47 protein-coding genes, 1 rRNA gene, 2 pseudogenes and 2 riboswitches (1 of these 52 running past the window's edge) are annotated in these 57,671 nt (G+C 42.8%); of the genes and pseudogenes, 35 read left to right on the top strand and 15 right to left on the bottom strand.

From position 1 onward, the window contains the following. Positions 1–1,061, top strand: partial view of a PucR family transcriptional regulator gene (locus BQ5796_RS16180; RefSeq protein WP_071461408.1) — the 3' portion only. The gene continues 145 nt to the left of window position 1, outside the view; only the last 1,061 of its 1,206 coding nucleotides appear in the window; its start codon lies off the left edge, out of view; its stop codon occupies positions 1,059–1,061. 73 nt (positions 1,062–1,134) lie between these two features. Here the strand turns inward: BQ5796_RS16180 and BQ5796_RS16175 are convergent, their stop codons facing one another. Then, positions 1,135–2,355: an MFS transporter gene (locus BQ5796_RS16175; RefSeq protein WP_071461407.1), complete on the bottom strand. Its 1,221-nt coding sequence runs from the start codon at positions 2,353–2,355 to the stop codon at positions 1,135–1,137. A 193-nt stretch (positions 2,356–2,548) separates the two neighbouring features. Further along, positions 2,549–3,772 carry a PucR family transcriptional regulator gene (locus tag BQ5796_RS16170; protein ID WP_071461406.1) on the bottom strand — a complete coding sequence of 408 codons (1,224 nt, stop codon included), beginning with the start codon at positions 3,770–3,772 and terminating at the stop codon, positions 2,549–2,551. Positions 3,773–4,412: 640 nt separating this feature from the next. On the opposite strand from BQ5796_RS16170, the gene BQ5796_RS16165 reads away from it, so the two are divergent. Then, positions 4,413–5,684 carry a RidA family protein gene (locus BQ5796_RS16165; protein ID WP_071461405.1) on the top strand — a complete coding sequence of 424 codons (1,272 nt, stop codon included), beginning with the start codon at positions 4,413–4,415 and terminating at the stop codon, positions 5,682–5,684. 207 nt (positions 5,685–5,891) lie between these two features. On the opposite strand, the gene BQ5796_RS16160 is transcribed toward BQ5796_RS16165, so the two are convergent. Continuing rightward, positions 5,892–7,424: a thiol-activated cytolysin family protein gene (locus tag BQ5796_RS16160; RefSeq protein ID WP_071461404.1), complete on the bottom strand. Its 1,533-nt coding sequence runs from the start codon at positions 7,422–7,424 to the stop codon at positions 5,892–5,894. Between the two features lie 458 nt (positions 7,425–7,882). On the opposite strand from BQ5796_RS16160, the gene BQ5796_RS16155 reads away from it, so the two are divergent. Continuing rightward, positions 7,883–8,659: a DUF2935 domain-containing protein gene (locus BQ5796_RS16155; RefSeq protein ID WP_234969404.1), complete on the top strand. Its 777-nt coding sequence runs from the start codon at positions 7,883–7,885 to the stop codon at positions 8,657–8,659. A 450-nt stretch (positions 8,660–9,109) separates the two neighbouring features. On the opposite strand, the pseudogene BQ5796_RS17990 reads toward BQ5796_RS16155, so the two are convergent. Next, positions 9,110–9,259: pseudogene (locus tag BQ5796_RS17990) on the bottom strand (VOC family protein); the annotation flags it as partial. 447 nt (positions 9,260–9,706) lie between these two features. Between BQ5796_RS17990 and BQ5796_RS16145 the strand changes: the two are divergent. Further along, on the top strand, positions 9,707–10,147 hold the full coding sequence (locus BQ5796_RS16145; RefSeq protein ID WP_071461402.1) for a DUF4871 domain-containing protein: 441 nt from the start codon (positions 9,707–9,709) through the stop codon (positions 10,145–10,147). Positions 10,148–10,228: 81 nt separating this feature from the next. On the opposite strand, the pseudogene BQ5796_RS17870 reads toward BQ5796_RS16145, so the two are convergent. Beyond that, a pseudogene (locus BQ5796_RS17870) lies at positions 10,229–10,371 on the bottom strand (IS1595 family transposase); the annotation flags it as partial. 400 nt (positions 10,372–10,771) lie between these two features. Next, a complete protein-coding gene (locus BQ5796_RS18540; protein ID WP_234969403.1) occupies positions 10,772–10,885 on the bottom strand; it encodes a putative holin-like toxin in 114 nt (37 codons plus the stop codon). A gap of 214 nt (positions 10,886–11,099) precedes the next feature. Between BQ5796_RS18540 and BQ5796_RS16140 the strand changes: the two genes are divergently transcribed. From BQ5796_RS16140 to BQ5796_RS16120, 5 genes are all read left to right on the top strand, one after another. Beyond that, entirely contained in the window at positions 11,100–11,291 is a 192-nt protein-coding gene (locus BQ5796_RS16140) for a hypothetical protein (protein WP_071461401.1), read from the top strand. Between the two features lie 419 nt (positions 11,292–11,710). Then, the gene (locus BQ5796_RS16135) at positions 11,711–13,654 is read left to right on the top strand and encodes an IucA/IucC family protein (RefSeq protein ID WP_071461400.1); all 1,944 of its coding nucleotides are present in this window, start codon (positions 11,711–11,713) and stop codon (positions 13,652–13,654) included. Positions 13,655–13,656: 2 nt separating this feature from the next. Next, a complete protein-coding gene (locus BQ5796_RS16130; RefSeq protein ID WP_071461399.1) occupies positions 13,657–15,723 on the top strand; it encodes an IucA/IucC family protein in 2,067 nt (688 codons plus the stop codon). Between the two features lie 5 nt (positions 15,724–15,728). Further along, on the top strand, positions 15,729–16,952 hold the full coding sequence (locus BQ5796_RS16125) for an MFS transporter (protein ID WP_083413197.1): 1,224 nt from the start codon (positions 15,729–15,731) through the stop codon (positions 16,950–16,952). 17 nt (positions 16,953–16,969) lie between these two features. After that, on the top strand, positions 16,970–18,196 hold the full coding sequence (locus tag BQ5796_RS16120) for a type III PLP-dependent enzyme (protein ID WP_071461420.1): 1,227 nt from the start codon (positions 16,970–16,972) through the stop codon (positions 18,194–18,196). A 1,408-nt stretch (positions 18,197–19,604) separates the two neighbouring features. On the opposite strand, the gene BQ5796_RS16110 is transcribed toward BQ5796_RS16120, so the two are convergent. Next, entirely contained in the window at positions 19,605–20,585 is a 981-nt protein-coding gene (locus tag BQ5796_RS16110) for an ABC transporter substrate-binding protein (RefSeq protein WP_071461397.1), read from the bottom strand. 195 nt (positions 20,586–20,780) lie between these two features. On the opposite strand from BQ5796_RS16110, the gene BQ5796_RS16105 reads away from it, so the two are divergent. From BQ5796_RS16105 to BQ5796_RS16080, 6 genes are all read left to right on the top strand, one after another. After that, complete coding sequence (locus tag BQ5796_RS16105) at positions 20,781–21,785, top strand: FecCD family ABC transporter permease (protein ID WP_071461396.1); 1,005 nt, start codon at positions 20,781–20,783, stop codon at positions 21,783–21,785. After that, positions 21,782–22,837, top strand: a complete 1,056-nt coding sequence (locus BQ5796_RS16100) for a FecCD family ABC transporter permease (protein ID WP_071461395.1) — start codon at positions 21,782–21,784, stop codon at positions 22,835–22,837. The genes BQ5796_RS16105 and BQ5796_RS16100 overlap by 4 nt, the downstream gene beginning before the upstream one ends. A 36-nt stretch (positions 22,838–22,873) precedes the next feature. Next, on the top strand, positions 22,874–23,698 hold the full coding sequence (locus BQ5796_RS16095) for an ABC transporter ATP-binding protein (protein ID WP_071461394.1): 825 nt from the start codon (positions 22,874–22,876) through the stop codon (positions 23,696–23,698). Next, on the top strand, positions 23,688–24,365 hold the full coding sequence (locus BQ5796_RS16090) for an IucA/IucC family C-terminal-domain containing protein (protein ID WP_071461393.1): 678 nt from the start codon (positions 23,688–23,690) through the stop codon (positions 24,363–24,365). The genes BQ5796_RS16095 and BQ5796_RS16090 overlap by 11 nt, the downstream gene beginning before the upstream one ends. 514 nt (positions 24,366–24,879) lie before the next feature. After that, complete coding sequence (locus tag BQ5796_RS16085) at positions 24,880–26,055, top strand: endonuclease (RefSeq protein WP_071461392.1); 1,176 nt, start codon at positions 24,880–24,882, stop codon at positions 26,053–26,055. A gap of 281 nt (positions 26,056–26,336) precedes the next feature. After that, positions 26,337–26,792 (top strand): GNAT family N-acetyltransferase, encoded by a 456-nt coding sequence (locus tag BQ5796_RS16080; RefSeq protein ID WP_071461391.1) that lies wholly within the window; start codon positions 26,337–26,339, stop codon positions 26,790–26,792. Positions 26,793–26,814: 22 nt separating this feature from the next. Here the strand turns inward: BQ5796_RS16080 and BQ5796_RS18205 are convergent, their stop codons facing one another. The 5 genes from BQ5796_RS18205 to BQ5796_RS18200 form a co-directional block, all read right to left on the bottom strand. Continuing rightward, positions 26,815–26,958 carry a hypothetical protein gene (locus BQ5796_RS18205; RefSeq protein ID WP_159431014.1) on the bottom strand — a complete coding sequence of 48 codons (144 nt, stop codon included), beginning with the start codon at positions 26,956–26,958 and terminating at the stop codon, positions 26,815–26,817. Between the two features lie 55 nt (positions 26,959–27,013). Next, positions 27,014–28,135, bottom strand: coding sequence for a M20/M25/M40 family metallo-hydrolase (locus BQ5796_RS16075; protein ID WP_071461390.1), 1,122 nt, complete (start codon positions 28,133–28,135; stop codon positions 27,014–27,016). Between the two features lie 12 nt (positions 28,136–28,147). Further along, positions 28,148–29,458: an amidohydrolase gene (locus BQ5796_RS16070; protein WP_200792926.1), complete on the bottom strand. Its 1,311-nt coding sequence runs from the start codon at positions 29,456–29,458 to the stop codon at positions 28,148–28,150. 27 nt (positions 29,459–29,485) lie between these two features. Then, the gene (gene dcuC / locus BQ5796_RS16065; RefSeq protein WP_071461389.1) at positions 29,486–30,736 is read right to left on the bottom strand and encodes a C4-dicarboxylate transporter DcuC; all 1,251 of its coding nucleotides are present in this window, start codon (positions 30,734–30,736) and stop codon (positions 29,486–29,488) included. A gap of 235 nt (positions 30,737–30,971) precedes the next feature. Continuing rightward, positions 30,972–31,127: a hypothetical protein gene (locus BQ5796_RS18200; RefSeq protein ID WP_159431013.1), complete on the bottom strand. Its 156-nt coding sequence runs from the start codon at positions 31,125–31,127 to the stop codon at positions 30,972–30,974. 439 nt (positions 31,128–31,566) lie between these two features. On the opposite strand from BQ5796_RS18200, the gene BQ5796_RS16060 reads away from it, so the two are divergent. The 5 genes from BQ5796_RS16060 to BQ5796_RS16050 all read left to right on the top strand — a co-directional run bounded on the left by BQ5796_RS16060 (position 31,567) and on the right by BQ5796_RS16050 (position 34,544). Further along, positions 31,567–31,881 (top strand): hypothetical protein, encoded by a 315-nt coding sequence (locus tag BQ5796_RS16060; protein WP_071461388.1) that lies wholly within the window; start codon positions 31,567–31,569, stop codon positions 31,879–31,881. Continuing rightward, positions 31,878–32,039, top strand: coding sequence for a hypothetical protein (locus BQ5796_RS18195; protein WP_159431012.1), 162 nt, complete (start codon positions 31,878–31,880; stop codon positions 32,037–32,039). Before BQ5796_RS16060 ends, BQ5796_RS18195 begins: the two co-directional genes overlap by 4 nt. 62 nt (positions 32,040–32,101) lie before the next feature. Beyond that, positions 32,102–32,251, top strand: coding sequence for a YfhE family protein (locus BQ5796_RS17735; protein WP_083413195.1), 150 nt, complete (start codon positions 32,102–32,104; stop codon positions 32,249–32,251). A 149-nt stretch (positions 32,252–32,400) separates the two neighbouring features. Next, positions 32,401–33,642 (top strand): DUF5068 domain-containing protein, encoded by a 1,242-nt coding sequence (locus tag BQ5796_RS16055; protein ID WP_159431011.1) that lies wholly within the window; start codon positions 32,401–32,403, stop codon positions 33,640–33,642. 293 nt (positions 33,643–33,935) lie between these two features. Continuing rightward, positions 33,936–34,544: a hypothetical protein gene (locus tag BQ5796_RS16050; protein WP_071461387.1), complete on the top strand. Its 609-nt coding sequence runs from the start codon at positions 33,936–33,938 to the stop codon at positions 34,542–34,544. A 92-nt stretch (positions 34,545–34,636) separates the two neighbouring features. On the opposite strand, the gene BQ5796_RS16045 is transcribed toward BQ5796_RS16050, so the two are convergent. The 3 genes from BQ5796_RS16045 to BQ5796_RS16035 form a co-directional block, all read right to left on the bottom strand. Beyond that, a complete protein-coding gene (locus BQ5796_RS16045; protein WP_071461386.1) occupies positions 34,637–34,861 on the bottom strand; it encodes a hypothetical protein in 225 nt (74 codons plus the stop codon). Positions 34,862–34,926: 65 nt separating this feature from the next. Next, positions 34,927–35,319: a hypothetical protein gene (locus tag BQ5796_RS16040; protein ID WP_071461385.1), complete on the bottom strand. Its 393-nt coding sequence runs from the start codon at positions 35,317–35,319 to the stop codon at positions 34,927–34,929. Beyond that, positions 35,292–35,576: a hypothetical protein gene (locus tag BQ5796_RS16035; protein WP_071461384.1), complete on the bottom strand. Its 285-nt coding sequence runs from the start codon at positions 35,574–35,576 to the stop codon at positions 35,292–35,294. Before BQ5796_RS16035 ends, BQ5796_RS16040 begins: the two co-directional genes overlap by 28 nt. A 187-nt stretch (positions 35,577–35,763) precedes the next feature. Here BQ5796_RS16035 and BQ5796_RS16030 point away from each other — a divergent pair, with 187 nt between their 5' ends. From BQ5796_RS16030 to BQ5796_RS15960, 15 genes are all read left to right on the top strand, one after another. Beyond that, positions 35,764–36,366, top strand: coding sequence for a hypothetical protein (locus BQ5796_RS16030; RefSeq protein WP_071461383.1), 603 nt, complete (start codon positions 35,764–35,766; stop codon positions 36,364–36,366). A gap of 278 nt (positions 36,367–36,644) precedes the next feature. Further along, the gene (locus tag BQ5796_RS16025; RefSeq protein ID WP_071461382.1) at positions 36,645–37,244 is read left to right on the top strand and encodes a hypothetical protein; all 600 of its coding nucleotides are present in this window, start codon (positions 36,645–36,647) and stop codon (positions 37,242–37,244) included. Positions 37,245–37,271: 27 nt separating this feature from the next. Continuing rightward, the gene (locus BQ5796_RS16020; RefSeq protein WP_071461381.1) at positions 37,272–39,275 is read left to right on the top strand and encodes a DUF6792 domain-containing protein; all 2,004 of its coding nucleotides are present in this window, start codon (positions 37,272–37,274) and stop codon (positions 39,273–39,275) included. A 15-nt stretch (positions 39,276–39,290) separates the two neighbouring features. Beyond that, positions 39,291–39,629: a hypothetical protein gene (locus BQ5796_RS16015; protein ID WP_071461380.1), complete on the top strand. Its 339-nt coding sequence runs from the start codon at positions 39,291–39,293 to the stop codon at positions 39,627–39,629. Between the two features lie 216 nt (positions 39,630–39,845). Further along, complete coding sequence (locus tag BQ5796_RS16010) at positions 39,846–40,139, top strand: WXG100 family type VII secretion target (protein WP_071461379.1); 294 nt, start codon at positions 39,846–39,848, stop codon at positions 40,137–40,139. 86 nt (positions 40,140–40,225) lie between these two features. Beyond that, positions 40,226–40,465, top strand: a complete 240-nt coding sequence (gene yukD, locus BQ5796_RS16005; RefSeq protein ID WP_071461378.1) for an ESX secretion system protein YukD — start codon at positions 40,226–40,228, stop codon at positions 40,463–40,465. 14 nt (positions 40,466–40,479) lie between these two features. Then, positions 40,480–41,844 carry a type VII secretion protein EssB gene (gene essB / locus BQ5796_RS16000; RefSeq protein WP_071461377.1) on the top strand — a complete coding sequence of 455 codons (1,365 nt, stop codon included), beginning with the start codon at positions 40,480–40,482 and terminating at the stop codon, positions 41,842–41,844. Between the two features lie 15 nt (positions 41,845–41,859). Beyond that, a complete protein-coding gene (gene essC, locus BQ5796_RS15995) occupies positions 41,860–46,320 on the top strand; it encodes a type VII secretion protein EssC (protein WP_071461376.1) in 4,461 nt (1,486 codons plus the stop codon). After that, on the top strand, positions 46,317–49,457 hold the full coding sequence (gene esaA / locus BQ5796_RS18315; RefSeq protein ID WP_071461375.1) for a type VII secretion protein EsaA: 3,141 nt from the start codon (positions 46,317–46,319) through the stop codon (positions 49,455–49,457). Before essC ends, esaA begins: the two co-directional genes overlap by 4 nt. Beyond that, a complete protein-coding gene (locus BQ5796_RS15985; protein ID WP_071461374.1) occupies positions 49,447–50,115 on the top strand; it encodes a type VII secretion EssA family protein in 669 nt (222 codons plus the stop codon). Before esaA ends, BQ5796_RS15985 begins: the two co-directional genes overlap by 11 nt. A gap of 150 nt (positions 50,116–50,265) precedes the next feature. Further along, positions 50,266–50,367: riboswitch (purine riboswitch) on the top strand. A gap of 102 nt (positions 50,368–50,469) precedes the next feature. Then, positions 50,470–52,005 (top strand): glutamine-hydrolyzing GMP synthase, encoded by a 1,536-nt coding sequence (gene guaA / locus BQ5796_RS15980; protein WP_428839324.1) that lies wholly within the window; start codon positions 50,470–50,472, stop codon positions 52,003–52,005. Positions 52,006–52,157: 152 nt separating this feature from the next. Beyond that, positions 52,158–52,259: riboswitch (purine riboswitch) on the top strand. A gap of 124 nt (positions 52,260–52,383) precedes the next feature. Continuing rightward, positions 52,384–53,715, top strand: a complete 1,332-nt coding sequence (locus BQ5796_RS15975; RefSeq protein ID WP_071461372.1) for an NCS2 family permease — start codon at positions 52,384–52,386, stop codon at positions 53,713–53,715. 339 nt (positions 53,716–54,054) lie between these two features. Beyond that, positions 54,055–54,897, top strand: a complete 843-nt coding sequence (glcT, locus tag BQ5796_RS15970; protein ID WP_071461371.1) for a glucose PTS transporter transcription antiterminator GlcT — start codon at positions 54,055–54,057, stop codon at positions 54,895–54,897. Positions 54,898–55,129: 232 nt separating this feature from the next. Continuing rightward, positions 55,130–57,187, top strand: coding sequence for a glucose-specific PTS transporter subunit IIBC (gene ptsG / locus BQ5796_RS15965; RefSeq protein WP_071461370.1), 2,058 nt, complete (start codon positions 55,130–55,132; stop codon positions 57,185–57,187). A gap of 385 nt (positions 57,188–57,572) precedes the next feature. After that, a 16S ribosomal RNA gene (locus BQ5796_RS15960) occupies positions 57,573–57,671 on the top strand; the annotation flags it as partial.

Raw genomic sequence — 57,671 nt, 5'->3', positions numbered from 1 at the left:
TCTTATTAACTAGTACCTTTACATTGCCGAATGAGGAAGAACTGTTGAACTCATTAATAAGTGATTTGAAGGCATTGCGAGTTTCTGCATTAGCAATTAAAGTGGTTGATGAGCAATTTAACATACCACAGTCAGTGATTGAAAATTCAGAGAAAATTCAGTTTCCGATATTTTTTATACCGAAAAAACTTACGTATTTGGATATTATGGGCCCCATTAATAGCCAAATTTTCTATGAGCATGAAATAAACGTTTTAAAGGAAAGAATTTTTAGCTATTTAATGTTAAATGAAAATATAAATGATACGGTGCTTCAAAATACTACAAAAATAATCAACTTAAATTTAATGGATAAACATGTTACGGCTTTTTCGATTTTTCCTTATAAAGAAAGCAGTTATTCTGTAAAGGAAATAGACAAAATCTTTAACAAATTTTATGTGCAATGTTCAGACTTGCAGCAAAAAAAAGCAATTGATGCCTTTTTATTTTTAAGAAAAATTAATAGTATTGACTTCTTGCTTATTTCATCAGAAGAAAAACTAAAGGGTATAAATGTTCATCAATTGCTTTATGATGCAGAAGGCAGAAAGCGTGAATATGAAAACTATAAAATCGGTGTAAGTTCCATAAAGCCTATTTCAAAAACGAATTTGGCAGTAGAAGAATCTATCTTGTGTATTCAGTTAAATGAAATGATTGGAGATTCGAATGCAATTGATTTTGAACAAGTGAAACTATATAAGTTGATTTGCGAAATTTATGGATCCGAATTAGAGAACTTTTTAAAAGATACGTTAAAAAGTGTTTTTCATAATGAGAATTTAATGAGAACATTGCAAGTCTATTTTCAAAAAAATGAAAAATTAAAAGAAACGAGTCAAGAATTATTTTTGCATATTAATACGCTTCATTATCGTTTGAATAAAATAGAAATGGAAACAGGATTACGCTTTTCAAAAATGAGCGAAAAAGTCAAACTTTACCTTGCTACAGTGAGTTATTGGATATTGAAAACAAAGGGAATGAGGTTTTCAGATGAGTTATCCAATGACAAATGAACAATTTTAGGTTAAACGAAAAAAAAGCAGAAGAACGTTCTTCTGCTTTTTCCATGGTTACTTTTCAGTAGTACTAGGAATGTTGAATATTTTTATTGCCATTCAACGGTATGCCCTTCATTGTGATGATGGTGATGAATGAGATCAGATAAAGGATTGATAGGAATAGTATCGCGATAGAAAGGCTATATTTATCTAATAAGAATCCAATGACAATCGGTGACAGGCCGCCGATTCCTCGTCCTAAGTTAAAAATAACGTTATTTGCTGTACTTCTAATCTCGGTTGGATAGAAACTACTAATTAATGCCCCATATCCTGCATTCATTCCATTGGCAAAGAAACCGACGATCGCCCCGCCAATTAACAAGGTGATTTGACTTGATGCAACAACATAGAGAAAAACAGAAGCAGCGGATGCGAGTAGGAAAATACCATAAGATAGTTTTGCTCCTAATCGGTCCATAATTTGCCCGAACAACAGCATTCCTAAGCACATTCCAAATATGGTACTGATCATCCATAAGGAGGAGCCGCTAACTGTTAAGCCTAATTTTTGTTGAAAAATCGATGGCAGCCAGTTCATCAGTCCATAATAACCGGCCACTTGGACAGTAGACATGATGGTAAGAGCAATTGTCACATAAGTTGTTCTTGGAGATTCAAATAATCGTTTGATCGATGTCTTGCCATCTCCCTTATTACTCGTTGCTTTCATCTTTTTCCATTCATCTGTTTCAGGTAAATGGCGTCGTACCATGTAAGCTAATACCACAGGTATGAGTCCGAAAATAAATAAACCTCTCCAGCCGAATGTAGGAAGAATAAGTGCAGCTAAGATTGCAGCTACAACAGCGCCCATTTGCCCGCCAATTGTAACCCAAGATGTCATCCGAGCTCTCTTTTCCTTAGGAAAAGCTTCTGCAACCATGGCCATACCGATTCCGAATTCACCACCGGCCCCAATTCCAGCGATGAATCGTAAAACATAAATCGTTGTAATATCCTGAGCAAATCCCATTAAAGCGGTTGCAACAGCAGTAATCAAAATGGTAAAAGAGAATATTTTAACCCTGCCGTATTTATCCGCTAATACTCCAAAAATGGTGCCGCCCAGTAACATCCCTAAATTTGTGATAGAAGAGATTGAGCCGCCAGCTGCGGAGCTGATTCCAAATTCTGCAATTATCGTACTTAACGCAAATGACAGAAACATAATATCCATACCTTCTAAACCAAGACCAAACATGGAGGAAGCCAGGACTTTTCGTTTATATTTAGCCTCATTTTGCATCACATGCACCATCCTTTCGATTTTTATATTAAAGCGCTTTTATAAAACAGAACAATAAACAATAGAGTGACTCTTAAAATTTTATCTTAATTTTTATTAAGTTTTTATATTCATTAAGACAAATTAAAATAATAAAAATTAGCCGAATAGACAATTGAAGATTCTTAATATCGACCTTCCTTTACAGATGCGATTAGGAGGAAATTGTCAGCATTTCATGAATTTTCAAGCCCAAATAGAGCATCATTTTATCATCTGATCTTTGTAAGCTATAACCAGTCAGTAATTCAATCTTGTTGATTCGATACTTTAACGTGTTGACATGAATAAACATTTCCTGAGAGGTCCGCTTTAGATTTTCATTAAACTGAAAATAGTACGTTAACGTTTGGACTAGATTCAAATCATAATTTTTATCATTTTCAACTAATTTACCAACTGTTTCCTCAAAAAATTCTACAAGTTCTTTCTCATCTGCCAACTGGTGAAGGAGTCGATATACTCCCAAATCATCATAAAAAATAACGTCACTATGATGTTTCTTAGAAAAACCAAGCTTAACCGCCTGTTTTGCCTGGAGAAAACTTCCTCTTATTCCGTTAATATCTTGTCCGCCTCGTCCAACTCCGATACAAGTCCTGCCGCTGCCTAAAAAATAGGTTAGGTCTTGAAATAATCGTTTGCAATGATGCTTGAATGAGGACTCTTTTGATTCCTCCAATGGCACAATCATACATATGAAATTTCTGACTCTTCCCACAAGAGCTCCTGGAAAATATTTTTGAGTATAAGATTCTACTTTATTCATGACCATAGATTGTTCAAATTCTGAATTATTTTTCTCTCTCATTAATAATAAACATACGTATCTTCTGCTAAGGGATAACTGATATTTTTCCCCTCGTTCTCTTATGACATTATCATTCAAAAACTCATTAAATAGTAATTCTCTAATAAACTCTTCCTTATATTGCTGCTCCATTTCATTTTTTATTTTCATTCTTAAAAGGTCCTCTTGTATAACAACATTATGGTTAAAGATTGCATGCATTACAGGAGTCGAAATATCCAAATAACTCACATGTTCCGGAATTTTTATCACCGGGAAGTTCAATAGCTTGGCCTGCTGCAACAGATTATCTGGAATGCAGTTCAAAAAACTCAATGGTTTAATAGCTATTGCTGTCACTCCTGCGTTATTTAGGGATGGTATTAAATTGCGTTGTGCATCCATATCATCCTTAATGGAAAACAATGAAGTTAATAACAGCTCCCCGCCTTTAAGCCATTTAACTGTATTCGGAACTTCCATGACCGTAACTTGCTCAATCTCTTTGTGCAGTCCATTGTGTCCTGTAACCAATTCACACTCAGAAAACTTCCCAAGTTTCATTGCATTTTTCAGGGTAATTCCCATGATAATCACTCTTTCTATCCTCAAAAATAAACCATCTTCATTCCGCCAATTTTATTTTAACCTCTAGAACTTTCCTTACTCCTATATGTGAAGTTTATCCTTTAATAAAAAGAAATGACCCCTGCACTTTAGCTGAAGTCATTTTCCTCATACTAAAAATCGTTTGGGGGTCCAAGAACCTTAAATAAGCAGCTTAAACTCTTCCAGATCTACTTCAAGTGCAATAAAGCATTCTTTGATTTTTGAAAAAAATTCTTAAACGTTTTCTATAAGCTGTTGACGATACATCCCTTCCTACAAGTAAGAATAAGTATAATCATATAAGAAACAGACACAATAGTTCAACAGAATTATTTATACCCATATGTCTGCCCTTTCATGGTTACCGAGTGATTCCCCTTGCAATGTAAGGGAATTTATCCGGATTGTTTTTTTCCGTAGAGAACGAAAGAGGTACAAAAATGGCTTTGTATTCCCTGTGAAAACGTTCACAAAAAACACTTATTCAAAACGGGGAATGACTGCTATAATTCCTAGAGTAACCACTCGAGAGGTTAACGCAACCATGATTGAAAACGGTTTTTAAGGTGTGAAAGTTTGAGTTAGTAAATAAAAAATTTTATCTAATAGGAGATACACGATGAGCGGCTATAACGCAGTATTAGGAAGAAGTACGGAAAATGCTCCAAAAGGTTTCGCTTCACAATCACAAACTGTAGCTTTTTCTCATTACAATAATCTTTCAGCTCAATTACCTATCGAACCGAAAACCGGTAAATTGGTAGCTGGTGGTATCAAAGAGCAGGCTGAACAGTGCTTGAAAAACATCAAAGCCGTTTTAGAAAGCATCGATCATGTGATGAGCGATGTTGTTAGGATCACTGTATTCGTTAAGAATATCAAAGATCTTGACGCTGTAGACGAAGTTTATAAAGCATTCTTCCCTACATACGTTCCTTCAAGGACTGCAGTGGCAGTGGCAGCTTTACCGATGGATGCTTTAGTGCAAGTTGAAGCACTTGTTTCAAACGGTGAAGGTACTATTCCAAACGCACCACAAGCAGGCGACCTCATAAAGCTTACAAATAACACACATCATGCACCAACAAGTGCTCTATCTACACAAACTGTGGCTTTTTCTCATTACAACAACCTTTCCGCTCAATTACCTATCGATCCTAAATCAGGCAAACTGGTAACTGGCGGGGTAAAAGAGCAGGCAGGACAGTGCTTGAAAAACATTAAGGCAATTTTAGAAAGTATCGATGTTCCTTTTGATGATATTGTAAAAATCAATATTTTCCTGAAAAACCTATCGGATGTGGAAGCGGTAAATGAAGTATATACAACATTTTTCCCAGACTCTGCGATTGCAAGAGCTGTAGCTTATTTCCCTGCTCGGACAGTAGTGGCAGCTTCAGCGTTGCCAATGGATGCTTTGGTGCAAATGGAAGCAGTAGTATCACACGGAGATGGAACACCTCCACAAAAGGTTGAAGACAGGCATGGAATTGTCATAAAAGCAAACAACACTGAAAATGCACCAAAATGTGCTTTATCTACACAAACTGTAGCGTTCTCTCATTACAACCACCTTTCTGCTCAATTGCCAGTAGATCCTAAAACTGGTGAAGTAACAGCTGGCGGCGTAAAAGAGCAAACGGAACAGTGCTTGAAAAATGTTAAAGCAATTTTAGAAAGCGTTGACCATGCTATGGAAGATGTCGTGAAAGTGAATATCTTCCTGAAAGATATCTCTGATATGGAAGCAGTCGAAGAAGCTTACGCAACATTCTTCCCAGGCGGCATTCCAGCGCGTAGAACTATTGGCGTATCCGCTTTACCTAAAGACGCTTTAATCCAAATCGATGTCGTTGCAGCAAACGCAGAGGGAACACCTCCAAACGCATAATAGGCATTGCTCCAACCCCATGATATAAGATGAGGGTGGATAGAAGGAGCTTCTCATTTAGTTCAGTGAACTTGTGGGAAGCTTTTTTTCCTTCTGTTAAAAAGCCAATATACTAATGCAAGTAAAGAGGAACCGATATTTTAAGGGGATAAAAATTACATTCGAAAACAAAGGGTCCCCATGGAATGAGGACCCGCTTTCTATTATTTATTGCTTGATTGTTGCGTATGGATGCAAGGTGGTTCCGCCGATGGAAACGCTGATTTCCTTAGATAGCGGCATGTTTCTTTCATCTACAACCGTTCTCCACCATTCCCATGCAAGGCCAGTACATTCTTTTGCATAAATGTTAATGTTTTTTGCGTTAGGCGGTAGTGGGATGACAGTGGAGAAATGGGCTGTTCTGTCTTTGTAGTTCCCGTCCCATGTTTTATGCGTGAGGATTTCTTTTCCGCTATTATCATAGGAAACTTCATCCCAAGATACAGCAAATTGCGCTACGTATGCACCGTAGTGATCAAGCTTTATTTGTCCTTTGGAATATTCAGTGGCTGTCGTTTCAATATAATCTGTATTGTTTTTAATGGCAGCTACGGAATGGTCCTTTAAGAACACGCTTGTGTACGATAGCGGGTAAGCTGGATTTTTCAGGCTGAATTCTGCATTATTTTTAATAATATTGCGGATCTCATCAAAGTCTTTTGTCACTACTTTGTTATGCTCTTTTGAGTCTCCTCCTAGCACGACTGCAGTGAAAGTACTATCTTCTAAAATATCTTTGTACTGCGTACTCGCTTCTACACTGTTATTTTTCAATAAAGCTTTGAAGGCTGCTTGTACATCTTTACTTTTTGAATTCGTTTCCAATTTTACATAAATGGTTCTTCCATAAGCAACATTTGAAACCATCACCGGCGGCGCTGTGTTGCTGACCCCTTTACGCATTAACTCTCTGAAGGTTACATTTTGACCAAAGAGGTCTGACGGATTATTTGGCAGCTCGGCATTGACGGTATAGAAGATTTGTTTATAGGCAGCAACCATTACCTTTTTCTCGCCGTTCGCAATGGCATCAAAATCGATTCCGAGTGAGTTATCAAGAATCTTCGTGTTTATATTCAATGCGCTCGAAATCTGGGATTTACTATATACCATGGACTCGGTATATTGTAATCTTGATGGAAGTGTATGTGTTCCGGAATACTTATCACTCCAAGTAGAAACTAATTTATCAATTGCGCCGGATACGGTTGCGTTTGTTGGATTTTCTACTTTAATAGAATTTTGATCCTTCATACCTGGTAAATCAATACTAATGTTTAATGGTTTTCTTTCAGCAACTAATAAGTTCGGTTGATTCTCTACAAAAGCGCGGTTGGCTAGCTGAATCGCCCCTGGGTATGCGCGATTTGCAATCGAGTCAATAATCGAGATATCCACTGGGGAGGTAGTTAGGGATTTCTTCACCCGTTCCACAACGATGAATTTCCCGTTAGCATTAATCCCCTCCCGTGGAACAAAGCTTTCAATCTGTTCTCCTTTTACTGCCAGTATTTCGTTGGGATTGTAGTTTAAATTAGCAATCCCCTCATCAATATCACTGAGCCTGCTGCTTTCTTCCGTGTTTTCGTTTTTCGGAAGATCACTTGCAAATGAGACTAGCGGATAAGATGTTACGAATAAGGCTGCAGATAATGAGATGAGTAGTTTGGTTCCTTTTAAATAATGAGATATTTTCATATGATGCCCTCCTTTGGTGAAATAGTAGCATGTGATAAAAATGGTAGTCTAGTGATTTTTTAGATAATTTGAAATTACGGTAAAATTTCCCTATATTTCATCATGAAAATGTAAAATGGAATAGTGCTAAGCACTTATGAGGATTGAAAAAGAAAGCAACGAACGTCATTACTATTGTCACGAATTCTATTTTTGTATTGAACATATTGTCATACATGCTGATATCCAATTAAAAAGAGTTTCATCTTTAATAAGAGAGATTAAGATGGGGAGCTATGATTGCATAGAATGTTGGTAAAATGCTGAACTTGCTGTTAACTGCTTGCGTTTGAAAAGCACAAAATGTTTCGCTTTCAACTGCCAACAGAGCTTTAGAGATAAAGTTATCTGTATTGTGAAATTCATAATTGGTTGTAATGGTGAATATACTTGTTTCGATTTGAATCGAAAGGGGTGTCATGATGGGGTATAAAGATAACTACGAAAGGGATGCCTATGGAATTGTAGCTTTTTGGCTGCAAAGTAATTTGGATCATGGGCGTTTTTTTGACAGGGAAATTAGCCATCACGAATTAGACCTTGCACGTACAAACCAACAATTTGTTCAAAATATGATGGGGATATGGCAGAAAGCCGAGGCAAAGCAGAGTGATCTTGGTAATTTGATTAACGATTCCCAGCAAGTTATAAGTGAGTTCCGCAATTTCTTAGCATTTGGTATGCATAAGGCTTTACACTGCGACGTTATTGTTTCGACTCCAGTTGCGCTTATGGACCATATGATACGTGAAGCCGATGAGTCCAAAAAAGTCTTGAAATTAATGCAAAGTGGAAGCCGGCAGCTGATAGCGGATGCAGTTTTACATGAGAGTACGTTTTGGCTTAGACAAATGGCAGATCATCTAGCTTTCCTTCAGCATTATTTAGATCCATCCAATTATGATCTTCAAGAAAGGGTTAGAAAGATGACCCACAAGTTTGAAAGACTGTTTCTCCAAGCAAATGCACTTAGAACGATAGTGCGGAAACCACGTACAGAACTGCTGCCAGCTTTAAATACATTTAGGCAAATGGTTATATGCGAGGCTAAAGATTTAGAAGCCTTTAAATTAGAATTAGATACATTAATAAAGCAATGTGCCGTCATTACTACTGCACCGCCAGATTTATTAGAACACCTTGCCAGGGAAGCGCATCACTTCTGGAGAAACTTAGAAGAGGGAATTGTTGCATAGTTTCATACCATCAATACCATAATAGAAGGCTAGGATGTAAAACATTCCTACTTCATGCAACAGGAGTGTTCTGTGAAGAATTGAACCATTTTAATTCGTCCACTTTTTCTCCCAGTAATGAAGCTGAAAAGGAGATTTAACTGGAAGAATGAAGTGGTTTATTTTTATGCAATTAAAATATTAGGAAGGGCTTATCAAACATAATTTAAACTCACTTAAGGAAAGGGATAATTGTATCAAATATACACATAGCGGTTGTGTTTTTACCAGAGGCACTTAATACGCTGCCGGGTGATATCCAAGTGATATAATTCAGGATCGGGATTTTCATAGTAAATAGCGGCATTTACTTGGGGGTTATTCGGAAGAACTAAAGGTTGATTTTCTGGCCTACATCCGAAGGCGGTTCGCACTTTGGGTGGACGGAACAGTCACAGTTTCTGTTTCCTATAGACCCAGCCAGCTTGCTCCTTTTACAATCCAAAAGAAAGCCAATTTCTCTTGAGAACAGGCTAGTTCCAACCCCAACTTTTTATAAAACTCAATGGAATTACTTAAATTGGTTAATGGCAAATGCGCTTCGTATAAACCTTTAATCAAATAGTCACTCCTCTAAATGGCAGGCTCCATGAGCCACCTCTTGCGATACCTCATTATAAAATATATTTCAAATATTTACAATATTATGCATTTTGTTGTAGAATAGGAGTATGAAAATATTGTCATTTTCTTAACAATGGCTCTAGAAGGAGAAAAAATGACTAACCCAATGTCCTTTCAACTTGTGAAAAAAGGTTTCATGCTCTTCGTCCAACTCGTCTTACTCCTTTACACTGTAACAGCATTGGCTTCATTTCCAGCATTGTAACTCTTTTCGTAATGATTGTTGCTTTTAATTATAACAAAGAATAATTTCCTTTTTATGGTGTTATATAAAGAGAGGCTTGTTCAGCTAACAGGCATGTTAATTGAATAAGTGAAACTTAATTAAATGGGTTTCGTCTAAATCTAAATGACTGCTAAATAAGGGATTAGAGGGTAATATTGATGAATAAGGTTTCTGTTCAGTCGTTGCTTTTGGTTCTGGCACTAGTTTTCCTGGCAGGTTGTACCAACGAGAAATGGGAGGAAAGCAGTATTTTTGAATCAGGTAACTACAAAATGATTGGAGTCGAAGAAAAACTAGGTTTTATTTATGATGATTCTGAAATAACTCGATTCTATACTGACAAAGAAAACAAGTATATGTGGCATCTGTGGGGTAATCCAGAAAAGTTAAAGGGAGATTTAAAGGTTATTGCTACTCATAATCAAACAAATGAAGAGGTTACCGTTATTGAAGGGTTGTCTTTAGCAGGAGCCCACAATGGTGCGGATGCCCATACCCCTTCGGTGATATCTTTATCTAAAAGCGGAATGTGGAAATTGGATGCTTACGTTGATGACAAACTACACGGTTCGATATTTGTAAAAGTTTATGAAGAATAAATTCTTCGTCCCACTATTCAATTATGGGGGCTTTAACGGAATAAGAAATACAGTCGTTCCAACCTCGGAATGGCTGTTTTTTTATACCTCACGTAAGAAATTGACGGTAATACTATTTAAATTTTGACAAGCATAAAGGAGCATTGGTTTATCTGTTCCTTTTCAGCCAACTTCTTACTTTGCTGAAGGAAGCTGCACCAGTAAAGATAATTATCCAAATACTTGTATACACCCCTAGGGGTATTGCCTGCGCCTAACTTGAAACCTCTTTTTAAAGAGGAGGAAATTAGCTATCAACTGCAGGGAACACCGCTGCCAGCAGGGTTAAAAGGGAAAGACATTATTCGGCTGATTTTAAAAAGCGATTCAACCGGCAAATAGTATGAAAGAAATAGGTAAACATATTATTAGGGATATATTTAAATACTCTTGGCAATCCCTGTTCAATTTTTGGAACAGGATTTTCGCGGGGAGTATGTCGTAATCGAACAATCAATTTAAATTTTTTACATCCTTAAGTTTTTCTGGTTTGCTTTACAACCTAACAGGGTATGAATATCATAAAGGTATACAACACAGATTAGAAAAGGTGCACCAGCTCCAACTGGCATCCCCAATATACAGCTACACTGCATGAAGTGCAGCGATCCGATCGTAAGAAATAACTATGGCAATCACTGATACGATTAGACTTGAAAATGTAATCATCAAGGTCATTGCTTCGTATAAGGACACCATCAGCGTCACCCGCTATTTACCAATCACATATCCTCTTTTATAATAGGTTTCAACTTCCTAAGTACAACTTGATTTTTTCTCCCTATCCAAATGCCCATTGGAAACTACTAATATTTTCCTGGCAAAAATTGTTACAATCTAACAAAAATGTGAAACTTCCTTCATAGTAAAACCGTCTAATTGTTACAACTAAGTAAAGACAGGTGGTCTTTAGATGGATATAAAGGGAAGGATTAAGTCTTTTCTTTCAGGGAAGCCATATAATATACCTAATGATAGTTATATTTGCCCCGAGTGCGATGGTACGGGAATGTATGATTCGTTCATTGAATGCCAGGTTTGTGATGGACGCAGGTATTTAACACAGGAAGAATACAGCAAATATTTAATGAGTGATGGAGATTAAGAGGAGTATTTTACTAAAATGCCTCTGTAGCTCTAGGAGGGAAGAGCGCCGGAAAACATGGTAGAACCGGGTCGCAAGGCAAGGGTTTCAGAAGCACCGAAAAGCAAATAAGCTGAGACAGGTGGAATTCCTGTCGGTGAAAATCCGTAGGGAAGCGTGTTCTCCCCTAGCCTATGCTTACGAAAGGAGTGCGGGTTCGAATCCCGTCAGAGGCATCATTGCAGCAGAGCGTTTTAGAGCTCTGCTTTTTATATATATGAATAGCTCATTTAGACCAAAAGCACCAAGTAGGGTGCTTTTTTCCTTTTTAGGCCAAAAGTTATTTGACATTGATAATCATTATCAAATAACATAAGAGACGAAGTTTTTTAATGATAATGATTATCAATTTCATAAAATATCGAAACAGGGGTGGAAAGATGGTCATTGCCGAGGAAGTTTTTTTAGAGGAAGAAGAAGCGAGGACTTTGTCATACATAGCGGAACACAAGCCTGAACTGGAGGGAGTTTTTCTGAAATGCCTTGCGGATGGAAGAAGAGGAATTATGCAGCGGCTGCTGCAGGGCTTGGTGCGAGAGCGGATTGTAAAAGAAGAGGATGTTTTATGGGAGGGAAAAGAGCTTTCTATCAAGTTAGCGGACGACAAGGAATTGCAGGTTAGCATAAAACAAAAATTTTCCTTTGGAAGATTCGATATCGAGGGAAGGATCATCGTAACAGAATTACAGCATAAGAAGGAGCTGATCCATCCTGTTGAATTGCTCGACCTTTTGCGGCAAGAGGGAGTACTGCAAGATACCCCCGAAGTGCGATTCCAGCGCTTTCGTCAGGAAATTGCGAACGGGACGGCTAATCTTGCCCTTGCATTGGCAGGTGCTGCATATCGAAAAAGCAAGAGGAAAATGGAACGTTACAAGACATCGTTGGCCTTTGTACGCAAGGAAGCTGAAAAGGATCCAGCATTCAGTCCGCTAGCCTACTATGAGCAAACGGTCGTGGAGGGGCACCCGCTGCACCCTGGAGCGAAGACGAAGTTTGGCCTCGATGTCGGCGAAGTGATACAGTACTCGCCTGAATGGGGAGGATCTCCTGAAATTGCGCTGGCTGCTGTTGCCAAAGACTGCTGCAGGACAGTGTCCGCTGGAAGCACTACTGTAACCGAGTTGTTGTACAACGAATACGGAGGTCTCGCACTGGATGTTGAAAAATTTTTAGCTGGGAAAGGAAAGGATCTCAAGGACTACGAACTGATTCCGCTTCATCCTTGGCAAATGAAGCATACCATCGGCGCCATGTATAGGGAAGCACTGGGAGCAGGGGATATTATCCCGATTCATGGTATCACTATTCCAGCAAAAGCACTCGTATCTTTCCGTTCGCTGTCACCTGTGCCGGCAGGCGGGAAACTTCCGCATCATATTAAGACAGCGGTGAATATACAAACAACGAGCGCTGTGCGGCTTGTATCACCGAACTCTGTTGAAAATGGTCCAGCCCTTTCAAGAATCTTGAACAAAATACAGAAAAAAGAAAATCGCTTTGATGGCAGATTTATTGTCCTTGCCGAAGAGGCGGGGAGCTATTATCAACCTCCCGCTCATCTTTCGGAAGAGAAACGTTGGAACCTTCAGGCGAATCTTGCTGCTATCTTGCGGGAAAACCCCGAGAAATATGTGAAAAGAGGGAAAGAAATCCCGATGGCAGCAGCCTCGCTTTTAGCAGTATCACCGATCAGTGGAAAAACAATCACCTGTGAACTGATTGAGGAGCTGGCCAGCCATCGCAAAATAGCGGACCTCTCTGTTGCAGCGGTTGCTTTTATCACTAAATATGCCGAAAGGAGTTTACCCGGCTTTATCACTTTGATGGTGCGCTACGGTATCAGTCTTGAGGGCCATATGCAAAATAGCATATCTATTTTTAACAACGGCGAGCCCGTCCGCATTCTTCTAAGGGACTTCGGCGGCATACGCGTTATGCTGCCGCGGCTGAAAAAAGCTGGTGATGAGATTTCGCTCCATCCTGGTTCTGCGATTGCAACAGAGGACGAAACAGCATTGAGAAATATTTTTTCGTATGCTGTCCTGCAAAACCACTTTGCCGAACTCATCGCTTGTATCACGAGGGAAATAGACTTGGAAGAAAACGTACTTTGGAGGCAGGTAGCAGCCGTTATTCAAGCCGTCTTTGCAGAGTTAAAGCAGGACGAGGCTATTCGAAGCCAGGCAATCGAAGATGAAGAGGCAATTTTTCAGCACCTCACCGATTTGAAGGCGCTGACACTGATGCGCCTGCAAGGAAGCTCCACCGTTTATCCGTATTCCAAGGTCCCCAATCCTTTAGCGCAATGGAAAGGAGAATAATAATGAGCACAACGATGACAATGATAAAAGCAAAATCAGCCCTCCATTTATATGAGGACGAAATCAAAACGCTCGATTTTCTTAAAAAAGAACACCCTAACATGGCATCCCGCTTTTTAGCTGCGATTGAAAAAGGGAGGAAGGGGATTATGCGCCGGCTTGCAGCGTCGATGCTCCGAGAGGATATTCTTGGTCTATCATCCGAATCTGCCGAGCTGTATATTTCCGGGAACATCCACGTTTTAAATGTTCCCGCCATCGATGAATACTGGCAATCAGTGATGAAGATGCTTTCAGGACATCCATTGGAAGAGGGGAGGATTTATAAGCTGTATCCGCTATGTGAAAAAGAATGCCTCGCTTTTCCGATAGGCGGGACGTATGCGTTCAACCGTGTGGAACTGGAGGGAGATGTGTTATATATTAGCAAATCCGGTGTGAAGAGGCTTGACCATCCAGCGCTGTTGATTGAACTTTTACGTACGAAAGATTCGGAATTATCATGGGATATCCTTCTTGAAGAATTGGCCAATGGCAGTGCGAATCTTTCAATGGCGTATGCTTTTTGGCAGGAGCGGAAAAAGCAGATCAAGGAAGAGGCAGCAAACCTTGGGGTCAACAGTTCTGTCGACTGGGCCGTGGCACGGCAACGGAGAGACTCTTCCTTTGACTCAAGCCTGTTTTTTGAACAGCTTTCCATTGAAGGACATAATCTTCATCCTTGCGCGAAAACGAAGCTTGGCATGGAGCCGAAGGACGTGCTTCAGTATGCACCGGAGTTTGCTGGGTTGACTCCAATTGGTTTTGTTGGAATACATAAGGAGTATGCGGAATGGTCCACACTGGATGAGTCAGAAAAAAATCCTAATGCCCTTCTTTTTGATGTGTTTCCTGCCTTGCGTTCGGCCGCAGAACAGGTATGTCAGAGGCTTGGGCACGACATGGAGGAATATGTGTTTGTTCCCGTACATCCTTGGCAGCTGGAAAAAACGATACCGGTTCTTTATCGGGAAGAGCTTCAGCAAAGGAAGGTCGTCATCGTGAAAGAAGCAACGGTTGATTGCGGAGCAACATCATCATTCAGGACTGCCGTTCCTTTGCAAAACGGAAAGGCAGCATCTTTCGCGTTAAAAATGGCAGTGAACAGCCAAATGACTTCCACTGTAAGGTCGATTTCTCCGAATACAGCAAATAATGCAGCCGTATTCAGCAGGATGATCACAAAAGTGATAAGGAAGGAAGAAGCATTGAAGAACACTTTCATCCCAGTCTTAGAATGCGGGGGCTTTCATTTTAAAGCAGAGGAAAGTGAAGCAGCTGCTGAGCTAAAGAACAGAAATTTGTCTGCTGTTGTCCGTGAAAATGTCGCACATTTTATCAGCCGCGATGAGCTTGCTGTTGTGGGAAGCTCGCTTTTTGCAGAGTCTCCTGTCACGGGAAAAACGATTATGGCAGAACTCGTAGAAGGCTTCGCAAAGACAAACAAGGTGGATTCCGCCGCAGAGGCTGCGTTTCTATTTTTCTCGGAGTATATGAAAATTACTTTGCCAGGTTTCCTTACCTTGATGATTAAATATGGCATCGGGCTGGAAGGGCATTTGCAAAATAGCGTCATGGTATTCAAAAATGGCCAGCCTCAGCGGATGCTTTTCCGCGATTGGGGCGGTGCGCGGATTTTCCGAGCACGCTTAGAGGAGCAGGGCTTTGCTGCCACATTCTACCCCGGGTCCCTTACGTTAACGGAAAACTTGAAAGAAATGCATAACAAACTGTTTTATACCGTGTTCCAAAACCATTGCGGCGAGTTCATCCTGCAGCTCTGCAAAGGATTTGGACTTGATGAAAAGGAGTTATGGAGGGAAGTCGATCGCTTGTGCCAAGAAGTGTTTGATAGATTGGAAGAGAATCCTGCTTTCACAAAAAATGCAAGGCAGGATAGAGAGGCGCTGTATCAGGCAAACACGGATCATAAAGCGCTGACGAGGATGCGGCTTGATTCAGAAGGCAAAGGATACAGCTACACTGTTGTTCCTAACCCGCTTCATGCATTTTCCATGGAGGATGGCTGAGACCGATGGAAGCAGTAAAAATGCAGCAAGGCAGCGAGCAGCGGTTTGCCCTTCATTCAAGAAGGTTTCGGATTTTCATGGCAGGAAGCATGGTGACAAGGACAGGAGACTGGATGGATTTGGTTGCATTGAATTGGGCGGTTCTCCAAATGACAGATTCACCGTTTTACCTTGGGCTCGTAAATGCGTGCCGTCTAGTCCCTGTATTCTTGCTGAGCATCCCGGCAGGCGTTTTGGCTGACAGGTTTGACAGAAGAAAGCTGCTGCTGATGATTCAGACTGGCATGATGCTATTAACTTTTTGTCTTGCATATGTGATAGAAAGCCAGCAGCTTTTCGGATTATTTTTCATCATTGTGACATTAAGAGCCGTGCTTGCGGCAATGGATTCGCCCATCCGGAATGCATTCTTCCCATGTCTTGTCCCTGTTTCATCGTTAACAAGCGCGATTGCCATCAATACAACGGCCATTCACCTTTCGCGGATGATGGGACCGGCATTGGCAGGAATTCTGCTTGGATTCTTGGAGCTCGATGTGCTGTTCTATTGCAATGCTTGGGGCACGCTTGCCGTCATCTTTTCCCTGCTGCTGCTTCGGTCCGTTCCATTACAGGAAAAAATTATGCCTAAAAAAGTGCAAGCGCCAATCCGGGAAGCTTCAGAATATGTGAAAAGCACCCCTGCAGTGCAGTCATTGCTCCTGTTAGCAATCGTACCAATGGTTTTCGGGTTTCCATACACGACGATGCTGCCGCTGTTTGCAAGAGATCTTCTCCAGCTTGGGTCAGAAGGGGTTGGCTTGCTTCTATCGGTATCGTCTGCGGGTGCACTGCTCGGCAGCCTCTATCTTTCTGCTGGAAGAGAAATGAAGGAAGTCGGGAAAGTGCTTATCTACTCGATTCTAGGTTTCGGCTTATCGCTGCTGCTGTTTATTATTGTGGATAGTGTGATGGTTGCAGCGTTCGCCTTGTTTTTGGCAGGCTTGACAAGTCAGGTGTACAGAACGCTGAGCCGCATTTCTATCCAGCTGCAAGTTCCGGACAGGCTGCGCGGCAGGATATTGAGCATTGCCTTGATGGACAGGGGCTTCATCCCGCTTGGGGCGCTTCTCATTGGTGCTGTCGCATCATTTGCAGGAGTTTTCTGGGCAGGAGTATGGATGGGCGGCGGCTGCATTGCGGCAACCCTTTTAGTGGTGGTGCGAAGACCACAAATTTGGAGGATATGAAGGGAGAACCATTTTGTATGGAAAAAACAATTCAGAAATTGAAGCAGCAAAGCGATAAGCCGTTTTGCGCCTATTGCTACGATTTGGAGGAACTTCGTCGCCACACAGGAAAATTAGTGGATGGGCTTCCCGGCAGCTGCAGCCTGTTTTATGCGATAAAAGCAAATCCAGATCGTATTATTTTAAAGGAGCTGCTTCCTATTGTGCATGGCTTCGAAGCGGCATCTCTTGGAGAAATTGAAAAAATCCGCAGCGTAGATGCGAACGTTCCTATTCTATTTGGCGGTCCGGGAAAAACAAGAGACGAATTGGAGGGGGCGTTAAAGCTTGATGTGGCTCTATTCCATGCCGAAAGTTTTCAGGAATTAAGGCTGCTTCAGTATGTTGCGGAGAAGGAGGGGAGAAATGCTGAAGTGATGCTCCGTGTGAATTTGGAGAATGCCGTTCCAGATGCAGAGCTGAAAATGGCTGGTGTTCCGACGCAATTCGGGATTGAAGAAAAACAGATTCCTAAGGCAATTGAATTTGTAGAAAGGTTGCCGAATTTGCAGCTTCAAGGCTTTCATTTTCATGCGATGTCCAATAATCTTGATGCCGCTGCACATGCTGAGTTTGTCGCGAATTGTTTTGAGCTGGGGAAAAATTGGGCAAAGGAATGGAATCTTCATATTTCCTATTTAAATGTTGGCGGTGGCATCGGCATTTCGTACGTGGATGCTGACCGGCAGTTTGATTGGGAAGTTTTCATGGAGCTCCTTGAGAAAGTATTGGAGAGAAACAAAGAAACAGGATGGAAGGTGATTTTCGAGTGCGGCAGGTATCTCACCGCTTCCTGCGGCTACTATGCAGCAGAAATTCTTGATATAAAAGAAAACCATGGGAAGCATTTTTGCATTCTGCGCGGCGGCAGCCATCACTTGCGGCTGCCCGCAGCATGGAAGCACAACCATCCTTTTACAATAGTGTCGGTGGAAGATTGGGAGTATCCTTTTGAGCGGCCGGAAATCAAAAATAAGAGCGTTGTGCTCGCAGGGGAGCTTTGTACCCCAAACGATATTTTGGCGCGGGATGTACACGTGACGCGACTAAGGGCAGGGGACATCCTGCTGTTCCATTACGCGGGGGCATACGGCTGGACAATCTCCCATCATGATTTCCTCAGCCATCCCCATCCGGAGTTTGTATACTTAGCGTCGTCGAGCGGTTTGATTGTGGAAGAAGAGAAACGCTTGGCAAAAATATAAATGTCGATTGCGCCCATTCTAGTAATGGGATTTTTTTTGATAACAACGTGGGGGGGGTGATTTCTACACAAAAATCTCCGGCCAAACCCTTAAAAATGGTCATTTTGATTGGTTTTTTGAGGAGAAAGGGTAGGATTTCGATGAGGGAGTCTAACTTTTTGGAATAGAGAGCTTCTGTAATCGATTACACATCTAGCTTAGCTCTGATTGGATCCCGCTTTATTTTGGATATCTACGGTAACTCTCCATTTATCAACGGTAATCGGCAATTTATCAACGGTAAATGATCATATATCTACGGTAATCACCGATTTATCTACAGTAGCTAGGCGGTTGCAACCATAGGAGGATAATGATGTAAAACCGCATACTGCATGACTTTCCACAACACCCTATCCCGCCCTCAAACCCTTAAAAATGGTCATTCCACAACACCCTATCCCGCCCTCAAACCCTTAAAAATGGTCATTTTGATTGGTTTTTTGAGGAGAAAGGGTAAGATTTCGATGAGANTGATTGGATCCCGCTTTATTTTGGATATCTACGGTAACTCTCCATTTATCAACGGTAATCGGCAATTTATCAACGGTAAATGATCATATATCTACGGTAATCACCGATTTATCTACAGTAGCTAGGCGGTTGCAACCATAGGAGGATAATGATGTAAAACCGCATACTGCATGACTTTCCGCAACACCCTATCCCGCCCTCAAACCCTTAAAAATGGTCATTTTGATTGGTTTTTTGAGGAGAAAGGGTAGGATTTCGATGAGGGAGTCTAACTTTTTGGAATAGAGAGCTTCTGTAACCGATTACACATCTAGCTTAGCTCTGATTGAATACCGCTCTATTTTGGATATCAACGGTAACTCTCCATTTATCTACGGTAATCGGCAATTTATCAACGGTAAATAATCATATATCTACGGTAATCACCGATTTATCTACAGTAGCTAGGCGGTTGCAACCATAGGAGGATAATGATGTAAAACCGCATGCTGCATGACTTTCCGCAACACCCTATCCCGCCCTCAAACCCTTAAAAATGGTCATTTTGATTGGTTTTTTGAGGAGAAAGGGTAGGATTTCGATGAGGGAGTCTAACTTTTTGGAATAGAGAGCTTCTGTAACCGATTACACATCTAGCTTAGCTCTGATTGGATCCCGCTTTATTTTGGATATCTACGGTAACTCTCCATTTATCAACGGTAATCGGCAATTTATCAACGGTAAATGATCATATATCTACGGTAATCACCGATTTATCTACAGTAGCTAGGCGATTACAACCATATGAGGATAATAATGTAAAACCGCATACTGCATGACTTTCCACAACTATCCAAAACCCTGCTAGGTGCAATAAAAATCCCCAGCAAGCAAACTTGCTGGGGATTTTCTTAACTTACTTTCCCATCATTAGCTTCTCAAGATCATCAAGCATGATGTTTGCAGCAAGCACGCCGCCTGCCGTGTTCCAGGTTGCATCGCTTACTTCGTATGCTTTGCCGTTTTTCACAGCGTTTAAGTTTTTCCACAGCGGGTCGGTTGTCCACTCTTTTGCAGTGTTCATTGCTTCTTTGTCACCATCAGGAGCGTATGTAAAGTAGAAAATCACATCGCCATCCATTTTTGGTGTCGCTTCTTTGCCGACTTCAATCGCAAGATTGCCAAGTTTGTTGTCTGCAGTAAACAATTCTTTTTGTGCTTTTGGATGCTTTAATCCAAGCTGTTCGAAAATGACTCCAGAGAAAGAGTCAGTATAGTAGATACGTGTGGTTCCTGCCATAAAACGAACGACAGAAACTTCCTGGTTCACCTTATCACCGAGATTTTTCCTTACTTCACTTACATGTGCGTCAAAATCGCTGATTACTTTTTTTCCTTTTTCCTCTTCGTTCACCGCTTTCGCATAAAGGGAGAAGTTTTCTTTCCAGTCTCCTCTCAGTGTTTCCGAGAAAACAGTTGGTGCGATTGCCTTCAGTTTGTCATACTGTGCTTCTTGGCGAAGCTTGTTGCCAATGATTAGATCAGGTTTCAAGGCAGCAATCGCCTCAAGGTTTACCTCACTTTCGGTCCCAACGACTTTAACATCTTTCATATCATCTGTAATATGGTCATACCATGGGTTCCCAAGCCAAGACTGAACAGCACCGACAGGCTTGATTCCGAGTGCAAGCAGCGCTTCTGTTCCTTCATTCGTAAGAACGACTACTCTTTTCGGCTTCTTGTCCAGTTTTTCGGTTCCCATTGCATGCTCAACAGAATAACCGCCGTCTTTCTTATTTTTATCGGATGATGTTTTCTCAGCGTTGTTCCCGCATGCTGCCAACATGAAGAGGGCTAAGACAGAAATCACCATGAACATCCTTTTCAAGCTTTGCATTGTTTAAAATCCTCCTTGTTGATTGTGATAATCATTATCAGTTACTACTAAGATAGTAGTATGAACAGTTTCTTAAGTCAATAAGGATATGAAAAATAATGAACAATAATTGAAAATGATTATCAAAGTCATTGACACGCCATCACTATATTAATAGACTTGTAAGAAGAAAAAGGTACTTTGGAAGGTAACGATATGCTTTTTAAAAATAGTATGCAAAAATGGTTCGGCCTTGCGGCTGCAATGCTTGCTCTGCTCGCATTGATGGCAGCCAGCATGGTCTATGGATATACTGAAACAAGCTGGAAGACAGTAATGGAGGCATTCACCCATTTCAATGGATCGAATGAACATATTGTCATCGAGTCAGTAAGGCTACCGCGCTCTATGATTGCGGCTGCCGTTGGGGCTAGCCTTGCGGTGGCTGGGGTGCTGATACAGACATTGACCAAAAATCCACTCGCCTCTCCAGATATACTCGGCATCAATGCTGGAGCGGGAGCTGCTGTTGTCATTGCCGTCAGTTTTGCCGGAGCAGCAAGCATGCAGCTTTTTACATGGATATCTTTCTTAGGAGCAGCTTTTGCTGCCATCACGGTTTATGTGATCGGGTCGCTCGGCAGGGAAGGCCTTACGCCAATGAAGCTGACGCTTGCTGGAGCAGCTATGGCTGCAATGTTTGCTTCTATTACCCAAGGAATCCTTGTCTTCAGTGAGGCACTGCTGGAGGAAGTGCTTTTTTGGCTTGCCGGCTCTGTTGCAGGAAGGAAGCTGGAAAATCTGACGGCTGTTTTCCCATACCTCGCGGTTGGCTGGCTTGCGTCCTTGCTGCTTGCAAGTAAATTGAATGTGCTCGCGATGGGAGAAGATGTTGCGAAAGGTCTTGGAGTCAATACTGGCCTGTTGAAGGCTGGAACAGGGATTGTCATTATCCTGCTGTCGGGAGGGGCGGTTGCAGTGGCTGGACCCATAGGCTTTATCGGGATTATCATTCCGCATTTAGCGAGGTTTATAGCAGGAACCGATCATCGCTGGAACATTCCTTTTTCCGCGCTGCTCGGCGGTATCCTGCTGGTAGCTGCGGATATTGTATCGCGATATATTTTGATGCCGCGGGAAGTTCCAGTTGGTGTCTTGACCGCCCTGATCGGCACGCCGTTTTTTATCTGCATTGCCAGGAAGGGGTTCAATAAGCGATGAAAAAAAATAAAACCATTCGTTTATTGAATGAAAAAATATCTTTTTTACTGGATCAGCGTGCAGTCACTGTCTGTGTTTTTCTTTTTCTTGCAGTAAGCGTGGTACTCGTCACGAGCACAGCCATGGGAGAAATGAAAATACACCCGTTAAACGTTGTGAAAGCATTGATTGGCGGAGGGGAGGAGAGCGATCGCCTTGTCGTCACCATGTTCCGTCTTCCAAGAGTGCTGGTAGCGTTGCTTGCTGGGATGGCACTTGCAGCTGCTGGGGCGATTCTCCAAGGGATGATCCGGAATCCGCTCGCCTCTCCCGATATGCTTGGGATAACTGGTGGAGCTTCCGTTTTTGTCATCATGTTTTTAGCAATTTTCAGCGATAATAATCATTCCCTGACGGTGAGTATTCAGTGGCTGCCGCTCGCTGCTTTCATTGGTGCAACAGTTATTGCTTTTCTAGTTTACTTGCTCGCCTGGAAGGATGGGGTTACACCGATTCGCCTTGTCCTGATTGGTATTGGCATCATGTCATTAATGAAGGCATTGACTACTTTCATGATGGTTCTTGGCCCAATTTATCAAACGAGCCAGGCGAATATATGGATTATCGGGACTGTATCAGGGGCCACATGGCAAAGTGTCGCGATGCTGGCGCCTTGGACGCTTCTCTTTCTTTTACTGGCATTTGTCTTTGCGAGAAACATCAATGTTCAGGAACTTGGTGATGATGTGGCAACAGGGCTAGGGGAGCACGTACAAAAGAACCGATTCATTCTGCTGCTGTTGAGCACGGGACTGATTGCAGGTGCGGTTGCCTTTGCAGGGGGAATTGGCTTTGTTGGACTGATGGCGCCGCATATGGCTAGAAGGCTTGTCAGCCCGGCCTTCAGCGCGCTGCTGCCGGCTTCTGCTTTCCTTGGCGGAATCATGGTGATGACTGCTGATTTGGCAGGGAGAATGCTGTTTTCCCCGTTGGAAATACCAGCAGGCGTTTTTACTGCAGCGATTGGCGCCCCATATTTTATTTATTTGCTGTACAAAACCCGCAGTGCTTAAAAATACATGCAACAATTCAAAAGAGGTGGGAGTAACATGAACAAGGCTGTCGAATTGAAGAAGCTGACGTTATCCTATGGAGATGCAACCATCATAAAGGAACTGGATCTTGCGATTCCAAAAGGAGAAATCACTGTTTTTATCGGCGGAAATGGGTGCGGTAAATCGACGCTGCTACGCTCAATCGCACGCCTTTTAAAGCCAAGTTCGGGGTCCGTTCTTCTGGATGGAGCAGCCATTTCCAGCATGACCACGAAAGAGGTGGCGAGGAAAATGGCTATTTTACCTCAGTCTCCCGTTTCTCCAGAAGGATTAACCGTCCTTCAGCTAGTCAAACAGGGAAGATATCCGCACCAGTCATGGCTGAAGCAATGGTCCTCGAAAGATCAGGCGAAAGTAGAGGCTGCGCTGAAGGCGACAGGGCTTGAGGGTCTCGAGGATCGTGAAGTGGATTCGTTGTCGGGAGGGCAGCGTCAGCGGGCATGGATTGCCATGACGCTAGCGCAGGATACGAATATTATTCTTTTGGATGAGCCAACGACTTATTTGGATATGACCCACCAGATTGAAGTTTTGGATTTGCTGTTTGAACTGAACGAACAAGAGGGGCGGACCATTGTCATGGTGCTGCACGATTTAAACCTTGCCTGCAGATATGCCCACCATATCGTTGCAATTAAAGACCAGAATATTTTTGCTCAAGGAAGTCCTGAAGAGGTGATTGATGCTTCTCTCGTCAAGCATGTTTTTGGACTGGAGTGCCAAGTTTCCACCGACCCGCTGTTTGGCACCCCGCTCTGCATTCCGTATGGCAAAGGGAGATCCATTTTTTCAAAGGTGGCGTCTGCGAATGGCCGTTAAGTTGACAGAAGGAGAAGTTGCAGAGCTGGGACGCTTTCGTTTTGCACTAGCCAACACTAGATATGCGTCAGGAATTGGCGGGATTTTCCGAAATGCGGAAGCATGCCGGTCATTTCTTGAAAGTGTCAGGCAGGAAATTCAGGCACCTAGCCTGAAGGTCGCCGCTTCTGTTTTCGTGAAGCGCTTTGCGTTTGTGGCGGTAGGCTATCTGTACGCCCTGACGGTATGGGATAAAAAATTGCTGCTTTCCTTGGATGCAATTGGAATGGTCACAAATCATGAAGACAGCAACTGGCTGCCGGAGTTTTGTGTGCAGGACATAGAAGCTATTCCGTTCCAGGGCGGTGATCGGGAGGAATGGCGAAAAAAGGCTGTCCATTATTTGCTCGAAGGAATGGTCACACCTGTAGTAAATGCAGTAGGAAAAGCTGCAAAAGTTTCAAGAGAGATACTGTGGGAAAATATTGCGGTTTATATTTCCTGGCTGTATGAGAAGGTATTAGATAGCAAATCACATGCTCGGGTAAAAGAAGATTTTCATTATCTCATGGTTGAGGTGATAGGGGAAGAAGCTGGCAGAGGAAGCAGAAAAACATGCTGCCTCTCCTATCAGCTTGGGAAAAAGCAGGCTTTCTGCACAATATGTCCGCTGGCCTGCAGGGGATAGTAGGCTAGCGGCTAGATCGCTTCGTGAAGGTTCACAGCATGCTGAGTTTGCGCCCAACCCCTTAAAATTGTCTTTTTTGCTTTGTTTTTTGGGGGAAAAGAAACATTTTTTTATGAGTTAGGGTTAATTTTCGAAAAAAGTGTGTTTGTAACCGATTACATGATGCTTTTCTTAGATGTTCGTCGACTTCTAAAAAAGGTTATCCTCGGTAAACCAAGGTTTATCTACCGGTAATCGGCAATTTATCAACGGTAAATGCTCGAATATCTACGGTAATCGAGGATTTATCTACAGTAGCTATGCGATGAGATCCATATGAGGGTGAATATGTAAAAGCAGTCACCTCACAGGTACGATGCCGTCAGCGTAGCCGATATTAAAGAGCATGGGACAACACAATACGGCAGTAAAAATATAATTTATAATGTAAGAAAATTATTACATTTTACCTGATTGTTTTTTACAAAAAGGAATTATGATAGGAACGAAACTTATTACATGAGGAGGAAATCTCTTGAAAAGAAAATCACTGTTGTTGTCCTTCTTTTGTCTTGCTGCCATCCTGTTGCTTTTCCAGCCTCTTCAATCTATATTTACGAAGGCTGCTGTCGGGACCGGAACATGGTCTTCGCCTTTTACCGTATCTCAGGCGGTAAACAGCCAAAATAATACTGTTAAAACAGTCCAAGGATATGTGGTCGGCCAGCCGACAGGCACCACAACAGTTGTTACGGGCGGGTTCCCGAATGATTATGCGATCGCCTTGGCGGACAGCCCAACAGAAAAGAACACCGCAAACATGCTGTACGTCCAGGTTCCTGCGTCTTTCCGCCAAACATATGGCCTGCAAAGCAATCGTTCTCTTATGGGAAAAAACTTGAAGGTAACCGGTGCGCTGACTGCCTATTACTCTCACGCAGGTATGAAAAATGCCACTGCTTTTGAAACAGTTGGGGAAACCACACCTCCGCCAACAGAGCCAGACCCAGGTTCACCTGCTCCCGTCGATAGTTATTATGATCCTGCTAAGGGCAAAACTGGAGATGCATTAAAAACTGCTCTTCACAACATTATCGATGACCATACAGCTCTTTCGTATAGCGCTGTATGGGACGCGCTTCGGGCGACAGATGAAGACCCGAATAATCGCAGCAACGTGATTCTTCTATATACAGGACGCTCGCAAGGAAAATATACGAATGGTTCCGGAGTGGATAATTGGAATCGCGAACATGTATGGGCAAAGTCGCATGGAGACTTCGGAACGACGATGGGAGCGGGCACTGATTTGCATCATCTAAGGCCAACAGATGCGAGTGTCAACAGCTCGCGAAGCAACCTCGACTTTGATGAAGGTGGCAAACAGCATTCGGAGGCAACCGGGAATTACTACGATTCTGACTCTTGGGAGCCGCGAGACAGCGTCAAGGGTGACGTGGCGAGGATGCTGTTCTATATGGATGTCCGCTATGAAGGAGACAGTGGAGAACTGGACCTTGAACTGAACAGCCAGGTTAACAACAGCACTGCACCATTTCATGGGAAGCTATCAACGCTGTTAAAATGGCATCAGGAAGATCCTGTCGACAATTTTGAACGGAACCGGAACGAGATTATCTACTCCAAATATCAGCATAACCGCAATCCATTTATTGACCACCCAGAGTGGGTATCGGCAATTTGGCAATAAAAAGCAAGGCTCCTCTTGAAGAAGAGGGGCTTTCTACTTGTTATTGTCATATGGAAAAAAGGAAAAGAAAATAAAACATTTTTTTTGGACTATAAACAGGTCGGAAATAAAATAGCAGAAACGGACAATAAAAGGGTTCATTTGGAAAATAGAAAAGGTGCCCGCGCCGGGTGAGCAATATAAACAATTCCAAAAGGAAGATAGATAACTTCAAAAAAGAAGGTATCCACACATCCTTTGTAGTATTTTTTTAAAAAAAGGAGAGAGGAGGAAGATTCCTAATGGTTCAATTTAGACTTGCAGAAGAAAAAGATTTGGAAAAAATGGTGGAAATGTTAGCGGATGATGTTCTAGGGAAGAAGAGGGAACGATTTGAGCTGCCGCTTCCGGAATGTTACCGGAGAGCATTTGAGGCAATTAGTAAGGACCCGCATAATGAATTGGTTGTAGCTTGCCAAGGTAATGAAATCATTGGGATGCAGCAGATCACGTTCACTCCTTACTTAACGCATCAGGGCGGGTGGAGAGCGACAATAGAAGGTGTAAGGACTGCATCCTCCGTTCGCGGGCAGGGAATCGGATCGGAATTAATGAAGTGGGCGATCGATCGGGCTAGAGAACGAGGATGTCATTTAATTCAGCTGACAACAGATAAAGCGCGGCCGGATGCTTTGCGATTTTACGAACGGTTAGGTTTCAAGGCAACACATGAAGGATTAAAAATGAAATTGAAATAGTAGTACTTGATCGGAGGCCACTTTAAAAGGTTGTCTTTTTTCTAGCAAGCCGTACACCTGATTCATAAACACACCAATCGCTTTTCAGCAGAAATCGGGAAGGCGGTGAAGGCTGCAAGGTGGAGGACCATTTCTTAAGCCCGCAAATGACCCTAACCACAACCATAATGACTCCTCTTCCATATAAAAGGCCTGCAACCGCGAAGGTTGCAGGCCGTTTCTTATTGGTTGACAGTTTCGGCGATGACAGCCAATACCATTTCGGTGATTCTGGTTAGTTCCTCAATGGAAATTCGTTCTGCTGTCGTATGGATTTCTTCATATCCTACTGCAAGGTTGACAGTTGGGATGCCGTAGCCGGAAATGACGTTGGCATCACTGCCGCCGCCGCTCTGCTGGAGTCGGCATGGCCGGCCGATTCGTGCAGCTGCTTTTTGCGCGATTTTAACGACTTCGTCTTCAGTGGAAAACTTGAATCCAGGATAGAGGATTTCGACTTCGATATCCGCCCTGCCGCCCATCTCGCTTGCAGCTGTTTCGAATGCTGCTTTCATTTTTCCAAGCTGTTCCTGGAGCTTCTCGTTGATCAGCGACCTTGCCTCAGCGAGGACAATCACTTCGTCGCAAACGACGTTGAGTTGGCGGCCGCCTTCGATTTTTCCAAGATTGGCTGTTGTGTCCTCGTCGATTCGGCCAAGCGGCATTTTTGTGATTGCTGCGGCAGCAATCTCGATGGCATTGATTCCTTTTTCCGGTGCAACGCCTGCATGAGCCGTTTTTCCATAAAGTGTTGCTTTAAGCTTTGCTCTTGACGGTGCCGCAACCATGACGTCACCGACGGGACCGTGGCTGTCGATAGCAAAACCATACTTCGCATCTAGCAATGTATGATCAAGCGCTTTTGCTCCAACGAGACCGGATTCTTCTCCTGCCGTAATCACAAACTGGATTTGACCATGCGGTAAATCGTATTCTTTCAGCACCTTTAAGGTTTCGATGATGGCGGCGAGGCCGGCCTTATCGTCTGATCCAAGAATCGTGGTACCGTCCGAATAAAGGAAACCGTCGCGAATCTCTGGTTTGATTCCTTTTCCTGGAACGACTGTGTCCATATGGGAAGTGAAGTAGATTGGGTCGATTCCTTCCTTATTGGCAGACAAAGTGCAAACAAGATTGTTCGCACCATGACCTGTTTTCTCCATTGATGCGTCCTCTTCTACCTTTAAGCCAAGGGATGCAAACTCCTCTTTAAGAAAGCGGGCAATGTCTGCTTCATGCCCTGTTTCGGAGTCGATTTTAACCAATTCAATGAATTTTTCGATTAAACGTTCCTGATTAATCATAACTGCCTCCTATTATTCGTTGTTAGAAAGGATGTTCAAAACCGCTCGAATGTTCACTTCTACGCCTGTCGCGAGAACAGACTCGTCAAAATCAAAATGATCATCATGGTGGCCGGCTGCACGGTCCGCGCCAAGCATGTAATAGGTGCCGAGACCGCCGTTTTCCTGGACGACGCTCATAAAGTGAGAATAATCTTCTGCTGCCCCGAAGTTCGTATACTCGGTGACATTCGTGAACTGCGGCATGCTTTCCGCGATGCCTTTCAGCATGCGGACCATTTCCATGCTGCTTTCCCCGCTCTTCGTGCCGCCGACTGTTTCGATGTGGTAATCGACATCGTACATTTTGGCAGCCGCTTCGATCACACGTTTTGATTCTTTCACCATATACTCATCGATTTCGCTGTTTTCACCGCGTGTCTCCAGCTTGATGGTGGCGTTAGGAGGAAGGATATTCCGTCCTTGACCTGCTTCCATGACACCGACATTGATTCTCGAAGCACCGTCACCGTGCCTTGAAATGGCGTGAAGGTTCAGCGAAGCTGCAGCTGCGGCAAGAAGTGCGTTCTTTCCTTCCTGCGGCGCAGCGCCTGCATGTGCAGGAACTCCTTTGAAGGTTGCATCGAGCTTTGTTGTTGCAAGGAATTTACCTGTACCGCAAATGAAATCTCCAGTATGGGCAGCTTTGAATCCGATATGGCCACCGATGATGTAGTCCACTCCGTCCGCTACCCCTGCGGCAACCATCGCTCTCGCACCGCGCACGCCTTCTTCCCCTGGCTGAAAAATAAGGCGGATGGTGCCTTTTAACTGATCCTTCATGCCTGCAAGGATTTCGGCGATACCGAGACCGATCGCTGCATGGCCATCATGGCCGCATGCATGCATCGCTTTGCTGTTTTTCGAGGAAAAGCCCTCGCGGTAAGGCCTATGGCTTTCCTCTTTCGATTCTTCGATATCATTGCTGTCAATATCAAAGCGAAGGGCAATCGTAGGTCCGTCACCGCAATGCAGTTCTGCTACAGCGCCGGTCAGTCCGCCGGCCATTTTTTCCACAAGCTTATGGTTCGCGCCTTGACCAATTGCCTGCACCATATGCTTTTCCAGTTCTGCCGCTCCAGGGACGCCCATCATTTCGCTTTCTTTAATGACTTCATGTCCCATTTTAACGGAGTAGCCAAGCTCCAACAGTTTTTCTGCGATGATGGAAGTTGTCCGGAATTCCTTCCAGGCAGGCTCAGGATAAGTATGAAAGTCGCGCCTATATTCCACTAGCTTTGGCTCTAATTTTTTGATTTTCTCCAAGATTTCTTTGTTCAGCATTAGCGAATCCTCCTGTTTCTCTCTCTATTATAATAGAACAAACATGGAGACAATTGTAGCGATGATGATGCCTGGTGCATTCCGTTTCGTTAGTTCCATTGGGTTTACCTTTGCGATACCTGCACAGACAATTGCTGCGCCGGCAATTGGAGACATCGTCCTTCCAAGTGCACCGCTCAGGAGTGCGATGCTGCCCATGTTTACTTGTTCTACACCGAATTGCTGTGCAAAAGGAGTCACAGCCTCATTGAATGCAAAAGTAGCTGCGTCGCCGGAACCTGTGATGACAGCCAGAAGGAATGGCCCGAAGGTTGCGGCAAACTTTGCGATACTTGGAGAGCTGACCATTGCATCAGTAAAGGCATCTACAAGGCCAATCGCAGTCATACCGCCAACAAAAACAGCTGCAGAAACGATGATACCCATGATGTCTCCATATGCTTTACCCATTCCATCGAAGAATGATTTTGTCACTTCGGAAGGGTTACAACGAGTAACAACCAATGTGAGAATGACACCAATAAGCATTGCTGCCGGAACGCTCATCATGATTTTTGGAAGAATAGTGGATCCAAGGACTAGAATAACAAGTGGTATAACAGGCATTAGAGCATAAAGGAAATTCAGCTTTGATTCTTCTTGTTTGCCTTCTGGCAAGTATTCGAATCCTTTTGTTTCTTTTAAAAGCTTGGCAACGACAGTAAGAGAAATAGCGATAATAACAACAGATAAAACGTGCGCAAATGCGTGGACTTTCACCACATCCATTGCTGTCACTTTCGCAATTTCTGCAATGAATGGGTTATGGGCGCTGCCCACATTCAAGTTGCTGCCGAAAGTCCCGGCCATGACAGCGGAGGCAGCAATCGCAGGGGATACGCCAGCTCCCATCAGCACTGGAATGAGAATGGCACCGACAGCAGCAGCAGCACCGGCTGCACTTGGAAGCGCAATATTAATCGCAAATGTTGCAAGCGTTGCTCCGGGGATAAGGAATAAATTCACTTTTTTCAAACCTCCAGCAACGAGTTTAACTAAATGCTGGTCACACTTTGTGTATTTCATCACAAACGCAAAGCCCATAACGGACAAAATAGCTTCAATCAGCCCTGCGGTTGACATTCTTTCTGTGAAAGCTGTAAATGCATCCATCGGTTTTCCAGCAATGGTCGCCATAACGAGACCAGCTGCAAAAAGTACCATTCTTGCCTCTTTCCGCTTGATTAAAAAATAAATAGCTCCAACAATTACTGCAGTTCCTAAGATGGTTAAAAACATGAGATTCACCCTTTCTCGGAAAAATCTAAATTTTTAGATTATAGAGCGCTTAGCTGCGATTACACTCTATTTAAGAAAAGTATAATTCGAGAGATACAGGGAATCTGTGTTCAAATAATGAATTTACATGAAAAAAGTTTAATTGTTCCATAAGTTTTCATATTTAGTTTAATTTGAAAATCCGCTTCCCTTGAAAGAAGGCAATCGGCAAGAGAAGCGAAAAGAATAGAACTGGTTACTTTCCTTTCGTAAACCGCGGTTTACTAAAAAATAAGGCAAGAAAGAAAGATACGATTGCAATAAACATTCCAATCCACGCTTTATCCACTTTATTTAATAAAGGGATTGCTAGCACTGAAAAAGCGGAGAGGAAAAAGAAAAATTTCATCATTATATCAGCCTCCGACACTAGATGTAACTAAAAATGGAAAATAATATCTTTATTATTATCACTCTTTGCTTGGCATTCGGCAATATTTTAAATGAAGTGATAGATTTAGGCAGATTGTAAAAAGCACATGAAGTGAAAGTATAATTTTGCAATATTTCCGGCCATCCAACAAGGAACCTTCTGTCTGGAACAGTTCGCGTCAATGCTGCTTTCAAGGCGAAAATGTTTGCAGCGGACTGCTAAAAAAATAAAGACGGTTCAAAGCCTTCATTTAGTGGAATATCACTATTATTGGAGGTTTTTCTGCTGGAAAAATTTAAGCGATTTTTCCGGAACTTATTAGCCGCTGAACCGTCTTTCTTTTTAGGAATGAAAATTGTACGGATTCACTCTATTGTGTTAAAAACGGAATTACGCGAAGAAAAAGGAGCGAGGAAAAATGAAAAACACGCTGATCATCGCTGGTATTCTTGGTATCTTCGTTGCGCTGGGTGCCCATCTGTTCACCATCAATGCTGATGCCTACCACTTCGGGAATATTTGGTTCGTTGGGGTGATTGGCGGTGCGGTAGGAATATGGGGCGGTAACGCAGTGGATAAAAGCTACGTTCTCGGAGCGCTTCTTCTTACTATTTCCCTCATCCTTGGATTTGCCGGGGGCGGAGCCTTATACACAGCTCCAGCTATCCTTCAAGTCGTGTCCCTTGCCAGTATGCTCTTACAACCAAAAGAAAAGGAGGAAAGTTTTGAATGAAAGTTGTGCGAAATGACTTTTCATCCTACTATTTTTCATTTCCCTCACGCTTCTACTCTTCGTTTTCAAATGTGATTATGATTAGCAGGGAATATGGGCCGCTCATCGTCAAGAGTATGTTCATCGTTCCGTTCATTGGACTCATTTTAACGTTTTAATACAATGAAAAAGGGAACAGGAATAGTGTCAGCTCATTTCTATAATAGAAAGGAGAGATACTATGGATAAGAATCTTACAAATGGAAGAGGCATCGTATCAGGACAAAGCGGATTATCCGCAACCCAGGAGGTCTTATACGCAAGGGATTTCAAGGCAGCTGAAAAGGCTGAAGAAAAACATAGGGAATCTGTAAATAAAACTGGAAGATAAGAATGACGGGCGAAATTGCCCGTCTATTTTTTTTGTTACTGGATTTTATCTTCTAAAAAATATAAAATTAACCATTTTTATATTTTTAAAGGAAGTATTTTCATTTATAATGGATAAGTATGACAAAACGAAACAAAGGGGTAATAACAGTGGGAAAAGGAAAAATCTTATCAACAGTCTTCCTATCGGCGGCCATGATGCTGTCCGCATGCGGAAATGACGAACAAGCATCAGGTACAAAGGAAAAAACGGAGCCAAAGCAAAAAGCCGAGCAGCCAGCAAAGGTGAAATCGGAAAAAACAGAGGCAAAAAGCGAGAAGCCATCCGGAAGCAACGAAGTATTCACTCCGAACATTGCGAAGGAAAGCCAAGGTAATGTTGAGGTTGTTTATACGAATAATGATGTTGGCTATTTAAAGGATATGGATGGTTTTAAAGTTAGCGTAAACGAATATCAAATTGTGAAAGTAACTGATATGAACGACGATTTTCACATAGCTTTTGATGATCAAAATGAAGGGTATGTCATTATCGCAAAAATGAAGATTGAGAACACATTAAAGAAGCCAATGTACTATGTTCCTGGTCTTCAAATTCGCTTAGGTGGACCATCTGATTACCTTTCGCATAATTTGAATAGATCTTTTGTAAAAGAAGAATATCCTAAACCTAAAGGGACGGAAAGTGGTAAATGGGAACCAGGAGAAAAAGAGGAAGGGTTAATTTCCTTCACTTTAACGAACGAAGAGTTTGAATCTATGAAATCCGTCAAACCAAAACTTCTTGTAGATGGAGGAGCTGCGGACAACGATCAATTTAGTGGTAGCAGTAAACACAAAGAGGTTTTAGTTGATTTCATATATAGTGATGAACAAGCTAAAGAAACTGCTAATGCTCCGAAGTTTTATCCAGATAGATTAACAACAGAAAACATGGCCGACAAAAAAATGATATTTGAAAAAGAAGGAATTAATGAAACGAAAAAGCTTGGCGATGTAAATGTAACGTTAGAGGGCGTTCAGTATACTGAATTAATTCCTACTGAGTTGCAGAAAGAACGATTCAGGAACTTTGGAGATAGTGGAATTGCTGCCCTTACGGTAAAGCTTAAATTAGAAAACAAGTCTAAGGAAAACATTGATTTGTTTGGAGTAGATGCTAAGTTGCTACTCGATGATAATCGAGGTACGCTCCGGAATGATTCGATGGCTGAAACACAAGACCCAAAAGAAATACCAGCAGGAGAAACTGTGGAAAAATACTATGTTTTCATGTTTAGAAAAGATGAGTTTGGCCTGCTTAAGAAGTTTGAACTAGAGTTTGGGCCATTTAATGGTCAAGGAACCGAAGATCAATTTAAAGGAAAAGTTAATTTCCCATTGCCAAGATAATAGTAGAATTAAAGGGTTGGCCTAGTTGGTCAATATTATACTTTGTAAATCCTTTTACCATTTCAAAAAATTAAACAAGACCCTGTAGAGTTACTCTTAACGGATGGCTCTACAGGGTCCTTTGTATACAATTGAATAATGCCAGAATGTGAAAGGTATCGGATTAAAAATATAGGACTAAAAGTATTAACAAAATCAAGTATGCCGTGAAATTCTTGAGAGGAGTTTTCGCATTGAAACAAACTATACAGCTAGGATTAATACTGATCATACTCATCTTAGGGGGATGTGGAATGAATAAGGCAGAAAGTAATGCCAGTAAGGAATTCGGGGAGGCTAGTAATTTGCCTAAAACTACTGCGCTTCAAGATGAATTTACCCGTAAATTCATGGATTCACCAAAACAAATCAAAGACGGATATTACTTATTTAAATCAAAAACTGGGGGATATGAGATGTTGTTTCCCAAAAACGCGAAATTATCAGCTAAAGGATATGAAAAAAATGGAAATGGTTATGAAGCCCTTTATTTTGGAGAAACAAGAATAAATGAGAATCTTATGTTTTCTTGGGATGTTACATATGAAGATAGTATCAGTACACAAAATAAAGAATTAAATTTAAATTTACTTTCTGATAGTGTAGGTTATCAGAAAAAAGACTATGATCAGTTTCAATGCAATAATAAGAATTACTACTATGCCAAAGAGGTATTTAATATTGAAGGAAAAAGTGTATACACCTACTTTAGCTTTATAAAAAATGTAAACAGTAATCAAGCGATTAGGTTTTATATGGAGACTATGTGTAAAAAAACAACAGGTAAGTGTAAAGTCGATCAGGCATTACTGGAGGAAGAGGCAAAATTGATAATGAAGTCAATCCAGTTTTATAACAACTAGATGTTAGGTGATGTCTAAATTCTATCAAAATAGCTTTATTATGTTTCCATGGCGAAAATGTAATGCCCCTCTCGATGAGAAGGGCTTTTTATTTAATCTTTTAATATTACCATTTGCTTATCAACAGAAATCACTTCATCATTAGCAAAAATAATATATGCAATGTCACTATCATATTTCTCTGACTTAAATTCGCCTAATACTTGAACATTCCCTTTTTTTATTTGGTAAATCATTTGATTATCATTTTCATTGCTCTCATAAGCTACTAATTCATTTATCAAAAAACCTGAAAGCGGTGTATCATATACTTTCATCGTTTCCTCCTTTTAGTACAATGTTGTATTTGCTAATGGCTTATACTTAGATGGTACAATTGACCTCAATGAATAATGATGCGTGATTGCTGTTGAATTACTGCCAATATGATAATGCCAAAACCAATCGTTTGTACTGGTTTTAGGCCAAGCTTACCATTATCTATACGAAAAATCTGCGTTTTCGAAGGTTTATGAGTTATTTTTAATAATGATGTAATTTTACCTTTACTATTTTTCACATTCCATTCCAAATTATAATTTTTACCAGCAGACTTTAGTTTATTCTTAAGATGTTTTGTAGCTATCTTAGTCCCCTGCTTTATAATAGTTTGTAAAGCTACTCTCGCTGCAGCTGCAGCGAGAGGAATTAAAATTGGCGCAATCCTCGATGTAACTGTTAATTGATTACTACCTAACTCATTAAATACTAATTCATGTTCTCTTTCCAATTCCAAAAATTCTTCACTCTCGAAGTATTAGCATAAACCTCCTCAAATTCTTCTTCACTCATATTCTCATAATCTGATTCTGTATATGGTATTTCTTCTAAATAAACATTTATTTCTTCCTCTATCTGAAGTAATTCTTCAGATAGTACAGAGTCATTCGTAACATTAGCAAAGTCAATTACATCAACATTATTGTCAGGATGATTTTGAATAGCATTAGCATTCCCGACTTCAGGGCCTATAAGCCCAATAGTAAGAATCAAAACTATGAAACTACAAAAAACTCTTTTAATCTGGTGTGGCTCTTTTTAGTGCTTATTATCAATCTAGGTATAGAGAATTACACTAATCCAGGAATATGCCGTGAAATTCTCGAGAGGAGTTTTCGCATTGAAACGAACTATACAGCTAGGACTAATACTGATCGTACTCATCTTAGGGGGATGTGGAATGAATAAGGCAGAGAGCAATTCTGGTAAGGATGGGTCGGAAACGAGTGATGTACCAAAAGGCATGGTGTCAGATGAAGAGTTTACTAGAAAATTTGTTTATTCTGGTAAAGAGGTTGAGGAAGGGTATTATTTGTTGAAATCGCAAATAGGCGGTTTTACAATGCTCTTTCCAAAAAATATAAAAGTTACTCAGTTTGGGTATGGACGAGATGGAAAGGAATTTGAAAAACTACTTTTCTCTGAAGATATGGGAAAAGAAAAAAACGTGTTTAATAATGGGAAAATAATTTATATAGATAAACCGGGTAGTGAAAATATTGAAGTTAATCTAGAAATAACCTCTGATCATATGGGGTATGATGGGGAATATTCCGAATTTAAGCACAAGGGGAAAACATACTATTATGGTAAGAAAGTTAAGAATTTCAAAGGTGAAGATGGATACTTTTACTTTGCCTATATAATGAATGACAGTGATAATAAGGCAATCACTTTTTCTATCACTAGTAGCGCTAAAGATTCAAACAAACCTTCTAAAGCTCAAAAAACGGTTGAGGAAGAAGTGCTGAAGCTAATGAAATTGATTGAGTTTATAAATTAACTTATTTCAAAGGTGTAAAGCAAGGGATGTATTAATACCCCTTTATTTAAAGCATGCAGGATAGAGTGCTTATTATTAGTTTAGAATAGAGAATTACAATAATCTAGGTAATAAGAACTGTTATCAAGAAAACCATTACTCAATATTGCAATTGTGTTACAAAATGTGGTAATAATTGAATGTGGTATGCCGTGAAATTCTCGAGAGGAGTTTTCGCATTGAAACGAACGATACAGCTTGGATTAATACTAATCATACTCATCTTAGGGGGATGTGGAATGGGTAAGGCAGAGAGTAATGCTGGTAAGGATGGCTCAGAAGCGAGTAATCGTCCCAAAGGAATGATGTCGGATGAAGAGTTTACTAGTAAATTCGTTGATTCTACTAGGGAAATCGATGAAGATTATTATTTGTTCAGTTCAAATATTGGCAAGTATACAATGTTATTTCCTAAAGGGGCTAAAATTTCACCCATTGGTTATGAAAAGAGTGGGAATGAATTTGAAGCTTTTAACTTTGGAGAAGCTCGACAGTCGGAAAACACATCTATTTATTGGGATATAACATACAAAGATCAATTAGTAACAAAAGATGTAGATATTAATTTAAATATTATATCAAATCGTTTGGGATATAAAGGAGATTTTGAGAAATTTAGTCTAAACGGAAAAACGTATTATTATGGAAAAAAAGTGAAAAATATAGAAGGTCAAGATTATTATTCATATTTTGCTTATGTCCAGAATGATAAGGATAATAGAGCAATATTTTATATTATGAAAACTACTAGTATAGATGCAAGCAAGCCCTTTAAAGATCAAAAGATGGTTGAAGAAAAAGCAATGCGCCTAATAAAATCTGTTGAATTTGTAAATTAGCTTCTTACTAAAGGGTGAAATATTAAAATGAGTAATGAAGGACTTTTGAATACTAACATTTTAATGGCAAGGATTGCGGAATTAGAATATGGAAAAAAAGAAGCCATTAACGAAACAATAATAAAAAGAATTTATTTTGAAGAAACTGGAAGAGTGTATGATGGTGAAATAAAGGTATATCATTCAAATCTCTCAGAGTTGCAAAAAGGTAATGATTCAGGGTTTGATGGCTCGGTCATACATTTTTATGATCCGGAAAAAGGTATCAATCAATCTTATACTATCCCTAGAGGCACTGAGGGTGGTGAAAAAGAAGATTGGGGTTATAACCTTAATGGGATATATGAGGGACAAGTGAAAGGTCAATATAATGATCTTACAGTCTTTGATCAAGTTATAACTAAGAAGATTGAAGAAGACGTAAAAAGGTATAATAAAAATAATAATATAACAAAAGAAATTCCTTTAATAAAGCGCGGATTTGGTCATTCCTTGGGTGGGAATCATATTCAAGTATTGCAATTAACTACAGGCGAATTTTCTGAAGTTTATGCGTTAAATGATGCTTCTCCCACTAGTTATCAAATGATGAAAGTAGATTTGGAGTTTAGGGATGCAGTAACTAATCATTTTAAGGTGAATTACAATAATAACGATGCGATATATTCCATCTCTCCCGCTGATCTCAAGGCTTTTGCTGAGGATTATTATCGGGAAAGAGGAAAAAATATTCATCATCTGACATCAGAAGAGGATATGCTTTATGCGATTTCCGGTATTAGGGGGTTTATTAACCTGGGAACGCGTGAGATATATGATACCGACCCTAACTTTGAAGGTATAGGCGAAATGGTTAGCCGCCTTTCTGATGAGGACTTGCGGGATTTGCAGATTTTCATGGCTCAGTTTGCACCTGCTTATGAGGAAGGCGGGGTTGATGGGCTTCTTCGGGCGATGACGGGTTATGATAAGAGTTTCGAATTGTTGCTTGATGATATGAAGAGCGACTGGGAGAAGTTCAAGGATTCACCGAAGTGGATCAAGTTAGATGGGGTTTCGCTATCGCTGCCATCCTATTTAGGCGGCGGGGAAATTCCGGTGTACTGGCCGAATGTTCCGCATGAGTTGTTTGGTTTTTTAGGTGATTTTGCAGGGCGTCTTGGGGAGATGGCTGCAAAGATCAAGACGCTGATGGAAATACTCCCGACAGCTCTCAGAATTGCTAATTCGCTCCTGTCTGTGGTAGGAGAGGAAATTTTGAAAGAAGTTACGGCCACCGTAGACCACTTGAAAAACATCGCGAAAATCATCAAGAATGTTTCAGATTCTGTTTTTTCTGTTGATGGTAGCATTAACCCGGCAAAAATGCTGGTGGCTGCGATGAATCTGATGAATGCGGGGAAAGCGATTTCTGCAGAGTGGGATGGAGTTCTCGAAAGCGTAGAGCGGATGAAGAAGGCCCCGGGCGAGTTCAAGGAAGACATCGATAAAGCAGTTCATGCACATGGAGTTACTGCGCTTGCGAGCGGAATCGCTCAAAAAGAAAAGCTCAACCGATATTATAAAGGCAATGATATGATTTTATTCAAAGATGCTAAGGGCGGGAGTGGGAAGCGGATCGAAGTCAACCTCTCTTCAGCTGTCAGGCTGTACCAGATTGGCCTTGTAAAATACGAGGAACAAAAGGGTATTTTGAAAACGCTTCGGGCAATGTATGAGGATGAATACTTGGATGATTACAGCAAGCGCAAACAAAATTTACTGAATAGCATCAGTTATATGGAGAGCAATCCTAGGGCATTCCGCCATCTTGTACAAGTAGATGGTGCTACTATTACAAGAATAAATGTCCATGAAAATATTCTGCCGTTAGATTCTTCTTTTAGTGAAACTTTTGAAGAACTGTTCCATTATTTGCAGGAAGAATTTAATGAGGGCACGAAGCTTTTACATAAAATTAGGTCGTCTATCGAAAACTTGTTTTCCGAAGAGCAGAATATCGCGGCGGTTTTTAATTACCGTCCATCATAAAAACGGGAGGCAGCAATGGTAGAAATCAACAAGAATCATGATTTTTTTCCCTATGAAGATTTGTCTGGAAAGGCAAGTCCTTTCAAGCGTGAATTAGACAGAATGATGGAAGCTGCAGAGGAAATGAGTAAATTAATAGAGAGCGAATTGAAAACGAGCCATGGCGAAACTGTTGAGACGATTAAAACGGAATTAGAGGGAAATCAAAAAAAATTCAAGGGAATTCTTCATGACCATCATTCCCTAATGACTACGCTCGCTGATCGCTATAGTTATAGGGTTAATGAAATGCGGACGCAAAATATTACGATTCATTATGAAGAAAAGGAAGCATCTATAAAAGAAAACGTGTGAATAAAGGGGGAGTTTTATTCGCGTCATGAGCCTATTAACCTATTTACACGGTGAATAAATATGGTAGTTTCCTAACTGGTTTATAGACTCTTTGGCGGAGGAAGATAGTTTTATAGGACGTTTTTCCTCTTTTTCCACAATTTTAGGGTTTTTAATTGAAATTTTAGGTCTTTCTTTTTACAATAAAGGTAATTTCAGGGAAAGGGAGAGATATTTATGGCAGGAAATATTCGCGTTACACCACAAGAACTAGAAGCTATGTCAGGCCGTTATGCACAAGAAGCTAATGAAGTAGAACTACAAGTTGGTCGTTTAAACGGTATGATTCAACACCTTGAGGGAGTCTGGGAAGGTGAAGCAAGCAGAGCGTTTGCAGATCAATACGAAGCTTTGAAACCTTCTATTCTTGATATGAGAAGATTGTTGGAGGATATTTCTCAGCAGTTGAAAAAGACATCCAACGCTCTCCAAGAAGCAGATGCTCAAATCGCAAGCCAAATCCGCGGCTAAGCGTGATTGTAAAAATGAAACAGAGGAGCGCCTTTCTCTCAAGACGAAGGCGCTCCTTCGTCATGTAAATCGTGGGGTGAAACAATTTGTATATAGAAGTGACAGTGGATTTGAAGCATTACAATGGGGAACAATTTGACCTTCGATTATCCAATTACCACTCCGTCAAAAAAGTGATCGATATCATTTGGCAGGCCAGGTCCATTTCCGTGCAGCCTAGGGAAGGGCAGTGGATTCGGGTTCCCAATAAGCGAATGGTGCTGTCTGGCAATGATAAGCTGGTGGACTGCGGCATCGCGACAGGAGACCGCCTAGAAATTTTGTGAAGGAGCCAGGAATAATGTCTGAACAAAAGCAAAATTACCTTGAGCAGCAGCTAGAAGCCGTCATAGAGAAAGAAGGCAACAACTTCACGCTCACCTTCCAAAAAGGGAAAATCAAGCTGGATGATGCTGCTGAACTGGAAATGCTGAAGGAAATCGATCCTTCTATTCGAAAAACGATCACTTCCACCGAGGATGAAGTGATTCTCCAAATCCAAACACCGCCCAATTATATTCCTTACAATGCCCTGAAAACAAAGGACGAAATGAGCAGATGGATTTTTGCTGCTCAGCTTGTTAAGAAAGTAAGGGACCATGTTCTCACAAGGCTGCACCTTTTTGTCAGTCCTGAAAACATCATCATCGATCAAAGTATGACCCCTTATTTTCTTCATTATGGCGTGAAGGAGAGTCTTCCGCCCTATGAGAATGAGCGGGACCGATTCTGGAGCGAGACGAAAGCCGCAGTAGCAGCTGCGGTGGATAGTAAATATGGCTTTACTCAATATCTTCACTTTCATTCTACATTAGAGATATCGCCGTTGACGAAGTCCATCATGGCTGCTCAAAACGAAAACGAGCTGCTGGAAATCATCAGGGAGAACATCAACCTTCTTGAGGAAAAAGAAAAAACATTGGTCCATATTCCGAAAAAGAAATGGAAGATGACCCGCTATATCGGCATCGGGCTCCTAGCATTGTTCGTTCCGGCATTTATTTATGCTATTTATACCCTTGTCTTTGCCCAGCCTAAACATGCTGCTTTCATGGACAGTCAGGAACATTTCCTCGAAAGCGAGTACAGCGACGTTGTCAACCAGCTAGATAAATACGATATCGATGACATGCCAAAGGTTGTCCAATACGAGCTTGCATTATCGTACATTATCGTTGCGGACAAGCTTACAGATGAGCAGAAGGAATATATTCGCAACACGGTCAGCCTTCAGTCTGATCCACTGTACTATCGCTATTGGATTTTGCTTGGCCGCGGCAACGCGAAGGAAGCTGTCGATATTGCGAGAACGCTTGAAGACAGATTCCTTATTGCCTATGGGCTTGTGCAGTACAGCTCGGAAATCAAGGCCGATGAAAAAATGAAGGGCGAAGAGAAGCAGCAGAAGCTCGAGGACATCAACGCCGAACTGAAGGAATATGAAGAAGAGCTAAAAGCGAAGAAGGAAGAAGAGGCGGAACTGGAAGCGAAAGAATCAGAAGAGAAGCCGGCGCAAGAGGAGAAGGTCGAGGGCGGCAAAACAGATGACGCAAAAATCGAAGCTCCTGGCGAAAGTGAGCCTGTAAAAGAGGACAAGCCAGCCTCTGATTCCGCACCAAAGAAGGAAGAGGGAGCAAAGACCGAAGCTCCACCTGCCCAAAACTAACAAGGGAGTGAGACAATGGGCATTTTATGGCTTTTTCATAACGACTACTACCAGAAGCTTCCCTTGGAAGAAAAAATGCCGCATCCAATCACGATTGGGCGGGACTATTCGGATACGCTTACTGCCATGTCTTTTCCTTTTACAGGAGGAAAGCTGGAGATTAGTTTTAGCAATGATGAAAGAAAAATCAAGCAGCAAGGAAACTTGCTTGGCAGTCTGGCAGCTGGAAGTCCTTTTGTTCTGAAAGACGGCGAAGCTTCGCTTATGCTTACTTTTACACCTGAAGAGTCAGAACGGAAAACGTATTATATCGGGTCTTTAGCGGAAGTTATTTTTTCCGGAAAAAGCGGGCACTTCACGAAGCCTTCCGGAGAGGAAGAAGGCAGCTTCGCCTTGCTGAAGGCTGGAGAGAAGTGGGTGGTAAGTCCTGAAGGCAGTTCGATCTACCTCAATGGCGTCAAGCTGACAGGGCAGGCAGAGCTGCAGGTAGGCGATATTTTGCTTTGGCCTTTTATGGAAATCCGAATGCTCGAGGAAGATTTGCTGGAAGTCGTCTCTTCTGGTGAGTATGTGACAAGCCTCTTGGAAGCGAAGCAGCCGAAATCCGAGATGAGCAAAATGTACCCGCTGTACCGGCGGACACCTCGAATGATTTATGAACTTCCTGATGACAAGGTATCGCTGGCATTTCCGTCACAGGAAAGTGACGACAATAACAGGGGTCTTTGGCTGATCATTTTGCCGCCGCTAATGATGCTGATTGTAATGGGAATTGTATCATTAGTCAGTCCGCGCGGGATTTTCATCATTGTCTCGATGGTAATGTTCATAACGACGCTAGTCACTTCGACAGTGCAATACTTCAAGGACAGAAGCATCCAGAAGAAGAGAAAAGAACGCCGCAGGGTTGTGTACACCCGTTATCTCGAGGTCAAGCGGCAGGAGCTGCATGATTTGGCGGAGAAACAGCGCCACTTCCTGACATTCCACTTCCCTTCATTTGAACGGATGAAGTATTTGACTGCGGAAATTTCGGACAGGCTATGGGAGCGCACCCCGGAAAGCAATGACTTTCTTGAATTCAGGTTAGGTAAAGGGAAAGTCCCTTCAAGCTATCATATCAACCTAAATTCTTCCGATATGTCGAATCGTGAAATTGACGATTTGCTTGAGCAATCGCAGGAAATGGAGCGGGTGTACCGCGAAATTGACGACGTCCCTGTGATTGCGAACCTTTCAAAAGGGGCTGTAGGGCTCATAGGAAAGCCTTCCGTTGTGAAAAAAGAGCTGCATCAGATTGTCGGGCAGCTCAGCTTTTTCCATAGCTATCATGATGTTCGGTTTGTTTTCGTTTTCGACGAGAAGGAATATCCAGAATGGGAATGGATGAAATGGCTTCCGCATTTCCAAATGCCGCACGCGCATGCAAGGGGTTTGATTTATAACGAACAAACGCGTGACCAGCTGCTTTCGTCCATTTATGAAATCATCCGGGATCGCGATATTCAAGAGGATAAGGAAAAGATACGCTATTCACCGCATCTTATTTTCATCGTAACGAACCAGCAGCTGATTGCGGACCATGTCATTCTGGAATATCTTGAGGGAAATCATGCCGAGCTTGGCATTTCGGTTATTTTTGCTGCAGAAGCAAAGGAAAGCCTTGCGGATAATATTAACACGTTAGTCCGCTATATCAATGACAATGAAGGCGATATTCTCATCGAACAGAAAAAGGCTGTCCAGAAGCCATTCAAGCTCGACAGGCATTCGCACAAAGGAAACGAGGATTTCGCAAGGATGCTCCGGACGCTCGACCATCAGGTTGGAATGACAAACTCGATTCCGACAAGCGTTTCTTTCTTGGGAATGTTAGATGCGAAGGAAGTATCCGATTTACCGATTATGGAAAACTGGCAAACGCGGGAATCCTCCAAATCGCTTGCTGTGCCGATCGGCTTGAAGGGAAAGAACGATCTCGTTGAACTGAACCTTCATGAAAAGGCACACGGACCGCACGGTTTGCTTGCGGGTACGACCGGTTCCGGTAAGAGTGAATTTTTGCAGACATATATTTTGTCACTTGCGGTGCATTTCCATCCGCACGAGGTTGCTTTCCTGTTGATTGACTATAAGGGCGGCGGCATGGCGCAGCCGTTCAAAGAGATGCCGCATTTGCTCGGGACGATAACGAACATTGAGGGTAGCAAGAACTTCTCCGAACGGGCACTAGCATCGATCAAAAGTGAACTGAAGCGGCGCCAGCGGCTGTTCGACCAATATACTGTCAATCATATTAACGACTACACCGATTTATACAAGCAAGGGCTAGCGGAAGAACCGCTGCCGCATTTATTTTTAATATCTGATGAATTTGCGGAATTAAAGAGTGAAGAACCTGAATTCATTCGCGAACTTGTCAGTGCGGCCCGCATCGGGCGGAGCCTCGGGGTCCACCTTATCCTTGCAACGCAGAAGCCTGGCGGCGTTATCGATAACCAGATTTGGAGTAACGCCCGCTTTAAGGTCGCTTTGAAGGTGCAGGATGCGGAGGACAGCCGGGAGATTCTGAAAAACAGTGATGCAGCAAATATTACTGTCACTGGACGGGGCTATCTCCAAGTCGGCAACAATGAAGTGTACGAGCTGTTCCAATCTGCATGGAGCGGAGCACCTTACATGGAAGAAAATTATGAAGCGGAAGACGAAGTCGCGATTGTCACTGACCTCGGCCTTATTCCGTTGTCGGAGGTAGGTTCAAGGGAGCGCAAGAAGTCCCAGAAAGTGACGCACATCGAAGCGGTTGTCGACGAAATCGAAGCAGTGCAGGCAAGAATGGGCATCAAGAAGCTCCGCAGTCCATGGCTGCCGCCGCTTCCGGCAAGGCTTTTCCGCTCTGCTTTTGCCAATGAAGAGAAAGAAGAAATCCTCATCGGTATGATTGACGAGCCGGAAAAACAGAGCCAGACTCCGATCACGTATACGGTGATGGAAGACGGGAACCTTGGGATTTTCGGCTCCTCAGGCTATGGAAAATCATATACCGCCATGTCGCTTCTCCTGGGCATCGCAGAAAAATATTCACCAGAAGAAGCTCATTATTACATCATGGATTTCGGAAACGGCTCGCTTCTCCCGCTGAGGCAGCTGCCGCATACTGCCGATTACTTCCTGATGGATGAAGAGCGGAAGATCGAAAAGTTCATGCGTCTCTTGAAAGAGGAGATTGCGAGAAGAAAACAGCAGCTTCAGCGGAAGGAAGTCTCGAGCATTAAGATGTACAATGCGCTCAGTGAAACAAAGCTTCCGCTTATCTTTATTACGATTGACAATTTCGATCTTGTAAAAGAAGAGATGATGGATCTCGAAAGCCAGATTAATCAGCTTGCAAGGGATGGCCAGTCGCTTGGCATTTATATGATTTTTACCGCGACAAGAGCAAACTCTGTCAGACAGAACTTGATGAACAACTTGAAGACGAAGATAAGCCATTACTTGCTTGATTCGTCCGAGGCCTATTCGATTCTTGGCACAAAAGCGCCATTTGAGCTTGAGCCCATGCCGGGAAGAGCCATCCTGAAGAAGGAGCAAGCCTTCTTCGCTCAAGTATTCCTTCCTGTCGAAGGCAAGGACGATTATGAATTGAATGATAACCTCAAGGCAGAAGTAGAGCTATTGAAGCAAAAGTATGCTGGCTGCAAGGAGCCGATTCCAGTTCCAATGCTTCCGACCGAACTCAATACAGCGAGCTTTGTCCGCTATACTGGCGGGGTTTCGGAGCAGGGTGTCATTCCGATTGGTCTCGACGAGGAAACGGTTCAGCCAGTATCCATCGATTTTGTCAGGGCAAAGCACTTGATTGTTGCAGGGCAGGGGCAAAAAGGAAAGACAAACCTCTTGAAGGTTGTGCTTAATACGGCGATGGAACAGGGAACTGACATGATTGCGGTATTTGATGCGATTGACAGAGGATTGGCGTCATACGCTTCCGAACCGCGGATTGCTTATGTAGAGACAAAAGAACAAATCACAGAATGGCTGGATGCTGCTGAGACGCAGCTGGCAGAGAGAGAAAAAATCTATCTCGAAAGCTTGCAGCATGGCGGAAATCTGACAGGAATGCTGCCTATCCTCTTTGTGATTGACGGCTATGCGAGATTCCTCCAGCAGCTTGACAGCATTCTGCAGGAGAGGGTTGCGAAGCTGATGCGCAACTACAGTCACCTTGGCTTCAATATGGTCGTTGCAGGCAATCATAGCGAGCTGTCGAAAGGCTATGATTCTCTGACATCGGAAATCAAGCAAATTCGCCAAGCAGCAGTTCTGATGAAAAAATCAGAGCAAACCTTGTTCACGCTTTCTTACAGTCGGAAAGAGGACGATATTCACCCAGGCTTTGGCTATTACGTGCTGAACGGAAAAGAAACAAAAATCCAAATTCCGCTTTCAGCAACGGAAAGGAAGGTTCACTCATGACGGCAAAAACTGCATATTTGTTGAAATTAGTCGCGGCCGTTATTTTAATCATTGTCACTCCTGCCGCCTTTTTCCGGACGGTGGGGCATAATCCGATGGAAGTGAAGCAAAATTCCACGAGAACCATCGCGGTTGTCAATGAAGACATTGGAACGAATGTGGAGACGGAGGCCCTCACTTTTGGGCGCGAAGTCGTTCCGCTTTTAGAAAAAGAGTCCGATTATAAATGGACTGTCCTCAGCCGAAGCGCTGCGGAAAATGGAATGAAGAACATGAAGTACGATGCGGTTATGTATATTCCATCTGATTTTTCCAGGAAGATTATGACATATGATGAGCAGCGGCCGCTGAGAGCTGACTTTGGTTTCAAGGTTCAAGATCAGCTGACATCGATTAATAAAGAAAGAGCCATCAGGGAAGTGGAGCGTGCGACCAACCGGGTCAACCAAAAGATGGCATCGCTTTACTGGAGCTATGTTGCTGCTGATATGGACAACGTAAAGGAAGAGTTTGACGAAATCCTTGAAAAGGAAGTCGCTTTCCAAAATACGATGATTGCATTCTATAAGCCTAGCTCGAAAAACCTTGCTGCAGAGCTTGAACAGCAGAGGAAGATGCTTGATGGCATCCGTTCGGATATCGTTCAGACGGGCGGGGAGGCTCCAAGCAGGACAAGCAGTGTCAAACGGCTTGAGCAAAATCTGACATCGTTCATCGAATATGTTGATGCTTACCGTATCTATCAGGATAAGCAGCAAGAGCTTCTCGGGAAGATTCAGGATGAGAGTCTTGCGGCGATAGGGAAAGCAACAGCGAATCAAGGCATAATGATGGACAGCGCAAAAGGTATGTTTGTGGAAAAGACGGACAGTGTCGCGCTTGGCATGGCTGGCGTGATGGAAAAGCTGCAAAAGAATATTGATGATAATACACAAAATGTTGCTGACTTGAAGGCCAACAGGCTGAATCGCTTCCAGGAGCAGACGAATGGAATGACGCCGATTCAGCTTGGCTACATGGACGAATATAAGAAAGCGTTGGATTCTGCGACGTTGGATATGCTGCAAGACAGTATGGCGGATCTTCGTCCAGAGCTTGGCGGAGATGGTACAACACCTGGTGAGCCTGGAGAACCAGGAGAACCAGGAGAACCAGGAGAACCAGGAGAACCAGGAGAACCAGGGAATCCTGGTGAGCCGGGAGACTCGGGAGATCCAGGAAAGCCAGAAGAGCCGGGGAATCCTAGTGAGCCTGGCAATCCGAATGAACCGGGAGCGGGTAAACCTGGGAGCATTGATGCCGCACCGATCAAGCCGCCGGTGAAAGAGCCTAGTACCATGACTCCTGGGACAGTCCCATCCCTTGATGAAGCGAAGAAACAGGCGGCTGTGGCAAGAGAGAATGCTGCTAACCTGAGGAATCTGCTTGCAACTGTACTGGGAACGCTGCCTGAAGGAGAAAAGAAAATAGCGGAAGAACTGTTAGCGAGCATTGATAACAGCATCGCTGCGCTCGATGGGGAGCTGAATAATAAACAGGCAGAAGCAGCTGCTCTTGGGGGCAATGCAACTGAACTGCATACGAATTATTCTGCGCTCTATGAATATAACAATAAGCTTGAAGCAGTATACCGCTCCCTTGTGAATCAGTATGGCGAGCTGGGTAAAGAGAAAGCTGATTTGGAAGGGAAAAACGGCGAGTTGACTGATAAGGTCGGGGAGCTGAATGGTAAGGTTGGGGAGTTGAATGATAAAGTCGGTAAATTTACCGAAAATGTCGATGAACTGATTGCCCGTATTCCTGAAAAAGAAGCAGAAATCCTTGAATCGGAAGCAATGTCCGGCGAAAGGAAAGATGTAATCACCGGATTAAGCACCCAAGTCATTGAAAGCAGGGATTTGAAGAAAATCACCGATTATTATTCTTATCTCGTACATTATAAATCTACATTAGACAGCATGCTGAAAGATCATACCCTGCAAAAAGATAAGGCATTGCAAAATGAAATCTTGCTTCAAGATTTGAATAGCATTCTTTCGATCAAGGAAGATGAAACAAGCATTTGGGACAAGTTTGGCGCAGACCTTCCTACTACAAAAGAAGGAATGAGCATGCTGAATGACCAGTTTACGATTTTTATGGCAGATTATAAGAAAACAATCGATGAATCCCAGAATGGTATCATGAATGACCTTTCTTCCATCGAGGAGACAGCAACGAAAGTTTTGAAGCAAATCCAAAACCCTGAATCGACTGCTCCAGAGCCAAACCAGGGGGCGGATGAATCTGCGGTAGTTTCTGATCAAATGTCCGTTGGTCAAGATTTGCTGATGCTGAATGACTGGATGTCTTCTCTTGGGGAAAACCAGGATTCAGTCGTCGATTACACTAACACGCTCGAAAACAAGGTGAAGAGCGTCCAGAATGATGCCGATGCATTGAATAATAAATGGGCAACCAATGTTGCGACGACAAAGGAAATCAGAAATGATGTGTTCAATGTTCTTGGCAATACGATTGTAGACGGACAGAACAATGGCTATGTTTACGAATATCTATCGAATCCGCTCAATGTGAATGGCGTTGCAGGAGTTAAGGATGAAGTTAAAAAGATTCCTCCTGTCGTCATCCTTGTTATCGTGCTAATCAGCAGTCTCTTAATCGGTTATTTCAGCCATTACTTCTCGAAAGCTCCGCTGCTTGTGCAGGGGTCCATGTTCGTGCTGCTGAACTTGATTGTTGGTTTGATTATCAGCCTTTTCGGCTTGAATATTTACGATCTTGGCGAAGAGAGATCTGTGGAATGGTCTATTTTCACTATCCTGCTCTTAACGACAGGTTCGACTCTCGTCCGCGCAGGATTTGCGATTGGCAACTTTGTCGGATGGATTGCAAGCGTTGCGCTTGTTCTGTTCTTCGTAAGCCCGTTACTTGCGTTGACGGTTCCGAACCTGGATTACAATGATCCGATGTCGGAAGTATACATGTCCATCCAGTATGGGGCTCAGTCTTTATTCCCGGGAGCTGCAATCGCACTTGGATCACTGATTGTCCTTCTTGCGGCTATTCCGTTTGCGGTTTCTGCAATCCGGAATTCCGGGAAGGATGTTGGAAGTGACCAGGTGAATGAAGCGTAATTACACGTTCACTCTGCTCCTGTTCTTTGTATTCCTTATGCTCAGTCCTGCTCTCACGGCGAGGGCTGAGCCGGGAATTGAAGACTTAACGCCAAATGAATATAAAAAAAGAGAATTTAAGAAGAATACCGACCTACTGCACGAAAAGTCTTTGACGGAGAAAGCGGTAAAAAGGCCAGGGCTGCAGCCGGGGCTAGATCTAGTAGAGCCTGGCGGAGACTCGTATGAGGACGTTCTCGCAAGCCTATTTACCGGAAGTGCTAAAGAGAACAATTCCATTGCTGCGAAAGCCAAACAGCTCCGTTTGTTTTCGAAAGATGGCAGGGAGGCATTAGCAGAGGGAAGAGACAAAATACGGGATGAGCAAATGAAGATTGTCTTTTCGCTAAAGCCTAATGAGGATCCTCATAAGGAAGTGCGAAAAACCCTTTTTGTCGATGACGGTTTGGAGAACAATATGATCGCAGCGAAGGCAAAAGAATTGAAGCTGTTTTCGGGCGATCAAGCCATGCTGCTCTTTGCTGAAGAGGAAAAAGAAAAAGCAGGACTTGGCAACAAAGGGGTCATCATCACAATCTCGGTGATCTTGCTGCTGCTGATCATCGTCCTGTTTGCCCTTCTAATCCCGAAAATGATTCCAGAAGAAACAAAAAAATAATGCAACAAAGAACGGTGCCTGACCCCCGGTGCGTTAACGCGTTAACGCACCGGGGGTCAGGCACCGTTTTTATGGGGAAGCTCACGAAAGTTGAAGAAAAAAAGCTGGTGCTTGACCGGAAATTTGTTATACTGGTACAATGACCATGAATTAAAATGACAGAAATTCCTTCGTATATACTCGATAATATGGATCGAAAGTTTCTACCAGATCACCGCAAATGATTTGACTATGAAGGCAGATTTTTTCAGTGTTTACAGACTAGAATTCTGCTTCTTTTGAAAAGATAAAGGGGAATTCTGGTTTTTTTATAGGTTAATTTTGAGGATGAGGTGACTTTTGTTGAAGAGTGAATTGCAGGATCAGGAAATCATTGTCGTATTGGACTTTGGCAGTCAGTACAATCAGCTTATCACAAGAAGGATCAGGGAGTTAGGCGTTTACAGCGAACTGCATCCGCATACTATCACAGCAGAAGAAATCAAAAAAATGAATCCAAAGGGAATCATTTTTTCCGGAGGCCCGAACAGTGTTTATGGAGAGGATGCATTCCGCTGTGACGAGAAAATTTTTGAATTGGGACTTCCGATTTTCGGTATTTGCTACGGCATGCAGCTTATGACAATGCATTTCGGCGGCAAGGTGGAGCGTGCGAAGAACCGTGAATACGGGAAAGCGCTGTTAACACTCCAGAATGAAAGCAAGTTATTTGGCGAAACACCATCTGAGCAGACGGTCTGGATGAGCCATGGCGACCTTGTCACTGGAGCACCAGAAGGCTTTACAGTCGATGGAACGAATCCATCTTGCCCGATTGCGGCAATGAGCGATGAAAGCCGCGGCCTCTATGCAGTCCAATTCCATCCGGAGGTCCGCCATTCCGTCTACGGAAACGACATTCTGAAAAACTTTGTATTCAGCGTCTGCGGCTGCAAAGGCGACTGGTCAATGGAGAACTTCATTGAGGTTGAACTTGAGAAGATTCGCCAGGAAGTCGGCGACAAGAAAGTGCTTTGCGCGCTAAGCGGCGGTGTTGATTCTTCCGTTGTTGCTGTTTTGATTCATAAAGCCATTGGCGACCAGCTGACATGTATTTTCGTTGACCATGGCCTGCTTCGCAAAGACGAAGCGGAAGGCGTTATGAAGACATTCGCAGAAGGCTTCAATATGAATGTAATCAAAGTGGATGCGAAAGATCGCTTCCTCAGCAAGCTTGAAGGCGTTAGCGATCCTGAACAAAAGCGGAAAATCATCGGCAACGAATTCATCTATGTGTTTGATGATGAAGCGGTAAAGCTGGAAGGAATCGATTTCCTTGCACAAGGTACGCTTTATACAGACATTATCGAAAGCGGTACAGCGACTGCTCAAACAATCAAGTCGCACCATAATGTCGGCGGGCTTCCTGAGGACATGCAGTTCAAGCTCATTGAGCCATTGAACACATTGTTTAAGGATGAGGTTCGCGCGCTTGGAACCGAGCTTGGCATTCCAGACGAAATCGTTTGGCGCCAGCCATTCCCTGGTCCGGGTCTTGGTATCCGTGTCCTTGGAGCAATTTCGGAGGAAAAGCTTGAAATCGTCCGTGAATCAGATGCGATTCTTAGGGATGAAATTAAGAAAGCCGGCCTTGACCGCGACATTTGGCAATACTTCACGGTCCTTCCTGACATTCGAAGCGTTGGTGTCATGGGCGATGCGCGTACTTATGACTACACAATCGGCATCCGTGCCGTTACGTCCATTGACGGCATGACTTCCGACTGGGCAAGAATTCCTTGGGATGTTCTTGAAGTCATCTCGACGAGAATTGTCAACGAAGTTGACCACGTTAACCGCGTCGTGTATGACATTACGAGCAAGCCGCCAGCAACTATTGAGTGGGAATAAAGAAAAAGCCATAGGCCGCCATTTTCCGGCCCTATGGCTTTTTTTAAAATCCTGCGTCATACAATAAAAACGAACGTTAAGTAGTTATACTTCAATAACGTTCGTTTTTTCGTTGACTAAGGCCGAAAGTCCTGCTAAAATTAAGAGGAAATTAGTAGGATATCACAAATCGTCGTATAATATTGGGGATATGGCCCAAGAGTTTCTACCAGGCTGCCGTAAAGAGTCTGACTACGCTAATTGTGAATTGAACGGGTAATCTTTCATTCATTGATCAGAAATTTCTCCCGGTTCCATTTACATCAACGTGTAGGCGAGACTGCTTGATGCGGTATTCCCGAATGACGGACGATATAAATGGATTTGGAGGAAAATATAATGAAGAAATTTTTCAGGTTTGAAGAGCTTGGTACAAGCTACCGCCGCGAATTTATCGGCGGAATGACAACCTTCCTCGCGATGGCGTATATCTTGGTCGTCAACCCTATCACGCTAACCCTTGCGGATGTCAAGGATTTGCCTGATGCTCTCCGTATGGATTACGGCGCAGTCTTCGTTGCAACCGCTCTTGCGGCTGCTCTAGGCTCTATCATCATGGGTCTCATCGGAAAGTATCCGATCGCCCTTGCTCCTGGCATGGGTCTCAATGCATTCTTCGCTTACACGGTCGTCCTTGGCAATGGTGCTCCATGGCAGCATGCCCTCGGTGCCGTTTTCATTTCCAGTGTTTTCTTTTTGCTTTTAACTATTTCCGGATTGCGCGAGAAAATCATCAATGCTATTCCAGTGGAACTAAAACATGCTGTTGGTGCGGGTATTGGTCTTTTCATCACTTTCATCGGGTTGAAAAATGCGGGCATCATCGTCAGCAACCCAGCGACATTTGTTGGACTTGGCCATCTTGGAGAGCCAAACACGCTGTTGGCGATATTCGGCATTGTCATTACGATCATCATGATGACTAGAGGCTGGAACGGTGCGGTGTTCTTCGGAATGATCCTTACGGTGATCGCGGGCATGATGTTCAACTTGATTGATGTTCCAGACAAAGTGGTAGGTGCGGTACCGAGCCTTGAACCAACTTTCGGCGCTGTATTCTCTTCATTTGGCGACAGTTCCTTCTACACATCAACAATGCTCGGTATCGTGTTAACCTTCTTGTTCGTAGACTTTTTCGACAACGCTGGTACGCTTGTGGCAGTAGCCAACCAGGCTGGATTAATGAAAGACAACAAGCTTCCGAACGCAGGCAGAGCGCTTTTCGCTGATTCTATTGCGTCATTGGCAGGATCTGTCCTTGGTACATCAACAACAACTTCCTATATTGAATCATCTGCAGGTGTTGCATCCGGAGCAAGAACGGGATTTGCGGCCCTTGTAACTGCAGGATTCTTCCTGTTGTCCTTATTTTTCTTCCCAGTCCTTTCGGTCGTAACAGCGCCGGTAACGGCTCCTGCACTGATTATTGTTGGAGTGCTGATGGTTTCTTCGCTTGGAAAAATCGACTGGAGCCGCTTTGAAATTGCTGTGCCGTCTTTCTTGACGATGATTGCAATGCCGCTTTCCTACAGCATTGCAACAGGGATTGCAGCAGGATTCATCTTTTATCCTGTGACGATGATTGTAAAAGGGCGCAGGAAAGAAGTACATCCAATTATGTACGTATTCTTCGTCATTTTCGTCCTCTACTTCATGTTTCTGACAGAGTAGTGATTGTAATACAGAGGCTGTAACCATGACCGCCTAAAACGTGTTATCGTACTTATAGGGCCGTGCAAAATCAGAGATACTGCATTTTGCACGGCCCCTTCCTATGTCTGATAAAACTTCAGCTTATTCCTGCCCCAGGACTTCGCTTTCCTCGGGGCGTGCGGACGCTCCTCGGCCGCTTTTGCATCCTGTGGGTCTCACCTGTCCCGCCTGATCCCAAGGAGTCTTCGTTCCTTCCCCCGCACTGCCTTTTTTGACTCCCAAAAGTGAAATTGACTTACAGCAAGCGCTCTTATAAGATGATGGTGATGCTCTTATTGGGAAAAGCGGGGAATGGATATGGCGAACATGATGATCAATAAAGTATTAAATAATAATGTGCTGATTGCGACGCATGCGGAATATGGAGAAGTTGTACTGATCGGCAAGGGTCTAGGTTTCGGGAAGAAACGAGGAGAAAGCTTTGATGCTGCAGCAGCTGAGAAGGTATTCGTTTTGAAAAACGAGAAGGTACAGGAAAATTACATCAAACTCCTTCCTTATCTGGAGGATGAACTACAGCGTGTCATTATCTCTGCAATCGACTTAATTAAAACAAGGGCTGGCGTTTCATTGAATGAACATATTCACGTTGCTTTGACGGACCACTTGATGTTCGCGGTAAACCGGATGGCAAAAGGAATGGAGATAAGGAATCCATTTCTTGTTGAGACGAAAGCACTTTATCCAAAGGAATACGGTATTGCAAAGGAAGTAATATCACTCTTCGCGGAACGCGGTGTTGTGCACCTTCCTGAAGGAGAAGCAGGCTTTATCGCTCTGCATATCCACAGTGCCTTGACGAATATAGAGTTATCGGAAATCAATCAGCACTCCCAGTTGATTTCTCTGTTGATCAATTGTGTGGAGGAGCAGCTTGATATCAACATCGATAAGAACAGCGTTGATTATATGAGGCTCGTCAGGCACCTGAGATTTGCCATCGAAAGGGTGAAAAATGGCGAAAAAGTGGAGGAACCAGAAAAAATTACATCACTATTGAAAGAGGAATACCCACTGTGCTATAATCTGTCCTGGAAGCTCATTAAGGTCATGCAACAGCAATTGAAGCAACCTGTATTTGCAGCTGAAGCTGTCTATCTGACAATGCATCTTCAACGGCTTCAGAAAAAAATAAAATAACGGCATCATCTTTTTTACGTGTTACTGATTCGATCAGGCATGAGTAGGGAAGATAACCATAGTGTAAGGAAGGATATATTCTCCTTTTGGAGGGTATATTATTTCCGATGTTACATGGTTATTATTCTTGCTCATGCCTTTTTTATTTAGCTGTTTACAAAGGCTTATTCGTTCTCTAGGCTGTTTTTGCAAACGCTTAATGAGTAAAAAAATCCACCAGGAGGTAATGGGAATGTTTAAAAAGATTTTTGGCGTCCTGCAAAAAGTCGGTAGAGCACTTATGCTTCCAGTCGCCTTGCTGCCTGCAGCTGGTATTCTGCTTGCTATAGGTGCTGCGCTGAGGAATCCTGCACTTTTAGATTTGGCTCCTTTCCTTGACAATAGCGGTGTTGACATGGTTGCAGCTGTCATGCAGAGGGCCGGTGAAATCGTATTTGGCAACCTGCCGCTCTTGTTCGCAGTCGGCGTTGCGGTCGGCCTCGCAGGCGGGGAAGGTACTGCTGCACTTGCTGCTATCATTGGTTATATGATCATGAACGTAACGATGGGAACAGTGCTTGGCATTGACGCAAAAGATGTAAATGGTCTGAACTATGCCAATATCTTAGGTGTTCCAACACTTCAAACAGGCGTGTTCGGCGGTATCATCGTAGGTATCATCGCAGCGGCACTCTACAATAAATTTTATGAAATCGAGCTCCCTTCTTATTTAGGCTTCTTCGCAGGTAAGCGCTTCGTTCCGATAATAACGGCAGCTACAGCAGTATTATTAGGCCTTTTCATGATGGTAATTTGGCCTCCAATCCAAAATGGGCTTAACGCTTTCTCGCAAAACATGGTTCACGCAAACCTGACGTTGTCAGCATTTGTTTTCGGTGTCATTGAACGTTCGCTTATCCCGTTTGGCTTGCACCATATCTTCTATTCTCCATTCTGGTATGAGTTTGGAGAATATGTCACAAAAGCCGGCGATGTTGTTCGCGGTGATCAGACAATCTTCATGAAGCAGATTGGGGATAATGTTCAAAAACTTACTGCTGGTACTTTCATGACTGGTAAATTCCCATTCATGATGTTCGGCCTTCCGGCAGCAGCACTTGCCATTTATCACGAAGCTCGCCCTGAAAGGAAAGCTGTGGTAGGAGGTTTGATGGGTTCCGCTGCACTGACATCCTTCCTTACGGGAATCACCGAACCAATTGAGTTCTCCTTCTTGTTCGTAGCTCCAGTTCTATTTGGTATCCACGCTGTCTTTGCAGGTTTATCCTTTATGACGATGCACTTGCTTCATGTAAAAATAGGGATGACTTTCTCCGGAGGCTTAATCGACTACATTCTGTTCGGTTTGATTAACCCGCAGACAAACGCATGGCTTGTCATTCCAGTAGGTCTTGTATTCGCTTTGATCTATTATTTTGGCTTCCGCTTTGCAATCCGGAAATTTAACCTGATGACTCCGGGACGTGAAAAAACAGAAGAAAGTGAGGAAGACAACACAGCTGCAAAAGGCGGTGATCTTCCATACAATATTCTTGAAGCAATGGGCGGGCAAAGTAACATTGAGCACCTCGATGCCTGCATTACACGTCTAAGGGTTGCGGTGAAGGATATCAGCGAGGTGGACAAGAATGAATTGAAGAAACTGGGTGCGGCAGGCGTCCTTGAAGTCGGAAATAACATTCAAGCAATCTTCGGACCTCGTTCCGAAACAATCAAAGGGCAGATGAAAGACATCATGAGCGGTAAAAAGCCGCGACCTGTTGAAACAAAGCCATCCGAAGAAATCGAGCAGCAGATTGAAGAAATAAATCCAGAAGCTTTGCGTACGGAAAATCGTGAAGAAGAAACAATCGTATCACCGTTGAAAGGAGAAATCGTTCCAATCACGGAAGTTCCTGATGCTGTTTTCTCCGGAAAAATGATGGGAGATGGATTTGCGGTCATTCCGTCAGAGGGCATCGTCGTTTCCCCGGTTAACGGGAAAATAATTAATTTATTCCCGACAAAGCACGCAATCGGACTCCTTTCAGACGGAGGCCGCGAAATCCTGATACATGTCGGGATTGACACAGTGAACTTGAAAGGTCAGGGCTTCGAAACGCTTGTCGAAGAGAATCAGCAGGTTAAGCAGGGAGAGCCTCTCTTGAAAGCGGATCTAGATTATATAGGAAAGAACGCAACATCCACGATTACGCCAATCGTCTTCACGAACCTTGGTGAGGGTGAAGTAGTTGAACTGAAAAAGCAAGGTGCTGTTGAACTTGCTGAGGAAAATATCCTTACTTTATAATGGTTAAGTATAATGCAGACGAGCTCGATTTCCATCGAGTTCGTCTGCAATCCAGTTTCTCGCTGGTTTCATGCAGGCTTCAATCTTAGAGCCTGCTTAATTTATTTCAAAAAACTATTGACGCTATTCATAGGCGATGGTATTATAGATGAACAGTCGCGAAAAGAGATTACACTATCGCACTGTTAAATACGAAGTAAAACAAAAAACTTTTTTAAAAAGTTATTGACTCTGTTTTGCTAGTATGGTATATTATTAAAGTCGCTTCGGCGGATGAAACGAAAATTGCTCTTTGAAAACTAAACAAACAAGCATCAACAAACAATAATATGATGGTCACTGACCATCAGCCAACGTTTTATTTGATGAGCTAATCACTCACTCTTTTATGGAGAGTTTGATCCTGGCTCAGGACGAACGCTGGCGGCGTGCCTAATACATGCAAGTCGAGCGGACAGAAGGGAGCTTGCTCCCGGAAGTCAGC

Origin of the sequence: Bacillus massilinigeriensis (assembly GCF_900111815.1) — a bacterium.
In the GTDB taxonomy this organism is placed as follows: domain Bacteria; phylum Bacillota; class Bacilli; order Bacillales; family Cytobacillaceae; genus Mesobacillus_C; species Mesobacillus_C mediterraneensis.
Note: the sequence above shows the minus strand (reverse complement) of the source record. Positions and strands in the feature narration are given on the sequence as shown.

What these genes read in the sequence shown, in the direction of transcription:
- BQ5796_RS16080 (WP_071461391.1), top strand. Translation starts at nt 26,337, where the DNA reads ATGGTTCAATTTAGACTTGCAGAAGAAAAAGATTTGGAAAAAATGGTG.
- BQ5796_RS16135 (WP_071461400.1), top strand. Translation starts at nt 11,711, where the DNA reads ATGGTCATTGCCGAGGAAGTTTTTTTAGAGGAAGAAGAAGCGAGGACT.
- BQ5796_RS17735 (WP_083413195.1), top strand. Translation starts at nt 32,102, where the DNA reads ATGGATAAGAATCTTACAAATGGAAGAGGCATCGTATCAGGACAAAGC.
- dcuC (WP_071461389.1), bottom strand. Translation starts at nt 30,736, where the DNA reads ATGTTTTTAACCATCTTAGGAACTGCAGTAATTGTTGGAGCTATTTAT.
- BQ5796_RS16100 (WP_071461395.1), top strand. Translation starts at nt 21,782, where the DNA reads ATGAAAAAAAATAAAACCATTCGTTTATTGAATGAAAAAATATCTTTT.
- BQ5796_RS16155 (WP_234969404.1), top strand. Translation starts at nt 7,883, where the DNA reads ATGATGGGGTATAAAGATAACTACGAAAGGGATGCCTATGGAATTGTA.
- BQ5796_RS16050 (WP_071461387.1), top strand. Translation starts at nt 33,936, where the DNA reads ATGAATAAGGCAGAAAGTAATGCCAGTAAGGAATTCGGGGAGGCTAGT.
- BQ5796_RS16105 (WP_071461396.1), top strand. Translation starts at nt 20,781, where the DNA reads ATGCTTTTTAAAAATAGTATGCAAAAATGGTTCGGCCTTGCGGCTGCA.
- BQ5796_RS15975 (WP_071461372.1), top strand. Translation starts at nt 52,384, where the DNA reads ATGAAGAAATTTTTCAGGTTTGAAGAGCTTGGTACAAGCTACCGCCGC.
- BQ5796_RS18200 (WP_159431013.1), bottom strand. Translation starts at nt 31,127, where the DNA reads ATGATGAAATTTTTCTTTTTCCTCTCCGCTTTTTCAGTGCTAGCAATC.
- ptsG (WP_071461370.1), top strand. Translation starts at nt 55,130, where the DNA reads ATGTTTAAAAAGATTTTTGGCGTCCTGCAAAAAGTCGGTAGAGCACTT.
- BQ5796_RS16125 (WP_083413197.1), top strand. Translation starts at nt 15,729, where the DNA reads ATGGAAGCAGTAAAAATGCAGCAAGGCAGCGAGCAGCGGTTTGCCCTT.
- BQ5796_RS16070 (WP_200792926.1), bottom strand. Translation starts at nt 29,458, where the DNA reads ATGCTGAACAAAGAAATCTTGGAGAAAATCAAAAAATTAGAGCCAAAG.
- BQ5796_RS16010 (WP_071461379.1), top strand. Translation starts at nt 39,846, where the DNA reads ATGGCAGGAAATATTCGCGTTACACCACAAGAACTAGAAGCTATGTCA.
- BQ5796_RS16145 (WP_071461402.1), top strand. Translation starts at nt 9,707, where the DNA reads ATGAATAAGGTTTCTGTTCAGTCGTTGCTTTTGGTTCTGGCACTAGTT.
- BQ5796_RS16060 (WP_071461388.1), top strand. Translation starts at nt 31,567, where the DNA reads ATGAAAAACACGCTGATCATCGCTGGTATTCTTGGTATCTTCGTTGCG.
- BQ5796_RS16140 (WP_071461401.1), top strand. Translation starts at nt 11,100, where the DNA reads ATGGATATAAAGGGAAGGATTAAGTCTTTTCTTTCAGGGAAGCCATAT.
- BQ5796_RS15985 (WP_071461374.1), top strand. Translation starts at nt 49,447, where the DNA reads ATGAAGCGTAATTACACGTTCACTCTGCTCCTGTTCTTTGTATTCCTT.
- BQ5796_RS16120 (WP_071461420.1), top strand. Translation starts at nt 16,970, where the DNA reads ATGGAAAAAACAATTCAGAAATTGAAGCAGCAAAGCGATAAGCCGTTT.
- BQ5796_RS16170 (WP_071461406.1), bottom strand. Translation starts at nt 3,772, where the DNA reads ATGGGAATTACCCTGAAAAATGCAATGAAACTTGGGAAGTTTTCTGAG.
- BQ5796_RS16160 (WP_071461404.1), bottom strand. Translation starts at nt 7,424, where the DNA reads ATGAAAATATCTCATTATTTAAAAGGAACCAAACTACTCATCTCATTA.
- essB (WP_071461377.1), top strand. Translation starts at nt 40,480, where the DNA reads ATGTCTGAACAAAAGCAAAATTACCTTGAGCAGCAGCTAGAAGCCGTC.
- BQ5796_RS16175 (WP_071461407.1), bottom strand. Translation starts at nt 2,355, where the DNA reads ATGCAAAATGAGGCTAAATATAAACGAAAAGTCCTGGCTTCCTCCATG.
- BQ5796_RS16015 (WP_071461380.1), top strand. Translation starts at nt 39,291, where the DNA reads ATGGTAGAAATCAACAAGAATCATGATTTTTTTCCCTATGAAGATTTG.
- BQ5796_RS16110 (WP_071461397.1), bottom strand. Translation starts at nt 20,585, where the DNA reads ATGCAAAGCTTGAAAAGGATGTTCATGGTGATTTCTGTCTTAGCCCTC.
- BQ5796_RS16130 (WP_071461399.1), top strand. Translation starts at nt 13,657, where the DNA reads ATGAGCACAACGATGACAATGATAAAAGCAAAATCAGCCCTCCATTTA.
- BQ5796_RS16090 (WP_071461393.1), top strand. Translation starts at nt 23,688, where the DNA reads ATGGCCGTTAAGTTGACAGAAGGAGAAGTTGCAGAGCTGGGACGCTTT.
- BQ5796_RS16095 (WP_071461394.1), top strand. Translation starts at nt 22,874, where the DNA reads ATGAACAAGGCTGTCGAATTGAAGAAGCTGACGTTATCCTATGGAGAT.
- BQ5796_RS18195 (WP_159431012.1), top strand. Translation starts at nt 31,878, where the DNA reads ATGAAAGTTGTGCGAAATGACTTTTCATCCTACTATTTTTCATTTCCC.
- glcT (WP_071461371.1), top strand. Translation starts at nt 54,055, where the DNA reads ATGGCGAACATGATGATCAATAAAGTATTAAATAATAATGTGCTGATT.
- BQ5796_RS16020 (WP_071461381.1), top strand. Translation starts at nt 37,272, where the DNA reads ATGAGTAATGAAGGACTTTTGAATACTAACATTTTAATGGCAAGGATT.
- BQ5796_RS18540 (WP_234969403.1), bottom strand. Translation starts at nt 10,885, where the DNA reads ATGGTGTCCTTATACGAAGCAATGACCTTGATGATTACATTTTCAAGT.
- BQ5796_RS16165 (WP_071461405.1), top strand. Translation starts at nt 4,413, where the DNA reads ATGAGCGGCTATAACGCAGTATTAGGAAGAAGTACGGAAAATGCTCCA.
- esaA (WP_071461375.1), top strand. Translation starts at nt 46,317, where the DNA reads ATGACGGCAAAAACTGCATATTTGTTGAAATTAGTCGCGGCCGTTATT.
- BQ5796_RS18205 (WP_159431014.1), bottom strand. Translation starts at nt 26,958, where the DNA reads ATGGTTGTGGTTAGGGTCATTTGCGGGCTTAAGAAATGGTCCTCCACC.
- BQ5796_RS16045 (WP_071461386.1), bottom strand. Translation starts at nt 34,861, where the DNA reads ATGAAAGTATATGATACACCGCTTTCAGGTTTTTTGATAAATGAATTA.
- BQ5796_RS16030 (WP_071461383.1), top strand. Translation starts at nt 35,764, where the DNA reads ATGAATAAGGCAGAGAGCAATTCTGGTAAGGATGGGTCGGAAACGAGT.
- essC (WP_071461376.1), top strand. Translation starts at nt 41,860, where the DNA reads ATGGGCATTTTATGGCTTTTTCATAACGACTACTACCAGAAGCTTCCC.
- BQ5796_RS16025 (WP_071461382.1), top strand. Translation starts at nt 36,645, where the DNA reads ATGGGTAAGGCAGAGAGTAATGCTGGTAAGGATGGCTCAGAAGCGAGT.
- BQ5796_RS16075 (WP_071461390.1), bottom strand. Translation starts at nt 28,135, where the DNA reads ATGATTAATCAGGAACGTTTAATCGAAAAATTCATTGAATTGGTTAAA.